This window comes from Methylobacterium terrae, from assembly GCF_003173755.1.
Classification (GTDB): Bacteria; Pseudomonadota; Alphaproteobacteria; order Rhizobiales; family Beijerinckiaceae; genus Methylobacterium; species Methylobacterium terrae.
The window spans coordinates 4648271-4703910 of the sequence record NZ_CP029553.1; the positions used below are offsets into that span (position 1 = coordinate 4648271).

Below are 55640 nucleotides of genomic sequence, written 5' to 3' on the forward strand. Positions count from 1 at the left end.
CCAACGAGAAGATCCAGCGCCGGGTCGAGCACGACCTGTACTACATCGAGAACTGGTCGGTCTTCTTCGACCTCCAGATCCTGGCGATGACCCCGCTGGCGCTGTTCAAGACCGAGAACGCGTACTGACGAAGGCGCCGCGGCGCATCCGGCCTCCGGGCCGGGAGCCCCGCGAGCGGCAACCCCCCGGCGTCGCGCGCCGTCGCCCGGCCCTCGCCCGAGGCAGGGCAGCCTTGTCCGGGGAGAGCGTCGGGAGGCTGCGAGGGGCGCGACCCTTTCCCTGACGGTCCCGCGCGAGAAGGGAACGGTTCCCCCGGCCGTCGCGGGATGGCGAGACGATCAGGTGGAAAACTACGTACGGCGCGGATGCGCAGCCGCTTCAAGTGTTTCCTCCTTGTTCCGGTCGAATGTAGCCGAGTAGCCAGACAGCCATGGCGGCGATTCTGCGGCAATTTCGTCGTCGTGTCGGCGACGTCGATAAATATAAATGTAGCATAAATAATAATTGATACGCATCAAGTATATTATAGTCGGGTAGCGTATTGTCAGCCTTGGTCGATTTCCGTGCCCGAGCGGGTGACTCGCTGCACTTGATTGCTCCAAGCCGGTCCGGTTGCCGGGCCCGAGAAAGACTCCCTTGTGCCAGTTGTCAGGATTCCGACATTGCCTAACGGTTAAAAGATAGTTAACGAGGCGTATGTCGTTTCTTGAAACGACACAAGGCGCGCGTCTAAAGCGGCCGTCCTCGGAGGATCAACAAGATGTTTCTGCGCACTCTCGCTGTCGTCGGCATCGCGTCCCTGGTCACGGCGACCGCCGCTCTCGCCGGGAACACCGCCATCATCAACCAGAACGGCGTGTATAACGGCGCCTATACCGCCCAGCGCGGCCTGAGCAACACGGCGATCACGTCACAGAACGGCACCTTCAACGGTGCCGGGATCCGCCAGCGCGGCCCCGACAACGCCGCCGGCATCAGCCAGTACGGCTATTCCAACGGCGCCCGCGTGATCCAGACCGGCCCCCGCCCGAGCTACATGCCGTAAAGGCGCGGCGACGTCCGGAGCGGGCCGCTCCGAGCGACGATCGCGGCGCCCGCGATCCAGCCGACGCCGCCGCGTTCCCGCGGGGCGGCGTTCGCACCCCTCGACGGCGCGCCGCGGCGCTGCCGGGGCGATCGGGACGAGCACGGAGGCCGGGAGTGAGTGCCATGAGAGGGCTGGGCGTCTTGGCCAATCTGGGCCTTCAGGGCGGATCGGGCTTTCCCGCCGGGCTGGGCATCCTGGCCGGGCTGGCGGCGGGCCTCGTCGCGGGCGCGGTTCACGCGCAGGCGCTGAGCGTCACGCAGATGCGCCAGGCCAACGTCTACGGCGTGATTCAGGTCGGCCCGCAGGTCAGGCCGACGACCGTCACGCAGACGGGCCAGTCGAACATGGCCGGGATCATGCAGGCCGGTGCGAACCCGCGTGCCGGCATCGCACAGACCGGCCGCACCAACTCCGCCTTCATCGGCCAATACGAGACCGTCCTGCCGCGGGGCAGCCTGCGCATGCCGTGATCGCGGGCCGGGAGCCCGCCGCGCCCGCACGGCTGAATCTTTACGTACCTGCGCGACCCTCCCGATCTTCCTCGGGAGCGAGCGATGACGCGCACGACCATGCTGGCGGGCCTGGCCCTGTCCCACCTCCTGTTCCAGGCGGGCGAGGCCGGGGCCCAGGGCCTCTCGGTGCAGCAGGCCAGCACCCGCAACTACCTCCACGTGATCCAGGCGCGGAGCCCGTTCCACACCCGCTCCTACACCCTGACGGCCACGACCGGTCACACCACCGTCACCGAGATCGTGGCGATCGGGCCGGATCCCGCTCCCCTGAGCGTCGCCCAAACCGGACTCGCCAACCGCGCCTCGGTCTACCAGCTCGGCGTCGCGCCGAACCTCGACGTCCGGCAGCAGGGCGTCGTCAACGCGGTCCGCGCCCAGCAGATCGCCATGCCGTAGGCGGCGTCATACGATTTCCGGCCGATCGCGTCGCGATGCGGAAATCAGCGTCGCTCAAGCGCCGCGCGGGCTGGTGATACGAGATCCGGAAGTAATCTTCCGGATCTCGTATCAGTTCACCGCCGGGCTCGCGACGTCGCTTCTCCTGAGTTCGGCCAGGCGGCCGGCCGGCGCCAGCGTCCCGGTCCGGATCGGGGCGGGCGCGGTCTCGCCGCGGCGCGGCGCGTCGTCCGGCTTGCGCGGTGCGCGCGCCGTCGGCGTCTTGTCGGGAGCAGGTGTGGGGGAGGCGGGCACCTTGCGCATCCAGATGCCGCGGGCGCTGCCCTGGCGGACGAGCTCGTAGACGCTGGCCTCGATCGCCTCGCGCACGGCGGTCTGCACCGCCTCCTGGAAGCTCGCCGCCACCTGGGCGTCGAGGATGCGGCGGCCGAGGACGCGGGTGACGCTGGCATTCGCCCCCGCGGTCACGATCGGGCGCGAGGCGTTGATCGAGGTGACCACGACGCCGTCGCGCACGCGCACGAGGCGCAGGTTGACGGTGACGAGGTCCTTGCTCTGGTTGAGGCCGCCGCCGTAGCCGCCGAACAGCACGCTGCCCGATGCCGCCTGGGTCGGCGAATCGTAGGAGACGACGCCGCCGGTGACGATGTACTCGGCGAACCTCAGGGGGTCGATCAGGTCCTTGGGATCGCGCTTGAGGAAGGCGTAGGTGTCCTGGATCAGCTTGCGCTCCCGCAGCAGGCTGTCGAGGTAGCCGCGCTCCACGACGTTGAACCAGCAGCCCTGGCCGGCGGTCTTGAGCGCGTCGACGAGGATCGCCGAGGCACCCTGCGTGATGGCGCGGGAGAATTCCGGGAAGCCGACCCGGACCGACGACTTGTTCTGGCCCGTCAGGTCCTGGAAGTCGTAGACCGCGACGTTCAGCGGCGCGGCCGGGGCCGGAGGCAAGGTGGCGAGCTCCTGGCCCGTATTGGTCAGGGTGCCGACCGCCGGACGGATCCCGAGCGATCCGGTGTAGTCGTAGCGCGCGCAGGCGCCGAGGCCTGCCGGCAGGCCCAGCAGCGAGAGTCCGAGAGCGAGCCCGCGCATCCGTCTCATCACGTTTCCGTCCCACCTCGCCCGCGTTCCAGCGCGAAGGCCAGTATGGTTAATTCAACAGTAAGATTAATTTAGTATGAAACCGGCTCAGGCAGCGGTTCGTTGAGTCTTCGGTTCGATTGCAGACCGAACCAAGGGGCGGCCCGCCGTCGTCCTAGTGCACCTCACAAAACTCCCGCTGCGCGGACCCCGCCACAGCGAGCGGCGACGGTGATCGGGAGTTTTGTGAGAGACACTTTATCTTCGCTATGTCGCAGAAAGGGAGAAGACCATGTCGTTGCACGGGCCACTCATGTTCCTCCTGGCGGCCCTGGCCGCGACGGGCGCCCTCGCGCAGTCCGTGCCGGCAACGAACGACGTTGCGGCCTGCACGCTCATCGCGGACCCGACGGCGCAGAGACTCTGCCTGGAGAGCGCGCGTCAGTCGCGGCCGGCGGCGACCTTCGACCCGACGGCCCAGAAGCAGCGCGCCGAGCGGCGTCCGCCGCCCGGTCGCGACGCCCTGAGCCCGGTCACGAAGCCGGGTGCGGCCACGAAGGCGGCCACGACCCCGGAGAGCTATCGCGAGACCAAGTGGCGGCTGCAGATCCCTTGAGGATCCGGTCTCTCACTCCGCGGTCGCGTCGACCGTCAGGCGGTCGAAGATCTTGCCCGGGCTCGGGGCGGAGCTGAAATCCATCAGGCCGAGCCCGCCCGGATCCTTGGCGGCCGCGTTGACCGAGAGGCGGCCGGGCTTGACCACGAAGCGCGACACCGCTGCGCCGAGCGCCCTGGCGGAGGGCGAGCCGCCGAGGACGGCGGGGATCCCCAGCATCGCGGCGGTGCCGTACTCGCGCTGCAGCTCCTCGGGCTTGAGGCTCTGGGCCTTGGCCTGCTGGTCGACGAAGCGCTGGAACAGGCCGCCATTCTCCAGGGTGAGGCCCAGGGACTTGGCGCTGGCGCCGAGCAAGGCCAGGGACGACACCATCGGCTCGGGGTCGAACACCTCCTTGCCGATCCCGCCGATCGTGCCGGTGATCCGCGCGGTGCCCATGTCCTTGGCCGAGATGGTCACGTCCCGCAGGCTCACCTCCCGGGCCGCCTCGTCCCAGCGGGCGTCGATCCGGCCGGAGAGGTCGAGGGCGGTGTAGCCGAGGCCGGCGAGGTCGGAGAGGACCGGCGCCGTGGTGCCGGGCGGGACCGCGGTGGTGAAGCCGTCGACGACGAGGCGCGAGGCGGTCGGCACGCCGTCGCGCGGCTCGCTCATGTCGAGGCTGCCGCCGCGCACGGAAAAGCGCAGCGGACCCGACGAGGCGGCGAGCGGATCCGCACCTTGGGCCGGCAGATCCACGTCGAGGGCGTCGAAGGCGATGCGGGCGAGGGAGGGGGCGTAGCGGCGCATCTCGGCCGGGTCGAGCGGGCCGGCGGCGGCGCGGCGCAGGCCTTCCAGCACCGGCTTCAGCGACAGGCCGGAGAGGGACAGCCCCTTCAACGCGACCTGGCCGGACGCGGCCTCGACCTTCAGGCCCTCGGCCTTCATCAGGCCGGTGCCGCCCTCGGGCGCGTAGCTCAGCCGGGCGAGGCTCGCCTGGACCGGGTTCGGCTTCGGCCCGCCGCCGGGCGCCGCGAGGGTGATGCCGCTGATCTCGAGCCCGCCGAGGCCGATCCCGTCGAGGAGGTCCGCGGCGAGGCCCGCCATGCGCGCCCGCTCCGGGTTCCCGGGCTTCTCGGCCGCGTCCTTGCCCGCGCCCTCCGCCAGCGCCCGGACCGTCTCGCCCCACGGGATCGTGGTCGGCCGGGCGGCGAGGTCGCGGGCGTCGATCCGGGCGATGCGGAAGGCCGCCCCGTCGGGGCCGGTGAGCGCGATGTCCTCGGCGGTGATCCCGCCATAGACCCGGATCGGCGCCGCGTCGGGCCCGCCGGCCTCGGTGAACAGGCGCGCGAGGCCCGGAAGGTCGATCTCGCGGGCGCTCAGGCGGCCGTAGGCGCCGGCGGCGTCGGGCCCCGGCCCCTCGACCGTCAGCGTCGCGCCGCCGGCCTCGAGCGTGCCGATCCGGCCCGCGGTCACGTCGCGCGCGACGACGTCGTGATAGACCGCGACCTGGACGCGCCCGCCCGCCGGCTGCTCGACGCGCAGGACCGGGATCACGATCTCGCGGGCGGAGAGCGTGTCGAGGCGGGTCCGCCACGGGGCGGGCCCGGCCGGATCGAGGATGGCCCGCGCCTCGTCCCGCGACAGGCCGGTGCCGCGCAGTTCGAGCTTCGGCGCCTTCAGGGTCACCGGTCCCAGCGGCACCACCACCTCGTCGAGGGCGACGGTCGCGCCTTGTCCCGGCGCCCCTTGTGCGAGCGCCGGGCCGGCGAGGAGCGGCACGGCCGCCGGCAGGCCGGCGGCGACCGTCGTGCAGGCGAAGACACCGAGCGCGGCCCGGGCCACGCCCGTTGTGAGAGAGCGGGTCATGGCGGAACGTCCCGGGATCGAGAGAGACAGAAAGTGGAGCCTAGAGGGAGAACGAGGTGCCGCAGCCGCAGGAGGCGGTGGCCTGCGGGTTCTCGATCTTGAACGACTGGCCGATCAGGTCGTTGACGAAGTCGATCGTCGCGCCCTCCATGTACGGGAGCGAGGTCGGATCGACCAGGACCGTGGCGCCGTCCTGCTCCACCGCCAGGTCGTCGTCGGTGCGGTCCTGCGCGATGTCGAAGGCGTACTGGAACCCGGAGCAGCCGCCGCCATTCACGCTGATGCGCAGCATAGAGCCGGGCGGCTCGGAGCCCATGATCTCGTTGATGCGGCGGGCGGCGCGGGACGTCAGGGTGATCGGGGTCATCGACGGCTTCTCGGGTGGGGGTCCGGCGTGCGATGGCAACATAAGAATTGAGAGCGTGCGCCGCAACAGCGGCGCGAGAATGGTCATGGACGCCTGCGCCGCGACGGCGGCGCGAGAGTGGTCACGGACGAGCTGCGCCGCGACGGCGGCGCAGGGATGCGATCGGGGGGCTGGAACGTGAGACGGACAGGCGAGCGCTGGCGGGCCCCTACGGCAGCGACCCGTTCGCGTCGCGCGGGCGGCTGATCCCCGAGGGCGCCTCGCCGACCCGCACGGACTTCCAGCGCGACCGCGACCGGATCGTGCATTCGGCGTCCTTCCGGCGGCTCAAGCACAAGACCCAGGTCTTCGTCCACCACGAGGGCGACCATTACCGCACCCGCCTGACCCACACCCTGGAGGTGAGCCAGATCGCCCGGGCGCTCGCCCGCGCGCTCGGCTTCGACGAGGACTTGGCCGAGGCGCTGGCGCTCGCCCACGACCTCGGCCACACCTGCTTCGGCCATACCGGCGAGGACGCGCTGCACGCCTGCATGCGCGATCACGGCGGCTTCGACCACAACGCCCAGGCCCTGCGCCTGGTGACCCGGCTGGAGCGGCGCTACGCCACCTTCGACGGGCTCAACCTGACCTGGGAGACCCTCGAGGGCCTCGTCAAGCACAACGGCCCGCTCCTGACCCCGGACGGCCGCCCGACGCCGCATTACGCCGAGGGCGGGATCCCGGTCGCGATCACCGAGTACAACGCGCTCAACGACCTCGAGCTCGCGACCTTCGCCGGCCCCGAGGCCCAGGTCGCGGCGCTCGCCGACGACATCGCCTACGACGCCCACGACCTCGACGACGGGTTGCGCGCCGACCTCTTCTCCCTCGACGACCTCGCGGAGGTGCCGTTCCTCGCCGGCCTCCTCGACGAGATCCGCCGCACCTATCCGGGCCTCGAGCGCTCGCGGGTGGTGCACGAGCTCGCCCGCCGGGTCATCACCCGCTTCGTCGAGGACGTGATCGCCGAGGCCGAGCGGCGCCTCGCCGATCTCCGGCCGGCCGACGCCGCCGCGATCCGCCACGCCCCGGCCCCGGTGGTCGCCTTCTCGGAGGCGATGGCCGCGGCCGACCGGGACATCAAGACCTTCCTGTTCGCCCGGATGTACCGCCATCCCGGCGTGATGGCGGTGCGCCGCCGCGCCGCCTCGATCGTCGACGATCTGTTCTCGGCCTTCCGGCGCGACCCGACCCGGATGCCCGAGGAGTGGAGCGCGGGCCTCGCCGGCCCCGACGACCCCCGCACCCCGCGCCGCGTCGCCGACTTCATCGCCGGCATGACCGACAACTACGCGGTGAGCCAGCACCGCCGGCTGTTTCCCGAGACGCCGGACCTGCACTGGGTGATCTGGCCGGGGCTGGAGGGGTAAGGGGCGCGGCCCGGCCGGCTGCGCCCTCGTCTCGGTCAGCTGCTCGCGGTCGGGGCGATCAGCGTCTCGGTCGCGCCGGCCGGGTCCATGCCGATGCGGCCCCAGCCCGGCAGCTTCAGGGCCGGGCGGCGCAGGTCGAGCCCCGCCACCGCGCCGAGCACGTTGACCTCGATCCCCTCGACCCAGCCGAGGGTGAGGCCGAGATAGCCCCGGGCCGAGAGCTGGAACCCCGTGCGGCTCGGGGTCCGGGCGATCGGGCGCTCCGGGTAATCCTTGCCCAGAGCCGTCGGCGGCAGCGCGACCTGGAGTTCCGGCACCGCCCGCAGCACGTGGGCCACGAAGGTGTTGGAGTTCGGCCCCGGCCAGGCGCTGTAGCTGCCCGCCTTCCGGTAGGGATAGGCCGCGACCGCCTCGCGGATGCGCGGCACGGCGCGCGCCGCCGCCTCGCCGTCGAGGGCGAGCACCACCTGCGGCGGGTTGCCGAACCAGCGCGCGTCGGCCGCGTAGGCGTCGGTGCGCACCGGCAGGCCCCAGCCGACCACGTCGTAGCGGGTGTAGCGCGGGGCGCCGGCCTCCTTGACGACGATCCAGGTGTGATGGGCGAAGATGCCCCGCCAGCGCCCGACCCGGGCGGCGTAGATCCGCACGGTCGCCTCCGGTGCAGCCGCCGCGGCGGGCAGGAGCCGCGCGCTCGACCAGTCGGCGGTGGCCCAGTCGGGCGCGAGGTCGTCGCGGCTCCACCACCACAGGGCGTGGGTGGCGAGCGGCAGCAGGAACAGGAGGAGAAGCGCGAGCACGACCGTGCGCGCGAGCCAGGCCAGGGCGAGGAGCATGACCGTGAAGATGGTCACCCGAGCGTGGCGGCGCAACCGGCAAGGCCCTGCGCCGTTCTCGTACGAACCGGAGCCGCACGAGACCGTTATCGACGGGCAAGTGTACTGCGGACAGGTATGGGAGAGCGCGATGGCCGAGGTGAAGCGGGTGCTGGACGCCCTGGTGCGCAGCCGCCGCGGTGGGCTCGCGGCTTCCGCCGCCCTCGGCGGCCTGGCGCTGCTCACCGGGCTCGCCCTGCGGGCGACGCAGCGCGAGGCGCCGGCCGGCACGGCCGGGAAGCCCGCCGGCACCCCTGTCGAGGCCGGCGCGCTCAGCGACGACGACGCGACGCTCTGCCTGCGCATCATGGTGGCGGCCTCGGCCGCCGACGGGGTGATCGATGCCCGCGAGCGCGAGCGCCTCGACGCGGCGGTGGCCGAGTCCGGCCTCGACCTCGCCGGCCGGCAATGGCTCGCCCGCGAGCTCGAGGATCCGGCGACGATCGACGAGATCGCCGACCGGGTGCGGGATCCCGAGACCGGCGCCCGCGTCTACGCCGCGGCCCGCCTCGCCATCGATCCCGATACGATGCAGGAGCGCACCTTCCTGCGGATGCTCGCCGAGGCCCTCGACCTCGACGAGAACGCGGTCGCCCGGGTCGAGACCGGCCTCGCGGCCTGACCGGAGCCGGGGATCCATGCACGCCGCCGGCCGGCACGCCCTCGAACTGCTCGCCCGCCTCGGCTACGGCGCCCGCGGCGTCACCTACTGCCTCGTCGGCGGCCTCGCGGTGCTGGCGGCGATCGGCGTCGGCGGCCAGACCGGGGGCAGCCGCAGCGCGCTCCTGATCCTGCTCGAGCGGCCCTTCGGCTGGATCCTGCTCGGGATCGTCGCGTTCGGGCTTGCCGCCTTCGCGCTGTGGCGGGTGGTCGAGGCGATCACCGACGCCGATGCTTACGGCCGCTCGGCCAAGGGGCTGGCGACCCGGGCCGGCCACCTCGTCAGCGGCGTGACCTATGGCGGCCTCGGCGCCTCGATGATGACGGCGGCACTCGGGCGCGGCACCGCCCGCCAGGCGGAGGACCAGGGCGCCCGCGACTGGACCGCCTGGCTCTTGCAGCAGCCTTTGGGCCAGTGGCTCGTCGGCGCGGTCGGGCTGATCGTGATCGGCGCCGGCCTCGCCTTCGCGTGGAAGGCCTGGAAGGGCGACGTGTGCAAGCGCCTGTCGGTGCCGCACGACGCCCGCGACTGGGTGCGCCATGTCGGCCGCTTCGGCTACGCCGCCCGGGCGCTGACCTTCGGGCTGATCGGCGGCTTCCTGATCGCGGCGGCGCTCGCCAGCCGGTCGAGCGAGGTCAAGGGCCTCGGCGGCGCCCTGCAGACCCTGCGCGGCGAACCCTACGGCTGGGTGCTGCTCGGCCTCACCGCGGCCGGCCTCGCCGCCTTCGGGGTGTTCGGCCTCGTCCAGGCCCGCTACCGCCGCATCGAGCCGCCGGACCTCGACGCGGCGCGCCGGGCCGTGAAGGATATCGCGGGATAGACCGATCCGTCAGGAGATTGCATGGACGCGCCGCTGCCGCTTCGCACCGAGTTCCTGTTCCGCATGAGCCTCACGGTCGGCGCGCCGCAGGCCGTCGGCCCCTCCCGCGGCACCGACCTGCGGGTGGTGCCGGTGACCGGAGGCACCGTCTCCGGCCCGCGCCTCACCGCCGAGGTGCTGCCCGGTCCCGCCGGCGACTGGTTGCGTGTCGAGCCCGACGGCACCACGCATCTCGACGTGCGCCTGACCCTGCGGGCCTCAGGCGGCGCCCTCGTCTACTGCCACTATACCGGCCTGCGCGCCGGCCCGCCGGAGGTGCTGGCCCGCCTCGGCCGCGGCGAGGCGGTGGCGCCGGAGGATTATTATTTCCGCACGGCTCTCCACTTCGAGACCGGGGCGCCGGATCTCGCCTGGCTCACCCGGATCCTTGCCGTGGGGGTGGGGCAGCGGCTGCCGCAGGGGCCGGTCTATGATGTGTATGGCGTGATGTAGTTTTAATATTTAAATTAATTTAATTCATTAATTTTTTTATAGAAATAATATCTAGATAGCTAACTTATTGCTTGTATTATTGTAGTTTTGTGCGTATTTGATGTCGATTTGCTACTATCTCTGATATGAATGAAGACAATTCAATGCTATAAAAATGCGGCATCATATCAACAAGGTATCAAGAGGTAGCCAGTGTCGGATAACGCCAATAAAAATCCAAATAACGATCTTAATGATTATAATGAATCCGATCTTAATTTGAGCAAAAAGAGATACGAGCTTAATGTTCTTGGCTTATTCCAGGCGGACGCCGGAGATATCGCTGCATCTCGTGTGCGTGCTCGATATCTTCATAAAGGCGGTAACATAAGGAGTGCTGGAGACGAGGTTGAGTCTGCCGTCAGAGAGTACTATCGGCGCAGGCTTCCCACGGATTATTCTGTACACCACGGCCACTTTCTTGATAAAAATCTTTCTCTTAGTTCTCAAATGGATTTGATTATTGCCGATGCTTCTCGATTTCCGATTTTCTTTAGAGGGCAGGAAGGAATGGAGTATGTGCCGTATGAAGGTGTTTATGCCTTTGGGGAAATAAAATCCTCTTTGACAAATGCAAATATAATAGATTTTGTAAATCAAACAAATATTATATTTAATAAATTACAGAGGGCAAATGTCTCTAATGGATATATAGATACATTTTGCATGAACGAACATGGCGGTATTACTGTTTACCCGCGACCAGAGAGGGGAGATATTTATAGATTTATATTTGGCGTTACGAGCAAGACTTTTAATGTGAATAAATGTTTAGAGGATCTTTGCAATACTGACCCTAGATTTGCTCCTAATGCGATCTGCATGCTCGATAAAGGGATAATAACTTCGGCTAGAGCATGGAAGGCTGATAGTCGCGTAGATGTAGTTTATGTGCATCCTCAGAAAAAGCGCGACCCAATAAGGGATGATCAGGTTGATGGTTGGGCTTTTATTGAACCAGAAAATGACTACAAAGAAGGATCAACATTGTTTTATGCGTATGCACTTTTACTTGAGCATCTAAAAAATGCCGTTTTGCTGCCTGCAAACTACCTTGATTATATGGAAGGATTTTTTGGGCGCACTACAAGATTTATGGCCGGAAACCGAAGAAATAATGATTAGGCCTAAGTTTTGATAGGTCTGCTCATTATGGCTTCTATCGAACTTTTCATACTAACAGCGCCGGTTCCCCTCCAGGAAGCTTCCGATTCGCTCTAGCGCCTTTGAGATGTTCTCCGCCGAATTGGCGTAGGACAGGCGCAGATACCCCTCGCCGTGCACGCCGAAATCCGGCCCGCCGATCGTCGCGACGCCGGCTTCCTCCAGGAGCGCCGAGGCGAGCGCCTTGGCCTTCCAGCCGGTCTCGGCGATGTTCGGGAAGGCGTAGAACGCGCCCTTCGGGGTGATGCAGGAGACGCCCGGCAGCCGGTTCAGCCCCTCGACCACCAGGAGGCGGCGACGGTCGAACTCGGCCATCATCGCGGCGACGCAATCCTGCGGCCCGTCGAGGGCCGCGATGCCCGCCCACTGCGTCGCGGCGTTGACGCAGGAGAACGAGTTCACCGCGAGCTTGCGGGCGGCGTCGTAGAACGGCGCCGGCCAGACCGACCAGCCGAGGCGCCAGCCGGTCATCGCGTAGGTCTTGGACGCGCCGTCGAGGTAGATCAGCCGGTCGCGGATCTCCGGATAGGCGAGCAGCGTGTGGTGGCGCTCGCCGTCATAGGTCATCGTGCCATAGATCTCGTCCGACATGATGGTCACGTCGGGATGCGCGGCGAGGCCGGCGACGAGCGTGTCGATCTCGGCCTTCGGGGTGACGCCGCCGGTCGGGTTGGCGGGGGAATTGAGGATCAGCAGGCGGGTGCGCGGGGTGATGAGCGAGAGCGTCTCCTCGGCCGAGAAGGCGAAGCCGTTCTCCTCGCGGATCGGCACCGGGACCGGCGTCGCGCCGGTGAACTCGATCATCGAGCGGTAGATCGGGAAGCCCGGATCCGGGTACAGGATCTCGGCCCCCGGCTCGCCGAACATCAGGATCGCCATGAACATGGTGACCTTGCCGCCCGGCACGATCATCACGCTGTCGGGCGAGACCTGGACGCCGAGGCGCCGGTCGAGGTCGCGGGCCACCGCCTCGCGAAGGGGCAGGATGCCGGTCGCCGGCGTGTAGCCGTGGTGACCGTCGTGGAGGGCCTTCACCGCCGCCTCGACCACGTGGGGCGGGGTCGGCATGTCGGGCTGGCCGATGCCGAGATTGATCACGTCGCGGCCCGCCTGGGCGAGCGCCGTGGCGCGGGCGAGCACCGCGAAGGCGTTCTCCTCCCCGATGCGCGAGAAGGCGGGGACGACGACGGGCATGGCGGTCTCTCGTTTCCTCGAGGAGTCGAGGCGGGGCGATCAGGGCTCCGCCGCGCAAGGTCCCGCGGCCTTCACGGTGCCGTCGGGACGGAGATCTGTCCGCTCAGCGCGGGGTGTTGCGCTCGGCCAGCCGGCTGACGCCGAACGAGATCGCGCCGCCGATGACGGTCAGGATGATGCCGGTCTTGATCGCCGCCCAGAGCAGCGAGCGCTCGATGCCCTGGTCGGTCAGCATGATGATCAGGCAGACGATGACCGGGATCGACACCACGATGGCGATCGGCACGAGCGGGTTGGACGTCTTCTCTTGGCTCATTGGGCGGCTCCCCCGAACGATCGAGCGGTATGGTTCAGCCGGCCTCATAGCACCGCTCGCCCGCGTTGCGACAGCGCCCGCGCGAGAAACTTATGCGCCCTCGGGGTCGCATCCGGCGGGGCTCCGGCCATGCGCCACGCGGTGTTGCGTTCCTGCACCGGCCGGGTCCATAGCTTCCTGCGAACGGTTCTCGACAAGAACGATCTCGGGAAGGACGACCCCGCCATGGCCCAGACGCCGCGCCCCCGCATCGACGCCAGCCGCCTGCGTTCGCGCCTCTGGTTCGACAACCCGGACAACCCGGGCATGACCGCGCTCTACCTCGAGCGCTACCTGAATTTCGGCCTGACCGTCGGCGAGCTGCGCGGCGGCAAGCCCCTGATCGGCATCGCCCAGACCGGCTCCGACCTGTCGCCGTGCAACCGCCACCACCTGGAACTCGCCAAGCGCGTGCGCGAGGGCATCACGGCGGCCGGCGGCGTGGCGTTCGAGTTCCCGTGCCACCCGATCCAGGAGACCGGCAAGCGGCCGACCGCCTCGCTCGACCGCAACCTCGCCTACCTGTCGCTCGTCGAGGTGCTGTACGGCTACCCCCTCGACGGCGTCGTGCTGCTCACCGGCTGCGACAAGACCATGCCGGCCTGCCTGATGGCGGCGGCCACGGTGAACATCCCGACGATCTCGCTCAATGTCGGCCCGATGCTGAACGGCTGGAGCCGCGGCGAGCGCACCGGCTCGGGCACCGTGGTGTGGAAGGCGCGCGAGCGCCACGCCGCCGGCGACATCGACTACCAGCAATTCCTCGACATCGTGGCCTCCTCGGCGCCCTCGGACGGGCACTGCAACACGATGGGTACCGCCTCGACCATGAACGCGCTGGCGGAAGCGCTCGGCATGTCGCTGCCGGGCTCGGCGGCGATTCCCGCGCCCTACCGCGAGCGCGGCCAGGCGGCCTACGCCACCGGCCAGCGCATCGTCGACATGGTGTGGGAGGACCTGAAGCCCTCCGACATCCTGACCCGCGAGGCGTTCGAGAACGCGATCGTCGCCAACACCGCCATCGGCGGCTCGACCAACGCGCCGATCCACATCAACGCCATCGCCAAGCTGATCGGCGTGCCGCTCTCCTGCGACGACTGGGAGCGCGTCGGCTACGACATCCCGCTGCTGGTCAACATGCAGCCCGCCGGTCAGTATCTCGGCGAGGAATACTACCGCGCCGGCGGCCTGCCGGCGGTGATGTCGGAGCTGATCGAGGCCGGCAAGCTCCACGGCGAGGCGCTGACCTGCAACGGCAAGACCGTGGCGGAGAATTACACCAACGCCCACACCTGGGACCGCGATGTCATCAAGCCCTACGGCGAGCCCCTGCGCGAGCGCGCTGGCTTCCTCAACCTCAAGGGCTCGCTGTTCGATTCCGCGATCATGAAGACCAGCGTGATCAGCCGCGAGTTCTACGACCGCTACCTCGCCAACCCGGACGACCCCTACGCCTTCGAGGGCCGGGTCGTGGTGTTCGACGGGCCGGAGGATTACCACCACCGCATCGACGACCCGGCGCTCGAGATCGACGAGCACACGGTGCTGATCATGCGCGGCGCCGGGCCGATCGGCTATCCGGGCGCGGCCGAGGTCGTGAACATGCAGCCCCCGGGCGAGCTGATCCGCCGCGGCGTGCTCTCGCTGCCCTGCATCGGCGACGGGCGCCAGTCCGGCACCTCGGGCACGCCCTCGATCCTCAACGCCTCGCCGGAGGCGGCGGCCGGCGGCGGCCTCGCCCTGCTCCAGAACGGCGACCGGGTCCGGATCGACCTCAACAAGCGCACCGCCGACATCCTGCTCCCCGAGGAGGAGATCCGGCGCCGCCGCGACGACCTCGCGGCCCGGGGCGGCTACCCCTACCCGGCGAGCCAGACCCCCTGGCAGGCGATCCAGCGCGCGATGGTCGACCAGCTCTCCGAGGGCATGATCCTCAAGGGCTCCGAGGCGTTCCAGCGCATCGCGCAAGTCCACGGCGTGCCGCGGGACAACCACTGACGGGGCCTCGCCCCTGGATCGCACTGGCTGGTGCACATTCCCCTCTCCCCGCGGGCGCAGGGCTGTCCGGGGAAAGGAGGGGCGCGGGATCCCCTCTCCCGAGTGGGAGAGGGGTAGGGGTGAGGGTGACACGGTTCTGAGTCAGGCTCTGACCGTGCCGCTACCAGCACCACGCTCAGCGCATCACACGGAATCGCGTCACCCTCACCCCCGTCCCCTCTCCCACACGGGAGAGGGGAGACGCGCTTGATCTTGAAAGGGATTTTTCCCGGACAGCCCTGCCGCGGGTGGGGAGAGGGCCGCGGACCCCTCGTCGGGTCCGCGGCAAGCGGAGACGAAGCCGGAGCGAGGGTGAGGGGGTACCTCCGGAAGAGGCTTCTCCGGACGCACCCCCTCACCCTCGCGGCGAACCTGCGGGTCGCAGCTCGCTCTGCCGACGACAAGGTCGGCAGAGCCCTATCCCCGCCCGGCGGGGAGAGGAGGTTTCCCGCGCCTCATCCGGGCAGGACAGCTCGCTGCCCGGCCCGCAGGCCGACAGGAATGATTTCGTCCGCCCGGCCGATTTACAGCCGCGCTCGCGGCGTGTGAGGAAGGATCAGGACGCCCGGGAGGGGAAGCCCCGATGACCGATCTCGCCGCACGCCGCGCCGCCTTCCGGCGGCTCCACGAATCCGGCTGCTTCGTGATGCCGAACCCCTGGGACATCGGCACCGCTCGCTACCTCGCGGCGATGGGGTTCCCGGCGCTCGCGACCACCAGCTCGGGCTTCGCCTTCACCCGCGCCCTGCCGGACACCGACTGGGCGGTGCCGCTCGATGCCATGCTCGCCCACATCGCCGAGATCGTCGCCGCCACCGACCTGCCGGTGAACGCCGATTTCGAGTCCGGCTACGCCCACGACCCCGAGGGTGTCGCCCGCAACGTCGGTTCTTGCGTGGCCACCGGCGTCGCCGGCCTGTCGATCGAGGACGCCACCGGCGATCCCGCCCGGCCGCTCTACGACATCCAGGAGGGCGCCGCGCGCATCCGCGCCGCGAAGGCGGCGATCGATGCGTCCGGCGCCGACGTGGTGCTGACCGGCCGGGCCGAGTGCTACCTCACCGGACACGCCGAGCCGCTGCCCGAGGCGATCCGCCGGCTCCAGGCCTATGCCGAGGCCGGCGCCGACGTGGTCTACGCGCCGGGCCCGAAACGGCGCGAGGAGATCCGCACCCTCGTCGAGGCGCTCGCGCCGGTGCCGGTCAACATCCTGATGAGCACCAATCCGGGCCTCAAGGTCGCCGATCTGGAAGCCCTGGGCGTGCGCCGGATCAGCGTCGGCTCGTCGCTCGCCCGGGCGGCCTGGACCGGCTTCATCCGAGCGGCGCGGCGCATCCACGACGAGGGCAGCTTCGGCGGCTTCGACGGCTCGGTCAGCTTCTCCGAGATCAACGGCTTCTTCCGTAACGACCTGAAGGAGCGGGACCCCGCATGAGCCCCGACCGCGATCCCGTCACCGGCCTGCCGATCGGCCGCCCCGTCGCGCAGACCGGCCCGGCGCCCGGTCCGGACCGGATCCGCCTGAACGGGCGCCACGTCCTGATCGTGCCCCTCGACGCGAAGGTGCACGGCGCCGATCTCGCCGAGGGCGCGGTCGGGCCCGGCAAGGAGGCGCTGTGGCAGTACATGGCGGCCGGCCCGTTCGACGATCGCGAGAGCTTCCAGGCCTATCTCGCGGCCTGCGAGGCCTCCGCCGATCCGCTGTTCTACGCCATCCTCGATGAAGAGAGCCGCAAGGCGATCGGCCACGCCTCCCTGATGCGGATCGACCGCGCCAACCGGGTGATCGAGGTCGGCAACATCCTCTACACCCCTGCCTTGCAGCGCACCCCGGGCGCCACCGAGGCGATGCGGCTCCTCGCGGGATACGTCTTCGACCTCGGCTATCGCCGGTACGAGTGGAAGTGCAACGCCCTGAACGCGCCCTCCCGGAGCGCGGCCGAGCGCCTGGGCTTCTCCTCCGAGGGCTTGTTTCGCCAGGCGATGATCGTGAAGGGCCGCAACCGGGACACGGCCTGGTTCTCGATGCTCGACGGCGAGTGGCCGCAGATCGCCCAGGCCTTCGACCGCTGGCTTGACCCGTCCAACCTCGACGGCGGCCAGCGCCTTCGCCTCGGCGCGCTCACCCGGGCGGCGATCCCGGGCGCCGCCCTGCGCCGCGCGACCCGCGCCGACGCCGAGGCTTTCGACGCCCTGCAGCGGGCGGCCTACGCGCCGAACCGCCCGATCCTCGGCGTCGAGCCGGTCCCGCTCCTCACGCCCGCCGACGAGGTGCTGTCGCGCTACGAGGTCTGGCTGGCGCAGACCGACGGGGCGCCCGCCGGCGCCCTGGTGCTCGATCCGACGCCCGAACACCTGACGATCTGGAGCGTGTCGGTCGATCCGGCGCATCAGGGCACCGGCCTCGGCAACGCGCTGCTCGCGGCGGCCGAGGGCCGGGCGCGGGACCTCGACCTGTCAGAGCTACGGCTCTACACCGGGGACAAGCTCGCGCGGAACATCGACTGGTACGCGCGGCGGGGCTACGCCACCGCGCGGGTCGAGGATCTGCCGGACCGGCGCCTGGTGCACATGCACAAGCGCCTCGCCTGAGGGCGACGACTCAACCTTCGAGAGCCCCGCCGGTCGAGCGGGGGCACGGCATCACGGGAGGATACACCATGGCGGGACGGCTGACGGGCAAGCGCGCGGTCGTGACGGCGGCGGGGCAGGGGATCGGGCGCGCCATCGCGGCGGCGTTCCTGGCGGAGGGCGCCGAGGTGCTGGCGACCGACCTCGACGCGGGCAAGCTCGAGGGGCTGGCCGGCGCCAAGGCCCACTCCCTCGACGTGCGCTCGGAGACGGCGATCGCAAGCTTCGCCAAGGGGGCCGGGCCGGTCGACGTGCTGGTGAACGCGGCGGGCTTCGTCCACCACGGCACTATCCTCGATTGCACCGACGCCGAGTGGGACCTGGCCTTCGACCTCAACGTGCGCTCGATGCACCGCACCATCCGGGCCTTCCTGCCCGGCATGCTGGAGCGCGGCAACGGCTCGATCGTCAACATCGCCTCGGCGGTGGGGGCGGATGCCACCGCGCCCAACCGCTACGTCTACGGCGCCTCGAAGGCGGCGGTGGTGGGTCTCACCAAGGCGGTGGCGCGCGACTTCATCCGCAGCGGCGTGCGGGCGAACGCGATCTGCCCCGGCACCATCCAGTCGCCCTCGCTCGACGAGCGCATCGCGGCGCTCGCCGCGATGAACGAGACCTCGGTCGAGGCCGCCCGCCAGGCCTTCATCGACCGCCAGCCGATGGGCCGGCTCGGCACCCCGGAGGAGATGGCCCTGCTCGCGGTCTACCTCGCCTCCGACGAGTCGCGCTTCACCACCGGCCAGACCCACGTCGCCGACGGCGGCTTCACGCTCTGACGACGGCGAAGGAGGCAGTTCCCATGCATATCCTCATCCTCGGCGCCGCCGGCATGGTCGGCCGCAAGCTCCTCGACCGGCTGGTCAAGGACGGCAGCTTGGGCGGCGAGACGATCTCGCGCCTGACCCTGCACGACGTCGTGCCGCCGGAGGCGCCGGCCGGCACCAAGATCCCGGTCTCGCTCTCGGCCTCCGACTTCTCCGAGCCCGGCGAGGCCGAGCGCCTGGTCGCCGCCCGTCCGGACGTGATCTTCCACCTCGCCGCCATCGTGTCGGGCGAGGCCGAGGCCGATTTCGACAAGGGCTACCGCATCAACCTCGACGGTACGCGCCGCCTCTACGACGCGGTGCGGGCGATCGGCGAGGGCTACAAGCCCCGCTTCGTCTTCACCTCGTCGGTGGCGGTGTTCGGCGCGCCGATGCCGGAGCCGATCCCCGACGAGTACCTGACGGCGCCGCTCACCAGCTACGGCACCCAGAAGGCGATCGGCGAACTCCTGCTCTCCGACTACTCGCGCCGCGGCATCTTCGACGGCGTCGGCATCCGCCTGCCGACCATCTGCGTGCGGCCGGGCAAGCCCAACAAGGCGGCCTCCGGCTTCTTCTCCGGCATCATCCGCGAGCCGCTGGCCGGCCAGGACGCCGTGCTGCCGGTCTCCGACCAGGTCCGCCATTGGCACGCCTCGCCGCGCTCCGCGGTGGGCTTCCTGATCCACGCCGCGACGATCGACACCGGGCGCCTCGGCGACCGCCGCAACCTGACCATGCCGGGCGTCGGCGCGACCGTGGCCGAGCAGATCGAGGCCCTGCGCCGCGCCGCCGGCGACGCCGCCGTCGCCCGCATCCGCCGCGAGCCCGATCCCACGATCGAGCGCATCGTCGCCGGCTGGCCCCGCACCTTCGACACCCGGCGGGCCCTGGAGCTCGGCTTCAAGGCCGAGCCGGACTTCGACGCCATCGTGCGGGCGCATATCGAGGACGAGCTGGGCGGGAAGGTGCCGGCGTAAGGTCCGTCCTTGTCATCAAAACGCGGGTTTCTCCTCGCCCCGCGGGCGGGGAGAGGACTGTGCTCCCGTTCAGGGAGCGCAGTGAGCCCGCAGGGCGAGGGTGAGGGGGTGTTTCCGGAGGAGCCTCATCCGGAGATACCCCCTCACCCTCGCTCCGGCTGCGCCTTCGCTTGCCGTGCACCCTGAACAGGCGCACGGCCCTCTCCCCGCCTGCGGGGAGAGGAGAAGACCCGGCCAGCAACGCCAAAGTTGGCGCACAAAAAGAAACGGGCGGCACTCGCGTGCCGCCCGTTCTCAATTCCAGCCGGGTGAAGCTCAGCCGCGCTGGGCCACGGTCACGTAATCCCGCTTCGGGGCGCCGGTATAGAGCTGGCGCGGACGGCCGATCTTCTGGGACGGGTCCTCGATCATCTCGGCCCACTGGCTGATCCAGCCGACGGTGCGGGCGAGCGCGAACAGCACCGTGAACATCGAGGTCGGGAAGCCCATCGCCTTGAGGGTGATGCCCGAGTAGAAGTCGATGTTCGGGTAGAGCTTCTTCTCGATGAAGTACTCGTCCTTGAGGGCGATCTGCTCCAGCTCCATCGCGACGTCGAGCAGCGGATCGTCCTTGATGCCGAGCTCGCTCAAGACCTCGTGGGTGGTCTTCTGCATGATGCGGGCGCGCGGGTCGTAGTTCTTGTAGACCCGGTGACCGAAGCCCATCAGGCGGAAGGGATCGTTCTTGTCCTTGGCCTTGGCGACGTACTCGCCGACGCGCTCAGGGGTGCCGATCTCGGCCAGCATCTTCAGCGCCGCCTCGTTGGCGCCGCCATGAGCGGGACCCCACAGGCAGGCGATGCCGGCGGCGATGCAGGCGAAGGGGTTGGCGCCCGAGGAGCCGGCCAGACGCACCGTCGAGGTCGAGGCGTTCTGCTCGTGGTCGGCGTGCAGGATGAAGATCCGGTCGAGAGCCCGCGACAGCACGGGGTTCGGCTGATACTCCTCGCACGGCACCGCGAAGCACATCCGCAGGAAGTTCGAGGTGTAGTCGAGGTCGTTCTTCGGATACACGAAGGGCTGGCCGATCGTGTACTTGTACGCCATGGCCGCCAGCGTCGGCATCTTGGCGATCATGCGCATGGAGGCGACCATGCGCTGCTTCTCGTCCGTGATGTCGGTCGAGTCGTGGTAGAAGGCCGAGAGCGCGCCGACCGAGGCGACCATGACGGCCATCGGGTGGGCGTCGCGGCGGAAGCCCTGGAAGAACCGGTTCATCTGGTCATGCACCATGGTGTGGCGCGTGACGCGGTAGTCGAAATCGGCCTTCTGCGCCGCGGTCGGCAGCTCGCCGTACAGCAGCAGGTAGCAGGTCTCGAGGAAGTCGCCGTGCTCGGCCAGCTGCTCGATCGGGTAGCCCCGATACAGCAGCACGCCCTCGTCACCGTCGATGTAGGTGATCTTCGATTCGCAGGACGCCGTCGAGGTGAAGCCCGGGTCGTAGGTGAACTGGCCGGTCTGCGCGTAGAGCTTGCTGATGTCGATGACGCTCGGACCGATGGTGCCGGTCTTGGTGGGCATCTCGATCGCGCGGTCGTTCACCGTGAGGGTGCTGGTGGGGAGGCTCATGGGGTTGCGGACCCTTTCCATCAACGAGACTGAGCGTCGTCGCCTCGACCGCGGCCCCCGGGGCAGGGCGGCGAACTTTGCTGCGGGTGCTCACTCGCCGACCGGGTTAGCGGATCGACGCACCGGCATCAACCACGCCCCCCGGCTCGGGTGACAGAATTCAGTTTCTGTTCAGGGGTCGTCGGATCACCCCCGCGACACGGATTCGCGGGGGCTGCGCGGTGGGGTTGTGCCTCGGGCGGCGGCATGCCCACGCCTTGGGCAGCCGCTTCTCCCTGCCTCAGGCGGCGGCTTCTCTCTGCCTCAGGCGGCGGCCTGCACCCGCAGGCGCGCGAGGCTCTCCTCGCGGCCGAGCACCGCCATCACGTCGAAGAGCGGCGGCGAGGTCGTGCGGCCGGTCAGCGCCGCGCGCAGGGGCTGGGCCACCTGCCCGAGCTTGACCCCGGCGGTCTCGGCGAAGTGCCGCACCGCACCCTCGGTCGCGGCGGCGCTCCACTCGGTCAGCGCCTCGAGGTGGGGCAGGGCGCCGGCCAGCCGCTCGCGCCCGCCATTGCCGAGGAGGCCGGTCGCCTTCTCGTCGAGGGTGAGCGGGCTCGCATAGAGGTAGTAGGCGCTGTCGACGAGCTCGATCAGGGTCTTGGCCCGCTCCTTCAGGCCCGGCATCGCGGCGATGAATTTTTCACGGAGCGCCGGGGCGAGGGGGGCCGAGAGGCCCCAGCGCCGGCCCTGCGTCGGCAGGATCGCCTCGATCGCCTCGACCAGGGCCTCGTCCGAGGACGAGCGGATGTAGTGGCCGTTGAGGTTCTCGAGCTTGGCGAAGTCGAACCGGGCCGGCGAGCGGCCGACCTGGGCGAGGTCGAAGGCGGCGATCATCTCCTCGGTGGAGAAGATCTCCTGGTCGCCGTGGCTCCAGCCGAGGCGCACGAGGTAGTTGCGGAGCGCCGCCGGCAGGTAGCCGAGGTCGCGATAGGCGTCGACCCCGAGCGCGCCGTGGCGCTTCGAGAGCTTGGCCCCGTCCGGCCCGTGGATCAGCGGGATGTGCGACATGTTCGGCACGTCCCAGCCGAGCGCCTGATAGATCTGGGTCTGGCGCGCGCCGTTGGTCAGGTGGTCGTCGCCGCGGATGATGTGGGTCACGCCCATGTCGTGGTCGTCCACCACCACCGCCAGCATGTAGGTCGGGGTGCCGTCCGAGCGCAGCAGGACGAGGTCGTCGAGATCCTTGTTCTGCCAGACGACGCGGCCCTGCACCGCGTCCTCGACCACGGTCTCGCCGTCGGTGGGCGCGCGGAGCCGAATGACCGGCTTGACGCCGGCCGGCGCCTCGGACGGGTCGCGGTCGCGCCAGCGGCCGTCGTAGCGGATCGGCCGGCCCTCGCGCCGGGCGGCCTCGCGCATCTCGGTCAGCTCCTCGGGCGTGGCGTAGCAGTGATAGGCCCGACCCGTTGCGAGCAGCCCCTCGGCCACCTCGCGGTGCCGGGCGGCGCGGGCGAACTGGTAGACCACGTCGCCGTCCCAATCGAGGCCGAGCCAGGCGAGCCCGTCGAGGATCGCGTCGATGGCGCCTTGCGTCGAGCGCTCGCGGTCGGTGTCCTCGATGCGCAGCAGCATCCGCCCGCCGTGCCGGCGCGCGTAGAGCCAGTTGAACAACGCCGTGCGACCCCCGCCGATGTGGAGGAAGCCCGTGGGCGACGGGGCAAAGCGGGTGACGACGGAGGACATGCGCGACGAGAACCGGGTGAGAGCGAAAAAACGGTGTGGCCGGGGCCGTTAGGGCAGGGTCGCTCGAGTCGACCCGCCGGCGCCGGGTCCTGTAGCATGCGCGAGACGAGCCGTTAAGAAACCGTCTCCGGGGCCGGTCCTTCGCCGCATGCCCGGGATGCGCGCGGGATCGTCGCATCGGGACGCGGGATGGCGGGAGCGGGTGCAGGGGCCGGGGGTGTAGGGACCGGGATCGTGACGCGCGGCTGGCGCGCGCTGCCGGCGCCCGCTCTGCTGCTGCCGGCGCTCGGGGCCCGCCTTTCCGCCGGGCTCGCCGCGGAGGCCGCGCAGCGCCGGCTCTTTCCGTGGCTCGCCGTCGCCTTCGGGGCCGGGGCGCTCCTGTTCCTCACCGTGGCGGACGGCCCGCCGGTGCTGGCCGCGCCGCTCGGCACCGGCCTCGCGCTGGCGGGCGCCGCCGTCGCGCTCCGGGCCCGCGCGGTGGCGCCGGCCCTCCTGCTCGCGGCCTCCTTCGTGTTCTTCGGTTTCGCCGCTGCCGCCATCCGCACCGCGAGCGTCGCGGCCCCGGTCGTCGCCCGTACGGTGATCGCGCCGCTCCACGGCTTCGTCGAGGCGCTGGAGGAGCGCGAGGAGGGCGCGCGACTGGTGGTGCGGGTCGTGCGGCTCGGCGAGATGCCGGCCGCCGAGCGCCCGGCCCGGGTGCGGGTGTCGTACCGCCGCGCCGACGGATTGAGGCCCGGCGACTACATCGAGGCCAAGGCCCGCCTTCTCCCGCCGCCGGAACCGGCGCGGCCGGGCGGCTACGACTTCTCCCGCGACGCGTATTTCCGCGGCATCGGCGCGGTCGGTTCGCTCCTCGGCTCGGCGACGGTCAAGGCCCCGCCCGAGCCGGCGCCGCTCGCCTTGCGCCTCGCCGCCGGCCTCGACGAGGCCCGCAACGCGCTCACCCGCCGCATCGCCGAATCGAACGGCGGCCAAGGTGGTTCCGCCCAGGGCGGCATCACCCAGGCCGGCGCGGTGGCGGCGGCCCTCGTCACCGGCAAGCGCGGCCTGATCGACCAGGACACCAACGACACCCTGCGGGCGGCGGGGATCTACCACGTCGTGTCCATCTCCGGTTTGCACATGGTGCTGGCCGCCGGCGTGGTGTTCTGGCTCGCCCGGGCGCTCCTCGCCCTCGTGCCGGGCCTGGCGCTCGCCTGGCCGATCAAGAAGATGGCCGCGGTCCTGGCGATGGTCGCGGTCACGGGCTACTGCGCCTTCTCCGGCTGGGACCTCGCGGCCGAGCGCTCGCTGGTGATGACCCTGGTGATGCTCGGGGCGATCCTGGTCGACCGGCCGGCGCTCAGCCTGCGCAACCTCGCGCTCGCCGCCCTGATCTCGCTCGCCCGCGAGCCGGAGGGGCTGCTCGGCCCGAGCTTCCAGATGTCGTTCGGCGCCGTGGCGGGCCTCGTCGCCTGCGCGCGGCTGATCGACGGGCGCCTGTGGAACCCGGAGGGGGCCGGGCCGGTCACGCGGGGTCTCGCCTGGCTGCTGGCCACCGTGATCGGCACGCTCGCCACCACGCTGGTGGCGCAGATCGCCACCGCGCCCTTCGCCACCTACCACTTCCAGACCGTCCAGCCCTTCGGCCTCGTCGGCAACGCCCTGACCCTGCCGCTCGTCTCGCTCGTGGTGATGCCGGCGGCGGTGCTCGGCATCCTGGCCCACCCCTTCGCCCTCGACCGGCCGGTCTGGTGGGCGATGGGCCTGGCCGTGCGCGGCATGCTCGACATCTCGGCCTGGATCGAGAGCTTCGACCGCGCGACCGTGGTGCTGCCGGCCTTCGGCCCCGGCGCCCTGGGCCTGATGACGGTAGCCCTCCTGCTCCTGGTGCTGCCGGTGTCGGGCCTGCGCTGGCTCGGCCTCGCCCCCGGCCTCGTCGGCCTCGCTCTGGCCGCGAGCCCGGTGCGGCCCGACCTCTACGTCGACCGCGAGGGCGGGGCCGCGGCCCTGCGCGGGAGCGACGGGCGCCTCGTCGTGCTGGGCAAGCCCCCCGCCTTCGTGCTCGAGCAGTGGCTGAAGGCCGACGGCGACGGCCGCTCGCGCGACGATCCCGGGCTGACGGCCGGCGCCCGCTGCGACAGGCTCGGCTGCGTCGCCCACGGCCCCGGAGGCGTCAGCGTCGCCCTGGTGCGCGACAAGCGCGCCTTCGCGGAGGATTGCGCCCGGGCGACCGTGGTGGTCACCCGGCTCGAGGCGCCGCCGGGTTGCGCCGCGGCGCACGTCCTCGACCGGAGGTTCCTGGCGGCGCACGGGTCCACGACCCTGCGCTTCACGCCGGAGGGCGCGGTGGTCGAGACCGCCAAGCGGCCGGGAGAGGCGCGGCCGTGGCGGCCGGCGCCGGTGAAGGCGCCCGCCCCGCCGGCACCAGCCGCGCCATCGCAGATCACCCCCGGACCTGCCGCCCCTGCCGAGGCGCCCGGACCGACGGCGCCGGCCGCGCCGCCGGACGGCGAGGATGCCGAGGTCCAGGCCGACCCGTGACGCACCGGCCGCCGGTGCGGAAAGCCGGCCTCTGGCGACCGCGAAGGCAGCGTTCGTCCCTTACGGCTTGTTGCCCCCTTCGCCGCCGCCCAAGCTGCGGGCATCTCGGAACGGAAGGACCCCCACCATGCCGCCGCGCATCCCGCTCAGCCCCGGCGGACCGGGGCCGCTCGGGCTCGTCGCCCTCGCCCTCGCGATCCTGGCCGCCGGCCTCCTCCTCGAGGGACGTCCCGTCGACGCCTCGGTCGCGCCGCGGCTCACGGAGCCCGAACTCCCCGCCCGCCCGCTGCCGAGCCCGGAGACGATGCTCCGGGACATGATCGGCCGCGACTGACGGAATCCTGCCCGTGACCGACCTTCTCTCCGGCGTCGCCGGCCCGCTCGGCTGGGCGGTGATCCTCGCCACCTTCCTCGCCGCCGGCTTCGTCAAGGGCGTGATCGGCCTCGGCCTGCCGACGGTGGCGGTCGGGCTGCTCGCCACGGTGATGACGCCCGCCCAGGCGGCGGCGCTGCTGATCGTGCCCTCCTTCGTCACCAACATCTGGCAGCTCTTCGCCGGCCCGCGCTTCGGCGGCCTGCTGCGGCGGCTGTGGCCGATGATGGCGGCGGTCGCCGTGGGCACCGTGGCGAGCGCCGGGCTGATCGCCGGGGCGAAGGGACCCGGACCCGCGAGCGCCCTCGGCGTCGCGCTGGTGGCCTACGCGGCGTTCGGGCTCGCGGGCCTCGCCTTGCGGGTGCCGGCGCGGGCCGAGCCCTGGCTGTCGCCGGTCATCGGCCTCCTCACCGGCCTCGTCACCGGGGCGACCGGGGTCTTCGTCCTGCCGGCGGTACCCTACCTCCAGGCGCTCGGCCTCGACCGGGACGGGCTGATCCAGGCCCTCGGGCTGTCCTTCACGGTCTCGACCGTGGCGCTCGCCGCCGGCCTCGCCCGGGAGGGCGCGCTGCCGCTCGCCGCCGGCGCCGCCTCCCTCGCCACCCTGGTCCCGGCGCTCCTCGGCATGGCCGCCGGGCAGTGGCTGCGCGGCCGGGTCTCCGCGCCGACCTTCCGGCGCGCCTTCCTGGTCGGCCTGCTGCTGCTGGGCGCCCACCTCGCCCTGCGGCCGTGGATCTGACGGCAGGCCTTTCCTCGGTCGGGCCTACTCGTCCTCGTCGTCGAGGGGCCGCAGGATCTGAATCCGACGGCCGGTCGGGTCCTCGATCGTGGTGCGGCGCATCACCAGGAAGCCGCCGTCCTGGGCGCGCCGGATCCGGTCGGCCCGGGCGTCGACCCACAGGTCGATGTCGCGGTGCCCGCCCACGAAACGCTCGCCGACGAAACGCACGCTCGTGTCGGGCGGAACCGGGCGGGTGACCCGCACCCGCCGCGTCTCCGGCGACCGGAAGGCCGGGGCCCGGGGCGCCTCGGCGACGGTTCGGCGGCGCGGATGCCGGGTCTCCCGCGGCGTCTCCGTCACCGCGGCGGCCCTGCGGCGCGGCGCCGGGCGCTCCGCGCGCCGCTGCCGCGGGGCGGTCCGCGCGGCGACCGGGTTCGGCCGGGCGGTGGGCGCGGTCTCGGGTCCGCCTGTCGCGGCCTTGCCGGCCTCCGGTGCCTCGGCGGCCTTCGCCGGCGGATCGCTCCAGGGTCGGGCGCCAGCGGGATCCTGGGCGCGCGCCGGCGGGGCGCACAGGAGGCCGAGGAGCAGGGCGAGGCCGAGAGAGCGGCGCAGTCCGTCACGCATGATCGCACCTCCGGATCGGCAGGCGGGGCCTGCCCGGCGCCCCGGATCCGCCGCGTGGAGCGGGCCGCGCGGTCGCCGAGGCGATCGGCCACAACCTGACCGTGTCGGGGAAGGTAGCGAGGCGCGGCGGCGGCGTCCACGCGCGGAGGTTACGAATCCACGACGGCGTCCCGCGCCGGTGCGTCCCGCCTCGGCACACTGGGCCGCGTCATCGGGTCTTGCGGCTGGCCGGGAACCCGATCGCCCGTTCGTCGTTCATGCGCCTGCACGCTGCGCGCCGGTCTGTCATCACCTGCTTTCCCGGGTCGGGCCCGCTGCTTGCCACGTCGGCGCCAAGACCTCCCGGAGACCGGCAGCGATGATTCAATTCGGCACGAAAGCGTCCGCCCTGGAGCAGGCTGCAACCACGTCCGCATCATTCGAGGCCAAGTTGAGCGAGGCCAAGTTGAGCCAGGCCAAGTTGAGCCAGGCCAGGCTACGCGAGGCCAGATTGCGCCAGGCCGCCGTGATGCTGACCCTGGCTTTCGGCGTCCCGCTGGTGCTGGCGTGGTTCGGCCTCCTCGGCTGGGGCGTGGTCTGGCTCGCCCGGAGCGCGCTGTCGCTCTGAGGGCACCGGAAGACCCCCGGACCGGAGAGGCGCGGAAAGCAACCCGGGCCGGCGCGGCCCGCGGGTTGCAGGGGCGCCGGGGCGGTGCCAGGAAAAGGCGTCCGCCCATCGCCTGCCCGGAGTGCCCGCCATGCTGTCCATCGATCTCAATTCGGACCTCGGCGAGGGCTTCGGCGACTACCGCTGCGGCGACGACGCGGCGATGCTCGAGGTGGTGACCTCGGCCAACGTCGCCTGCGGCCTGCATGCGGGCGATCCCGAGATCATGGCCCGCGCCTTCGCCATCGCCCGCGAGCGCGGCGTCGCGGTCGGGGCCCATCCGGGATACCCGGACCTGTGGGGCTTCGGCCGCCGCGTGCTGCCCTTCACCCCCGGCGAGGTCGAGCGGCTCGTCGCCTACCAGATCGGCGCGGCCGCGGGGCTCGCGGCCTATGCGGGCCACCGCCTCACCTACGTCAAGGCGCACGGCGCGCTCGCCAACCTCGCGGCGGTGGAGCGCGAGGTGGCGGACGCCATCGCCCGGGCCGTCAAGGCCGTCGACCCCTCGCTGTCGCTGCTCGCCATCGCGCTCACCGCCCAGGTCGCGGCCGGCGAGGCGCAGGGGCTCGACGTGCACCAGGAGATCTTCGCCGATCGCGGCTACACCGAGGCCGGGTTCCTGATCCCCCGCGGCCAGCCCGGCGCCCTCATCACCGACGAGGCGCAAGCCGCCGACCGCGTGCTCGCCATGGTGCAGGAAGGGGCGATCATCGCGGCGAGCGGCCGGCGCCTGCCGACGCCGATCCGCTCGGTCTGCGTCCACGGCGATTCGGCCCATGCGGTGGCCACGGCGCGCGCGGTGCGCGCCCGGCTCGAAGGCGCCGGCGTGCGCCTCGCCCCGTTCCGGGCCTGACCCGCGATGGAAAGCCCCCGCCTCCTCGATGCCGGCGAGGCCGCCCTGGTGGCGGAGTTCGGCACCACCGTCGATCCGGCGATCCACGACCGGGTGCTGGCCCTCGACGACGCCCTGCGCGCCGCGCCGCCGGAGGGCCTCACCGAGACGGTGCCGACCTACCGCTCGCTGATGATCCACTACGATCCCCTGGTGCTCGACCGGGACGACCTCGCCGAACGGGTGCTGGCACTCGCCGCCCGGCCCGGCGCAGCGCGGGCCGGCGCCGCGCTCTGGACGCTGCCCTGCTGCTACGACCCGGCTTGCGCCGAGGATATCGGGGCGGTGGCGCAGGCGACGGGATTGACGGTCGAGCGCGTCGCCGCCCTCCATGCGGGGGCCGAGTACCGGGTCTACATGTACGGCTTCGCCCCGGGCTTCGCCTATCTGGGCGGGCTGCCCCGGGAACTGGCGGTCTCGCGCCGCGCCACCCCGCGCCCGCCCCACCCGGAGAACGCCCTCCTGATCGGCGGCGGGCTGGCGGCGGTCGGCACCTTCCCGATGCCGACCGGCTGGTACGTGGTCGGGCGCACGCCCGAGCGGCTCTACGCGCCGCACCGGCCCGATCCGTTCCCGGTCGCCGTCGGCGACACCCTGCGCTTCGAGGCGGTCGACGCCGCCACCTTCGCGGACCTCGAGACCCGCGCCGCCGCCGGCGAGTTCGTCGCCCATCGCCGCGAGGCCGCATGACCCCGAAGCTCAGCATGACGCCCAAAGTCAGCATCCTCTCGGCCGGTCCCGGCGTGACGCTCCAGGATGCCGGCCGCCACGGCTACCTGCGCTACGGCATCACCGCCGCCGGGCCGATGGACCCGCTCGCCCACGCCACTGCCAACCGGGCGCTCGGCAACCCGCTCGGCGCCACGGCGCTCGAAGTGTCGCTCGGCGGGGTCGAGGTGACGGCCGAGGGCGGCCCCGTCGGGATCGCCCTCGCCGGCGGCGAGTTCCGGATCAGCCTCGACGGTACGCCGATGCCGCCGGCCTGCGCGCTGACGCTCCAACCCGGCAGCCACCTCGTCGTCCGGGCGGGGCGGGCCGGGGCCTGGACGTACCTCGCGGTGGCGGGCCGCCTCGACCTCGCCCCCACCCTCGGCTCGACCGCGACCCACACCCGCTCAGGCTTCGGCGGCCTCGACGGGCGGGCCCTGCGGGCCGGCGACCGGCTGGGGATCGCGGAAGGCCGCCCCGGCCCGGCCGATCCCCACGCCCTCGTGGCGCCCTGGCTCGCGCGTCCGGCCGAGGAGATCCGGGTCGTGATGGGCCCGCAGGACGACGTCTTCGCCGAGGACCAGGTCGCCGCCTTCCTCGCCGGTCCCTGGACGGTGACCACCAAGGGCGACCGCATGGCCTGCTTCCTCGACGGCACGCCGCTCACCCACGCCAAGGGCTACAACATCGTCTCGGACGGCATCGCCATGGGGGCGATCCAGGTGCCGGGGGAGGGCTGGCCGATCGTCCTGATGGCCGACCGGCAATCCACCGGCGGCTACCCGAAGATCGCGACGGTGATAGGCCCCGATCTCGGGCGGCTCGCCCAGGCGCAGGGCGGCACCCGCCTGCGCTTCCGGGCGGTCGACCGCGCCGAGGCGGTGGCGGCCCGGCGGAGCGAGGCGCAGGCGCTCGCCGGCCCGGTGGCGATGGAGCCCCTGATCCGCACCGATTTCAGCGCCGAGTTCCTGCTCGGGCGCAACCTGATCGGCGGCGTGGTGGACGGGGCGGGGGCTCACGCGCCGTAGATCGGACGCCGCCGGCAGAGCGCCGGCACCTCCTCGCGCACCGCCAGCCCGGCCCGATCGTGGGGGCGGCGGGAGCGCCGCTGCGGCGGATCGTGCCGGAGGGCGGGGAGGGGGCGCGGCTGGCGCCGGTGGTTGAGCGGGCGGGAGGAGCCGTCATCCAACTCGTCCCGAGCGGCCGGACGGTCGCCGGGGCGAGGGTCAATCGCGGCCGACCCCGCCTTCGGCGTCCTACATGACCTTCTCGAACCGGAACCCCTCGTTCCCCCCGGGCAGGTCGTCCGGACCGGGCCCGTGCGGGTCCGGATGCTGCGGGCCGAAGAACTCGACGATCTTGAAGCCGCACTTGTTCACGTAGAAATGGATGTTGCGCTTCTCGAAGTACGGCGTGTGCGTCTCCCAGATGCGCGTCTCCGGGTACATCCGCTCGATCGCGCGCCAGGCCGCGTGCCCCAGTCCACGACCGTGCTCCGCGGGCGAGACGAAGAAGAGATCGAGCGCGCTGCGCTGCGTGGCGGCGTCGATCCGCACGACGGCGCCGCCGACCGGCCGGCCGCCGCGGAGGACGCGCAGCGCGACGGCGCCCGGTGCGGCGATCGAGGCGTCGAGGCCGTCGTCGGACGGGATCGGGCCGCCGCCCGGCAGGGATCCGAACTGCGCGATGACGGCCACCGCGAAGGCCTCCTGCAGCTCTCGCTTGAACGCCGCGAGATCGTCGGTGCGAGCCGGCGCGAGGGTGATCGGGTCGTTCGTCATCCCCCGCGTCTAGACCAGGGCGGCATCGGCTGCCAGGACGCGGGCCCCCCGACGGGATTCGCCGGCGCGGCTCACGCCGCCGGGGTGCCTTCCGCGCGCCCCGCCACCTCCGGCAGGGGCGCCTCCACGGTCGCCACCACGCCACGCGGCCGGTACTCGACCTCCGCGGTGCCGCCGAGCTCGGCCGCCAGCACCCGCTCGATCATCCGCGAGCCGAAGCCGCGGCGGGTCGGCTCCGCCACCGGCGGGCCGCCGATCTCCTCCCAGCGCAGCCACAGGCGGCCGGGGCTCGCGCCGTCGACCACGTCCCAGTTGAGGATCACCCGCCCTTGCGCGTTCGAGAGCGCGCCGTACTTGACGGCGTTCGTCGCCAGCTCGTGCAGAGCCATCACGAAGGCCAGCGCCAGCCGCGGCGGCAGGCGGACCGGAGGCCCCCCGGTCTTGAACCGCGCACCCGTGGCGGTGCGGAACGGGCGCAGGGATTCCTCGACGATCTCCGCGAGCGTCGCACCCTCCCAGCTCTCGCGGGTGAGGACGTCGTGGGCGGAGGCGAGCGATTGCAGGCGCGCGTTGAAGGCGGTGCGCGCCTCCGCCAGCGAGGTCGCGTGGGCCAGGGTCTGGTTGGCGATCGACTGGACGGTCGCCAGCGAATTCTTCACACGGTGGTTCAGCTCCTCGGCGAGCAGCGCCCGGTGCTCGTCGCCGCGCTTGCGCTCGGTCACGTCGAGGGTCACGCCGGCCATGCTCAGCGGCGCCCCGTCGGCGTCGTAGAACGGCTGGCCGCGGAACTGCACCCACCGCACCTCGCCCGCGGGCGTGCGGATGCGGTACTCGATGTCGTAGTCGCTCCGGCTCGCGACCGAGGCCGCGATCGCGGCCTGCACCCGGTCGCGGTCCTCCGGCAGAATCGCGGCGACGAGGTCGTCGTAGGAGAACGGCTCGCCGGGATCCCGTCCGAGGGTGCGCTTGCAGCTGTCGGAGGCGACCAGCCGCTTGTCGTCGAGGTCGAGGGTCCAGGAGCCGAGGCGCGACGCCTTGAGGATGAAGTGCAGGCGCTCCTCGCTGCGGCGCAGGGCGTGCGAGCGCCGCTCGATCTCGCGCTCCAGCGCGTCGCGGTCGCGCTGGATCCGCACCAGCCGCTCGCGCTCCAGCGTCACGTCGAACTGCGAGGCGAAGAAGTAGGTCAGCTGCCCGTCGTCGTCGAAGACCGGCGAGACGAGCAGGCGGTTCCAGAACGGCTCGCCGTCCTTCTTGTAGTTGCGCAGGTCGATCTCGACCGAGACCCGGCGCTCGATCGCGTCGCGGATCTTCGCGACGTCGTCGCGGCTCGTCTCGGGCCCCTGCAGGAAGCGGCAGTTCCGGCCCAGGATCTCGTCCCGGGCGTAGCCGGTGAGCCGCGAGAAGGCGTCGTTGACGAAGACGATCGGGTTGTCGTCCCGGTGCGGGTCGGTGACGAGCATCGGCATCCGCGTCGCCCGCACGGCCGCCGCGAACGGGTCCGAGCTGGTCCCGGTCCGGGTCAGCTCGGCGGCGATGCGGTTCTCCTCGCGGCGGTCGCTCACCCTCTCATCGCCTCCTGGCCGGATCCGGATCCGGATCAACAAATGTTGCGTGCCGTGTCGCGACGCAAGGTCAACGCCGCGGCGTCGCTCGGCGCACCCGGAAGAAGGCGTTTGATGCGGGATCGTTCCGACGGCCTGCGATAAAATCGACCACAATGTACCGTGCCGTCGACCGCCGTCCGCGGGTCACGGGGACCGCGATCGATCCTAGAACACCGCCCGGTCGGGTTGCAACCGGCCGTGCTCCCGGTCTCCGGTTTCGCCGCATTTTCGTCGACGAGCCGATATCCCCTTGATCGGGTCGCGCTCTAGGGGTGCGCCTCCGGAAATCCGTGGCGGAGGTGCAGGACCCGCAGGATCGCGTCCTTGCCGTCGATGAAGCGCACCGCGCCGTGGCGGCCGGTGGCGAGGGAATCCGGCGCGTCCGGGGCGAGCACCAGGAGCGGCAGCGACTGGTGGGCCTCGCCGACGCGCTCGACGAGGGCCTGCCGCGGGCGCGGCCAGGGCAGGCGGCTCACCTCGAGGCGCGCGGCGAGGCTCGGGAAGCCTGCGAGCACGCCTTCCAGCAGGGCGCAGTGCCAGCAGTAGAAGCGCCGGCCCGGAAAGGCCGGATCGGCGAAATCCGGCGCCAGCAGGTAGAGGTGGTCGCGCACGGTGTCCTCGCGGCTTGCTCAGACGTCTCGGCCCAGACGTCTTGGCTCAGACGTCCTGGCGCGGCAGCATCCGGTCGAGGAGGGCGTCGCGGCGCGCGATCAGGTGCCAGGCGGTGGCGGCGACGTGGAGCGCCACCAGGGCGTAGACCGCGTATTGCCCGGCGAGGTGGATCTGGTCGGCGAGGTCCTGCACCGCCTTGTTCTTCTCCATGAAAGGCGGGATCGGGAACAGGAAGAAGTACTGCGTGGTATTGCCGGCGGCGGCCGACATCACGAAGCCGCTGATCGGCATCAGCAGGAAGACGAGGTAGAGCAGCCAGTGGTTGATGCGGCCGAGCACGGCGAGGCCGCGGGGCACGTAGACCTCCGGCGGGGCCGGGTGCCAGGCCCGCCACAGGATGCGGAGGGCGACGATGGCGAGGATCGTGATGCCGACCGACTTGTGCAGCTGGAAGTAGAAGCCCTTGGCCGGGCTCGCCGGCAGGCTGACGGCGATCCAGGCCAGCGGCAGAACCGCCAGCACGAGGATCGCGGTGATCCAGTGCAGGGCCTGCGCGACCGGATTGTAGCGGGGCTGCTCGACGCGGGCGATCGTCGCCGGGGCGCGGGTGGACAGGTCGAGCATCCGGGATGGTCCTCTTGCGGCAGGCGGCCGTCACGGGCGGGCGGCGATCGCTCCCGCAGGCTAGACCGCGCGCGACGCGCGGTCACCCTGGAACCTCTCGAAACACCGTGGAGGGACGCGGCGTCAGATCGCCGCCGCCGGGTCGCCCCCGAGCGGATTGCCGTCGTCCTCGTTGCGCGTGTCCTCGCGGGCGTCGTCGCGCCGGCGACGGCGGCGGCCGCGCTCGGTCAGCGACTGGGCGAGCGCCCGGAACGGTGCGGTCAGGCGGCGCACGTCCTCGGCGCGCTCCATGAAGCGCTCGCCATTGCGGATCTCGCGGTCGAGCGCGGCCATCGTGCGGGCGAGCGCCGGGTCGTCGTCCTCGAGCCACACCTCCATCACCCGCGCGAAGGCGATCACCACGCCTTGGAGCTTGACGCGGCCGAGCGGCCCCTCGGTGCTGATGCCGGCCGAGGCCAGCATGAAGCGCTGCGAGTTGAGCGCGACCTGGTTGAGGGCGGCGAGCGACAGGGGATCGCCGCGCAGCGCGAAGGCGATGCGGCGCAGGGCCGGCTTGTAGGGGTCCATCGCGTCGAGGCGGCGCATCAGCACGTCGAACAGCCGCTCGCGGGTCGGCTCCTCGTCGAGGTCGTCGCTGGCGCCCTCGAGCACCTGCTTGTCGATCATGCGGGCGAAGCCGCCGAGCACCGCGCCCTTCGACGGGTAGGCGTCGCGGAACTCGGCCAGGCTCACGCCGGCCTCCTGGGCGATGTCGGCGATCTCGATGTCGTTCCAGGGCTGCTCGGCGGACAGACGCATCAGCGCCTCGACGATCGCCTCCCGCGGCGGCAGGCGGGCGGCCCCGGGCGCATCGCCGGCGCCAGCGTGCTCGCCGGACGTCTTCTCGTCGGACGTCTTGGGATTGCGGACCATGGGGGCGCTCCGATACCTCAGGCTTCAGTCGCGGGCCGGGATCGAGGCCGATCCCGCCGTTGCTGCCTCATCTAGGTATCGCCCCGCCCGCCGGGCAGGGGTCGGCAGTGACGCGACCGCCCGCGCGCGCTCAGCCCGCCAGTTCCCCGGCCCGGCGCTTGGCCGCCGCCACGGCGTCCCGCATCAGGGGCCCCAAGCCGTCCTCGGCCATCAGCACCCCGAGGGCCGCGGCGGTGGTGCCGCCCGGCGAGGTGACGTTCTGGCGCAGGCTTCCCGGCTCCTCGGGGCTCTGCCCGAGCAGCTCGCCCGCCCCCGCCACCGTCTGGCGCGCGAGGCGCGCGGCGACGTCGGGGGGGAGCCCGGCGGCGACGCCCGCCGCGGCCAGGGTCTCGGCGAGCAGGAAGACGTAGGCCGGGCCGGATCCCGAGACCGCCGTCACGGCGTCGATCAGGTCCTCGCTCTCGAGCCACTCGACGTGGCCGTTGCTGGCGAGCAGGGCGTGCGCCGTGCGGCGCTGCTCCTCGCTCGTCTCCGGCGAGGCGGCGGCGCCGGTGGCGCCGCGGCGGATGCTCGCGGGCAGGTTCGGCATCGCCCGCACCACCGCGCGGGCCCGCGGCAGGCGGTCCTTCAGGTTGGCGACGGTCTTGCCGGCCAGCACCGAGACCACGACGGTGCCGGGCCCGGCGAGCGGCGCCAGGCCTTCGGCCGCCGCCTCCAGCCCCTGCGGCTTGATCGCCAGCACCAGGGCCTCGGGCTCGGCGGGCGCCGCCGGATTGAGGCTGACGCCGTGCGCCCGGCACAGCTCCACCATGGCGGCGGAGGGGTTGGGATCGATCACGGCGACGCGAGCGCCCGGCAGCCCGTCGGCGAGCCAGCCCTCGAGCATCGCCCCGCCCATCTTGCCGGCACCGACCAGGATCAGCGAGGCCGGGAGGGTCGCGCTTCCGCTCACGCCTCGCCCTCGGTCTCGAACAGCACGGCGTCGAGCGCCTCGCGGGCGGTCTTGCCGGCCCAGATCACGAACTGGAACGCCTGGAAGTAGCGCTCGCAGGCCTCGACCGCGGTCTTCAGCATCGTCTCGCACTGGCCGTGCGTCGGCTCGGCGCCGCCGGTGAGCAGCAGCGCGTGGCGGAACATCACGACGTGCTCGCTGTTCCAGAGGTCGAAATGGCCGACCCAGAGCTGCTCGTTGACGAGGGACACGAGCCGCAGCACCTCGTTGCGCCGACGGTCCGGCACCTTCAGGTCGAAGGCGGAGGCGACGTGCAGCGCCTCCACGTCCTCGATCCACGTGAAGGCGACGTGGTACTCGGCCCAGCGGCCGGCGACCGCCACCGACATCTCGTCGGTCTCGGCGCGATCGAAGATCCAGTCCCGGAGGGAGGCGAGGCGCTCGACGACATCGAGCGGGTGCTCGGCGCGGGTCAGGTCGTCGATGTTGAGCTGGGTCATGGCGATCCAAGTTTGGCTCGTCAGAGCGGGAAACAGCTGCGTCAGCGGACGCGGCGGCGTGTCGTCTTCAAGGCAGATCGCGACCCGAGCACGGTGAGGGCGTGCAGGCGATAAGCTTAAGCGTCGACTTGTTGTCCCCCGGAGCGGCGGCGAATCAGTGCGTGACCCACTATAGCCCGGGCGAGTCCAGGGACTCAAAGCGGAAAGCCGGGGCGCCGGCGGCACGCCGCCGGCTATCCACCGAAGCTTCCTGTGCACAAGCGTCGCGTCGCGCGGGGCCGCCCGTCAGGCCGTCGCGGTGCCGCCCGTCGCAGCGCCGCCCGTCGTGGAGCCCTTGGCCTTGGCGGGCTTCGCCTCGGGAGCGGGTGCCGCCTCCAGCGCCGCGACGCGGGCGGTCAGCGCGTCGTTCTGGGCGCGCAGGGAGGCGACGAGGTCGCGCAGCACCTCCACCTCCTCGCGGGTGGCCACGTCCATGTCCCGCAGCATGCGCTCGATCTGGGCCTTGACCATGGTCTCGGCCTCGCGGCGCACGCCCTGGGCCGCGCCGGCGGCGTCGGTCATCAGGCGGGCGAAGTCGTCGAACAGGCGGTTCTGCTGCATGGGTGTCCTCCGGGCTGGTTCCTGCGCACGGTCTCTAGTGCATTTCTCGGCCCGGTGGGCCCCGGTGTCACGGTTTTCCCGGACCGCCGGCCTCGTGCCGGCTTCGCATCCCCGAAAAATGCGGCACCATCGTGGGGATGGACCCTCCCGGGCGTCCCGCCCGCGGCGGTCCATCCCTGCGGGGTTGCGCGACGATGTCGCGCCGCCCGTCAGCAACACACGGATGCACTTTGGTGGCTTCAAGCAAAACCCCGTCTGCGGCATAAGGCGAACCGTGAGCACGACACCGCACATCCTGATCGTCGAGGACGATCGCGAGATCAGCACGCTGGTCGCCCGCTACCTCCGCGGCAACGATTGCCGGGTCTCGATCGCCGGCGACGGCCGCGAGATGGACCGGCTCCTGGCCGATTCCCGGGTCGACCTGATCGTCCTCGACCTGATGCTTCCGGGCGAGGACGGGCTGTCGATCTGCCGGCGCCTGCGCGCCGCCTCCGGCATGCCGATCCTGATGCTCACGGCCAAGAGCGAGGAGATCGACCGGATCGTCGGGCTCGAGATCGGGGCCGACGACTACCTGGCGAAGCCCTTCAACCCGCGCGAGCTCCTCGCCCGCATCCGGGCGATCCTGCGCCGCGGCTCCGCCGCGCAGGGGCGCGACGACGAGGGCGTGCGCCGCCACGCCTTCGCGGGCTTCGTGCTGGATGCGGGCCTGCGCCAGCTCGTCAACCCGGAGGGCGCGCAGGTGGCGCTCACCGGCGCCGAGTTCGACCTCCTGCACGCGATGTGCCTGCGCCCGGGCCGGGTGCTCTCCCGCGACCAGCTCCTCGACCTGACGCAGGGCCGCGCCCCCGGGCCGTTCGAGCGCAGCATCGACGTGCTGGTGAGCCGCATCCGCCAGAAGATCGAGCGCGACCCGCGCAACCCCGAGATGATCAAGACCATCCGCTCCGGCGGCTACCTGTTCACCCCGGAGGTGGTCTCGACATGACCGGGCGGGGGCTCCTGCCGGGACGCATCGCCGGGCAGCTCGCCCTCCTGGTCGTCGCCGCGATCGTGGTCACCCACGTGGTCGTCACGGTCGCCTTCGTGCTGCTGCGCCCGGAGCTGCGCCGCTCCGACGAGCGCCCGAGCGCGCTCGCCAACCGCCTCGTCACCGTCGTCCACATGGTGGCGGCGGCTCCCGCCGGGGACCGGGCCGACGTGGTCGAGGCGGCGCGCCACAGCGCCTCGGCCCTCCATCTCACCCTGCTGCCCTCCGACGCCCCGAACGCTCCCGCTCCCTCGAGCGCCGAGGTGCCGGAGATCACCGGCCTGCGGGCGGCGCTGGGCGCCGGCTACGGCGTCTCGGCCGAGCACACGCCGACGGGCGCCCTGCACCTGCGCATCGCCGGGCCGGCCGGCCTGCAGCTCGCCGCCGACCTGCCGCCCCTGCCGCTGCCGCACCCGCCGCTCACCTCCGCGGTCCTGATCACCCTGGTCTTCCTCGCGCTCTCGCTCACCCTCCTGTCGATCTGGGCGACCCGCGCCCTCACCGCGCCGCTCGCGCGGCTCGCCGAGGCGGCGGAGGCCTTCGGCACCGCCACCGAGGCCCGGCCGCTGCCGGAGCGCGGCCCCGAGGAGGTGCTGGCGGTGTCGCGCGCCCTCGGCCGGATGCGCGACCGGGTCCTGCGCCTCCTCGACGACCGCACCCACATGCTGGCGGCGATCAGCCACGACCTGCGCACCCCGATCACCCGCCTGCGCCTGCGGGCGGAGTTCCTCGACGACGAGGCCCTGCGCCGGCAGTTCCTGCGCGACCTCGACCAGATGAACGCCCTCGTCGAGGCGGCCCTGTCCTTCGTGCGCGACGGCCAGTCCCGCGAGGGGCAGCCCCGGGGAGATCTCGGCCTCGTCGACCTCGCCTCGGTGGTGCAGACGGTCTGCGACGGCTTCGCCGATATCGGCGAGCCGGTGCGGGCCGAGGAAGTGAGGGACGAGGACCTGCGGCCGGCCCTGGTGCGCGGTTCCTCGGGCGAGCTGCAGCGGGCCTTCACCAACCTGATCGACAACGCCGTGAAGTATGCCGGGGGCGCCACCGTGCGCCTCGTCGAGGCGGGGCCGGGCCGCGTCGCGGTCGAGATCCTGGACGACGGCCCGGGCATCCCGGAGGCGGAGCGCGCCCGGATGCTCCAGCCCTTCGTGCGCGGCGACAGCGCCCGCACCCTCAACGAGGCCGGCGGCTTCGGCCTCGGCCTGTCGATCGCGAGCGCCATCGCCCAGTCCCACGGCGGTGCGTTCACCCTCGAGAACCGGGAGCCCAAGGGCCTGCGCGTCCGCCTGGAACTGCCGCGCGCCGCCGGCGCGATGCCGCGCCAGCCGGCGGTGCAGGCCGCGTGAGGCTCGGGCCCCGAAACATCCGGCGAAGATGTAAGCGGCTTTTGCCGCATGGTGCGGCGCAACGGCCGGAAACCCGATCGCCGGCGCGCGGCAAGAACTCTTAAGCAACGGCGGCCGCAGGCTGGGTCTCGCCGGGGATGACGGAACGTCCCCGCCCGACGCGAGGTCCCCCGATGACGACCATCTCCGCATCCAGCGCCGCCGCCCAGCCGGTGAGCATGCCCAGGCAGGGCTCGCCCGGGCAGCGGATCCTCGACCAGATCGCCGCGCAGCAGCAGGCGGGCAGCCTCAGCGACGCCGATGCGGGCGCGCTCACGAGCGCGGTCCAGGACATCGGACAGGCGCTCTCGAGTTCCTCCGGCGCCGCCGGCGGCACCCGCCTCGATCCGGCCCAGGCCAAGAGCCGCATGGACGACCTCATCGCCGCCGAGGTCGACAAGGGCACCCTGACGAGCGACCAGGCGACGACGCTCAAGAGCCTGATGTCGTCGCACAAGGGCGGGAACCACGGCGGCCCGGGAGGTGAGCCCGGAGGAGCCGGCGGCCCGCCCCCCGGCCCGCCTCCGGCGGACGCGGCGGGATCGGCCGGTGCCGCCTCGGGCGCGGCGAGCGCGAGCGATGTGCTCTCGGGCTTCCTCAAGCGCTTGCAGGACGCGCAGGGACAGGCCCAGGGGAGCGGCTACGGTGCGGGCGGCGGCACGGCCGCGCAGACCAGCCAGGCGGCGGTGTTCGACTTTCAGGTTTGAACCTGCAGGTCTGATCCTGCAGGTCTGATCCGAAAAGTCCGGTCCTGCAGCTCGGATCCGGGAGCCCCACCATCCGGTCCGGCTCGCCGGATCGCGCGGCCGGGCGACGGCGATGTCCGGATGTCGGGCGTCTTCACGCCGGGATTGCGTCGACGACGACGGTCCACGACTGGATGAATCCGCCGCACGACAGAGAGTAAGCTCTGGACCGGCTCCCCTATCGCCGTCGCACCGGGGGCTTTCACGAGCCGGAGATGTCGGCTGTAAGACTCTGCATCGAAAAGACGACGGCGTCATGGCTTCGGCGCCTGCCGCGGAGCGGAGCGATCCGAGACGTGCTCGAGATCGCGCGGAGGCAGAGACGTTCCAGAGCAGTGCCCGACCGCCCGGCGATCGGGCACTGCTCTCGGCGCACGACCGTGCTCGGGCCTCCTCGACGGACCGACATCCCGTTCGACAAACCCGCTCCGGTCCGTTGACATTCCGGGCCGTTGGCCCGACGAACCCTGGACTTGCCCCGCGAGTCCGGTCGCGGGCTCGACGCGTCCCGGTGCGCCGGTGCGCCGGCGCGCCTGCGGCGATCGACGGCACCGGTCGCCCCGCGTCCGATCGGAGTGAGACCCATGCCCTACGATCACGGCGCGATCTACCGGCGCTTCCTGGACGAGATCGCGTCGACCGCCGTCGGCCCGGAGACCGCGACCGCGTTCTGGCGCGAGCAGGGGCGGTTGATCGCCGCCGATGCCCGGGTCGGCAGCCCCCACGACTTCCTGCGCTGGCCGAGCCTCGAACCCTTCAGCGCGCCCGAATCCTGGATCCCCCAGGCCTGCTACGACGCCCTGCGGGACCGGCCCGACTGGGCCTCGCGCTGGTTCCCGCTCACCCGGGACACGAAGGTCGGCGGCCCGAAGGATTACGGACGCGACCTCGGCACCAGCCCGATCCTGGTCCAGCACGCCTACCACCTGATGCGCTACGAGCAGGATACCGGCCGCGCGCTGACGGAGTGCGACGTGATCGTCGAGATCGGCGGCGGCTACGGGTCGTTCTGCCGGCTCCTGCGGAACGCGGGCTTCGAAGGCCTGCACGTCATCTACGACCTGCCGCACGTCTCGGCGATCCAGCGGCTGTATCTCGGCCTGTCCGGCTTCACGGAGGTGTCGCCGGCGCAGGTCGCCCGGCGCACGCGGCACGGCGTCTGCCTCGTCACCGACGACGGGCTCGACGCGGTCCACGCCGCCCTCGCCGACCAGGGGCTGACAGTGGGGTTCGTGGCGACGTGGTCCCTGAGCGAGGCGCCGATGAGCGTGCGCGACAGGATCTTCCCGCGCTTCCATCCGCTCTGCACCCGCTACCTGATCGCCTATCAGCCGTACTGGGACCGGATCGACAACGGCGCCTATTTCGGGGCCTTGTGCCGGGACCGTCCGGACCTGACCTGGCGGACGGAGCAGATGCCCCGCGTGGCCGACCCGCCGAGCCTCTACCTGTTCGCCTGAGGGCCCTCGCCGCCGCGCCTCGACGGGCAGGCCACCGCGAGCGGATCTCCGTTCCCCATCCCCGCGCCGGGCCCCGAGCGCCTCCTCCCGGACAGCCATGACCCCTTCCGGACAGACCCTCTGCCTGTGCATGATCGTGCGGAACGAGGCGCCGGTGATCCGGCGCAGCCTCGCTTCCGTGCGGCCGTGGATCGACCGCTGGCTCGTGGTCGATACCGGCTCGACCGACGGCACGCAGGCCCTCGTGCGCGAGACGCTGGCCGACCTGCCCGGCGAGCTCGTCGAGCGGCCCTGGCGGGATTTCGGCCACAACCGCAGCGAGGCGCTCGACCTCGCCCGCCCGCACGGCGACTATACCCTGATCATCGACGCCGACGACGAGATCCTGCCCGCGCCCGGCTTCGTCCTGCCGGCGCTCGACGCCGATTCCTACGTCCTCGACATCCAGGATGCCGGGATCGCCTACCAGCGCACGCAGCTCGTGCGCGCGGCCCTGCCCTGGCGCTATGCCGGGGTGCTGCACGAATTCCTGACCTGCCCGGAGGCGGGAGCGGCCGGCCACCTGCCGCTCGTCATGCGCCGCAACCACGACGGCGCGCGCCGCCGCGACCCGGAGACCTACCGGCGCGACGCGGCGATCCTGGAGGCGGCCCTCGCCGCCGAGGCCGATCCGTTCCTGATCGCCCGCTACACCTTCTACCTCGCCCAGAGCTACCGCGATTGCGGTGCGCGCGAGGAGGCGGCGGCGGCCTATCTGCGGCGGGCCGCGCTCGGCCACTGGGACCAGGAGGTGTTCTGGAGCCTCTACCAGGCCGGTCACCTGCTGGCGGCGCTCGGCCGGCCGCCCGACACGGTGCTCGCCACCTTCGCGCGGGCCTCCGCCGCCTGCCCGTCGCGGGCGGAGGCCGCGCATGCGGCGAGCCGCTTCTGCCGGTCCCTCGAGCGCTTCGCGCAGGGCGCGGCCCTCGCCGAGCCGGCCCTCGCCCTCGCGGCCCCGCCGGGGGGCCTGTTCGTCGAGAGCTGGATCTACGCCTACGGCCTGCGCGACGAGTTCGCGGTGAACGCCTACTGGGCGGGGCGCCACCGGGAGAGCCTGGAGGCCTGCCTGACCCTCCTCGCCGGCGAGGCCCTGCCCGCCGGCGACCGGGCCCGGGTGGGCGCCAATGCCCGCTTCGCCCTCGACCGGCTGAGCGAGGCGGCGCAGGCGCGCCCGGTCGCCGCCCCACCTGCGCCCGCCTCCGCCCGGCCCGCGAACGGGGAGCCTGCGACCCGTTCCCGCGCGTCCTGGGCGCCCGACCGGCCCCTGGCCGGCACCGAGCTGATGGTCGAGGGGCTCCGGGCCCGGCTGGGCGGCGCGCTCGCGGCGGTCCAGCTCTGCGTCAACGGCTACGACGAGGCCCGCCTCGACGGCCGCCCCCTGGTGGTGTGGATCCACCACGCCGCCGACCAGCAGGCGGTGCAGTGGCTGCACGACGGGGCCCGGGCGGCCCGCGTCGACCGCTTCGTCTTCGTGTCCGACTGGCAGCGGGCGAGCTTCGTCGCAGCCTTCGGGCTGGCGCCGGAAAACTGCCTCGTCCTGCGCAACGCCACCGACGTGCCGGCGGCGTACCGCGCGCCGACCGGCCGGCGCCCGCTGAGGATCGCCTATACCAGTACCCCGTTCCGCGGCCTGTCGGTGCTCCTCGACGCCTGGGACCGGCTGCGGCCGCAAGGGGCGGAGCTCCACATCTGGTCGTCGCACCGGCTCTACGGCCCGGCCTTCGACGACGCGCCCCACGCGACCCTGTTCGCCCGGGCGCGGTCGCTGCCGAACGTCCACCACCACGGCATCGTGCCGAACCCGGAGCTGCGCGAGGCCCTGCGGGAGATCGACGTGCTCGCCTATCCGAGCACCTTCGCGGAGACCTCGTGCCTCGCGGTCATCGAGGCGCTGGCGGCGGGCTGCCGGGTGATCTGCCCGGATCTCGGGGCGCTGCCGGAGGCGGCCGGCGCGTTCGGCCGGACCTACCCGTTCGAGCCCGACCCGGCCGCCCACGCGGAGGTCTTCGCCGGCCTGCTCGCGCAGGAGATCGCCGATCCCTGGGGCGGGCGCCCGGAGATCGCCGCCGAGCAGCAGGCGGCGATGCGGCGCCTCTACGACTGGCCGGTGCGGGTCGCCGAGTGGCACCGCTTCCTGGAGGAGACGTCCGGCGGGCGGGCGGATGCCGCTCCGGCCCCGTCCCGCCCGTTCCTCGCCGGCCGCATCCACGCCTCCCTCGCCGCCCTGCGGGCGCGGGGCTTCGCGCCGGCGGGCCTCCTCGACATCGGCGCCCATGACGGCCATTTCGCCCGCGACGCGCGCCGGATCTTCCCCGAGGCCCGCATCCTGATGGTCGACGCGCTGGCCGAGAAGGCGCCGGTGCTCGAGGAGACCGCCCGCGAGATCGGCAACGCCGCCTATGCGATCGCGCTCCTGGGCGACGCGGACGCGGAAGCGACGCCGTTCTACGTCGTCGACACGGCGGCCCGCCCCGACCTCGTCACCACCGGCTCCTCGAAGTTCCGCGAGAACGCCGACTTCCCGATGGAGGAGCGGCAGGTGCCCCAGCGCCGGCTCGACGGCCTGCTCGCCGGGAGCGGCGTCGGGTACGGGTTCGTCAAGCTCGACGTGCAGGGCGCGGAGGTCGAGGTGCTGCGCGGCCTCGGCGCGCGGCTCGCGGAGGTCGAGGTGATCCTGCTGGAGCTCTCGGTGCTCGACTACAACCGGGGCGCCCCGCTGATCGGGGCGGCGCTCGGCGAGCTCGCCGCGATGGGGTTCGTGCTCTACGACGTCGTCGACGAGCACCGCTACCGCGACGGCTCCCTGCTGCAGGTGGACGGCCTGCTCGTGCGGGCGGAGTCCGCCCTGCGGCCCAAGCCGCCGTTCTGGGGGCCGGCTTGAGCCGGCCCGGCCGCCTCAGCGCGCCAGCTCGCGCAGGCCGAGGCGGATCAGGGTCTTGGCCTCCAGCGCCGCCGCGCCCTCGCCCGCGCCTTTCAGCGCCGCGGCGACCGCCGCCGAGGCCTGGACCTGGGCGTAGCCGAGATTGACCAGCGCCGAGATCGCGTCGGCCACCGGCTGGGGCGCGGTGTTGGCCTCGACCGCCCCGGTGAGCTGGATCAGGGCCGGATCGACGGGGGCGAAGGCCGGGGCCTTGTCCTTCAATTCGGCCACCAGCCGGGCGGCGAGGCGCGGGCCGACGCCGGGCGCGCGGGCGACCGCGCCCTTGTCGCCGGTGGCGATGGCGGTGGCGAGGTCGCCCGGCTCCATCACCGAGAGCACCCCGAGGGCGACCCGGGTGCCGACGCCCTGCACGGTCTGGAGCAGGCGGAACCACTCGCGCTCCGCATCGGCCCGGAAGCCGTAGAGGCGGATCATGTCCTCGCGCACGTGGGTCTCGATCGCCAGCTCCGCCGCCTCGCCGGTGGGGGGCAGGCGCTGGAGCGTGCGGGCCGAGCAATGCACCACGTAGCCGACGCCGTGCACGTCGAGGATCACGAAGTCCTCGCCGTACGAGTCCACCACGCCCTTCAGCTTGCCGATCATCGCCTTCACGTCTCTGGCGGGACTGGAACCCGGTCCCGGCCCTTACCCAGCCCGGAAGCGGGCCACAAGGCGGCCCGATGCGGCGCGTCGCCCCGGCCCGACCTGCGCCTGCACCTGCGCCTGCGCCTGCGCCTGCGCTTGCGCCGCAATCGGATTTTCACTACGAACCGGGGGCCGGTGCATGTGCATCTGCACGCGTCGGGGCGTAGCGCAGTCTGGTAGCGCATCTGGTTTGGGACCAGAGGGTCGCTGGTTCGAATCCGGCCGCCCCGACCATCCACCCCACGGATCAGAGCCCGCGATGTCGACCGCCCGCATCTTCCGCCCTGCCAAGGACCCGACCCAGTCCGGCCTCGCCCGGACCAAGCAGTGGACGCTGGAGTTCGAGCAGACGAGCCCGCGGGAGACCGAGCCGCTGATGGGCTGGACCTCGTCCTCGGACATGCTGCAGCAGGTGCGGCTCGAGTTCGACACCAAGGAGGAGGCGATCGCCTACGCCGCCCGCGAGGGGATCGCCTACCGGGTCGAGGAGCCGCAGGAGGCCCTGCGCCGCGGCCTCTCCTACTCCGACAACTTCAAGTACAACCGCACCGCGCCCTGGACGCACTGACGCCCCGCGGGCGCGCGCCTCAGAACGCGTAGCGCACCCCGCAAGCCGGCAGCTCCTCGGCGAGCAGCGCCTTGAACCGGGCGAGCCAGCGGCCCTTCCACCCGGTGCGGTAGCGCAGGTTCTCCATCCCGCCCTCGGAGCGCTTGGTCTCCTGGATGTCGGGGCGCCACAGCAGCGCCTCGGCCTTCGGGTGCCAGCGCAGGTTCACGTCGTGGAGCGCGGCGTTGTGGGTGAGGAAGATGATCTCGGCCTTGAGCTGCGCCCGCGCGGCCGGGCCGATGCCGGCGTCGAGCGCCCGGAACAGGGCCCGCCAATCCTCCTCCCAGCCCTCGTACAGGATCACCGGCGAGAAGTTGGCGTGGACCTCGTAGCCCGCGGCCACGAAGGCGTCGATCGCGGCGATCCGCTCCGCCATCGGCGAGGTGCGCACGTCGACCACCCGGGCGATGCGCTCGGGCATCAGCGAGAAGCGGATCCGGGTCTTCCCCTCCGGCGCGTAGGCCAGGAGATCGGGATTGACGAACTTGGTGGCGAACGAGGCCTTGGCGTTCGGGATGTTTCGAAACAGCGCGACGAGGTCGCGCACGCTGTCGCAGGCGAGCGCGTCGACCGAGAGATCGCCGTTCTCGCCGATGTCGTAGACGAAGAACCGGTCGTCGATCTGGTCGGGGGCGGGGAGGGGGCCTTGCGCGGCGGCGTGGCGCCGGATCGCCCGGCCGATGCCGTCCGTGTTGACGAACAGGGTGATCGGGTTGGCGTAGCCCTTGCGGCGCGGCACGTAGCAGTAGGCGCAGGCCATGGCGCAGCCGTTCGAGCTCGACGGCGCGATGAAGTGGGCGCTGCGCCCGTTCGGCCGCGAGGTCAGCCCCTTCTTGACCCCGAGCACCAGGGTCGAGCGCTTGATCCGCACCCAGTCCTCGACCGAGCCGGCATTGCCGTGCAGCTCCGGGATGTTCCAGTGCGACGGAACCTCGATCCGCCGCGCCTGCGGAAAGCGCGCCAGGATCTCCCGCCCGCGCGGATGCGCCTCGACCGCGGGCTCGAGGTAGATCGTGTCGATGTCGAGGAGGCGGGCGGGAGCAGGGGACAGGGCGCGGGCTCGGGGATGCGGCAATCCCCTACGACCTAGGGCGGTCGCGGGGCTCCAGCAGGGGCACGAGCAGGCTCGCGAGCGCGAAGGCGCCGCCGACCGCGCAGAGCGCCGGCCAGCCGCCCGCCGCGAAGGCCCGCGTGCCGGCCGAGGCGCCGAGCGCACCCCCGGCGAAGACGGCGGTGAAGAACACCGTGTTGATCCGCCCGCGCGCCCCGGGGGCCAGCGCGTAGACCCGGGTCTGGTTGGCGATCAGCGCGGTGTTGATGCCGATGTCGATGAGCAGCACGCCCACCGCCAGCGCGACGAGCGAGTGGCCGCCGAAGAGCCCGAACACCGCGAAGGCGGCGAGCGTCAGCACCGCCCCGCCGACCAGCACCGGCCGCGGGCTGCGGGTGTCGGCGAAGCGCCCGGCGACCGGAGCGCAGAGCGCGCCGGCCGCGCCGATCAGCCCGAACAGGCCGGCCCCGGCCGGATCGAGCCCGAAGGGCGGCGCCTCGACGAGGAGCGCGAGCGTGGTCCAGAACGCGTTGAAGGCGGCGAACAGCAGCGCCTGCGACAGGGCGGCCCGGCGCAAGCTCGGCTGGGTGCGCACGAGGTCGAGGATCGAGCCCATCAGCGCGCCGTAGCCGAGGCGCGCGGCGGGCGCCACCTTCGGCAGGCCGAACCAGGCGAGCGCGGCGAACCCCACCGAGAGGCCGGCCGCGCCGACGAACACCGCCCGCCAGCCCGCCCAAGCCCCGACGAGGCCGCTGAGCGTCCGGGCGAGCAGGATGCCCAGCAGCAGGCCGGTCATCACCTGGCCGACCATCCGGCCCCGCGTCGCGTCGGGCGCCAGCTCGGCGGCGAAGGGCACCGCCTGCTGGGCCGCCGTCGACAGGACCCCGATCAGGAAGCTCGCCAGCACCAGGAGGCTCAGGGTGCCGCTCAGGCCGGCCAGCACCAGCACGGCGGCGAGCAGCAGGAGCTGGCCGACGATCAGGCTGCGCCGCGCCAGCGCGTCGCCGAGCGGCACGAGGCCGAGGATGCCGAGTCCGTAGCCGGCCAGCGTCGCCGTCGGCACCAGCACCGAGGCGCCGTGGCCGAAATCCTGGACCAGGAGCCCGAGCAGGGGCTGGTTGTAGTAGATGTTGGCGACCGCCCCGCCGGCGATCAGGCTGAGGCTCAGGCGGGTCGCGGCCGAGAGGGAGGGCATGAGCGGATCCTGACGGTGTTCGCGGCTCGACATAGCGGGTTTCTGCTGCACCGCACCGGGACCGGCCCGCACGGCGGCCCCGCCTCGGGGGCATGTCACCGAGGGCGATCACACGCCCGTGAGGCACCTTCCGTTGGCGGAGATCATCGCCACATGGGGAAGCGGACGGCCGGAAAGACGGCTTGTCCCGGCGCGAGCGGCGCCGATACCTTTCCCCGATCGTGGTCGATCGGTTCCCTCGTGGGCTCGGGCGCGCCGACGCGCTCCCAGGTCCGCGGCCCCGGCCGTAGGCCGCGGCGAGGTCGCCTCGGGAGCCTTCCAGCGGTAACCCATCCCGTGTCGACGCGATCCATCGCCTGGAGGAGACGGACGATGTCGCAGTACCGCGTGCTGTTCGCCAAGCAGATTCTCGGAGTCCCGTTCACCGTCGGGACCGTGGAGATCGCCCGCGCCCGCGATCCGGACCGGGCGGTCCGGGCGGCCGCCCTGCGCTTCGCCCGCCACCACGGCGTCGAGGACTGGCGCGAGCGGGCCGACGTGGCCGAGCTCGACGCCGGGGCCGCGCGGGCGTCGTGAGCCCGAGGCCGGCCAGGGTCGCCCCGAACCCTGCCGGTCTCCCCGATCCCTGACGGTCCCGCAAGCGCCCGATTGCCCCGCGATCGGGCGCTATCCTATGAGGCGTCGGCGACGACCTTTCCGCGCGTCGCTCAACCCCGAGGACGCCCCGCCCGATGGCACGCCTGCGCTCCGATTTCTGGGTCTCGGCCTACTTGCGCCGCTGCGCCGTCGAGGGGGTGAGCGCGGTGCAGCGCCGGCGCGGCGCGCCGGAGGCCGGGGCGATCTTCGTCAAGGTCGACCGTCTCGACGGGCGCGCCGACCTCTACGGCCCGGCCCCCCAGGCCCTGTTCGAGGGCGACGAGACCGCCGGCCGCCGCTTCGAGCCGCTGATGCGCGAGGCCTTCCCGCCCGACGTCGAGGCCCGGCTTGCCAAGGAGATCCGGTTCGATTCCGACCTCTGGATCGTCGAGATCGACGACCGGGAGGGGCGGCATTTTCTGGAGCTTGCGGGGTAGGTCCGGCGCTGGGGACGAGGTTCGGTTGATTCAACCGGACGAAAAGGTTGCGTGTGACCCGTAGCGGGAGACAGCGTGGCCGGATAACGTGGCTGCATGAGTTCGCTCCCCTTCACGATCATCGCCCGACGCGACGCCGACGCCGTGTCGATGCAGTCACCGTGACGGGAGCCCATAGCCTCCTGCTGCCCTGAGCGGGCCTTCCGCTTGCGCGTCTCCGAGCCGTCCAGGCCGCGGGAGTCGAGGGCTACCTGCGTCCTGAGCATGGAGCCCGGCGAGCCGGGGCGAGGGGCCGTCACCAAGGTGCCGACGATACTTGATCACGACACGCTCACCTTGCGTCCGGCCACACGGGAGGACGTGCCCGTCATCCGTGCACTGACACGAGCAGCGTACGCCCAGTGGGTGCCGGTCATTGGCCGCGAACCTGTGCCGATGACGGTCGATTACGCGCTAGCCGTCCGCGCCCACCGGTTCGACCTCCTGGAGCAGGCCGGCGCGCTCGTCGCCGTGATCGAGATGATCCTGCAACCCGATCATCTCTGGATCGAGAACCTGGCGGTATCTCCTGCGCATCACGGTCAGGGTCTCGGCCGCCGGATGCTGCGCGAGGCCGAGCGCGTTGCGCGCTCGCTCGGTCACTCGGACATCAAGCTGCTGACGAACCGGGAATTCACAGGCAACGTGGAGTTTTATGAGCGTGCGGGCTTCGTGGTCGAGCGCGAGGAGCCCTTCAAGGGCTGCCTCACGGCCTACCTTCGCAAAGCTCTCTGAAGGGCGTTCAACCAGGTGCACGCCGGGCCGAACTTCCGCTGACCGTCCGCAGCGTCCCGCCGAACGTGTCGAGCCGATCGGGCCTCAATTCTCGCCCGGTCCACGGTCCCGCTGTCCGCCGGAGCCGGAACGCGGCATAAGGGAGATCCGGGATCCTCGCGGCGGCCTCGCCCCGGCAGGTCCGTGACGCCGGAGCCAGGCCGCATCCGGTGGACGTCCCGCCCCTTTTCTTCGCCAGGCCCGTACGCAGCCCATGACCTCCCCCGACCCCAAGGTTGCCGATATCCGGGACCTCCTCGCCACCCTGGTGGCCTTCGAGACGGTCAGCTCCGCCACGAACCTGCCGCTCGCCGACTTCGTCGAGGAGTATGCCCGCGGCCACGGCGCGACGGTCGAGCGGGTCGTCGACGCGACGGGGCAGAAGGCGGCCCTGTGGATCACGGTCGGGCCGGGCGACCGGCCGGGCTACGTCCTGTCGGGCCACAGCGACGTGGTGCCGGTCGAGGGCCAGGACTGGACGCATCCGCCGTTTCGGCTGACCGAGGTCGAGGGGCGGCTCTACGGCCGCGGCACCTCGGACATGAAGGGCTTCCTGGCGGTCTGCCTGGCGCTGCTGCCCGAGATGGCGCAGGCCTCGCTGACGCGCCCGCTGCATCTCGCCGTCTCCTACGACGAGGAGGTCGGCTGCCTCGGCGTCCGGCCGCTCATCGCCCACATGCGCGAGCGCGGCGTCGCACCGCTCGGCTGCTTCGTCGGCGAGCCGACCGGCATGGACGTGGTGATCGGCCACAAGGGCAAGTACGGCGCCAAGGTCACCTTCCGGGGCCGGGCCTGCCACTCGGCGCTGGCGCCGACGGGGGTCAACGCGGTCGAGTACGCGGCCCGCTTCATCGAGCGGGTGCGCCAGACCGCCGAGGGACTCTCCCGGGACGGCGCCCGCGACGACCTCTACGACGTGCCCCACACGACCGGGCTCAGCGCCCTCGTCCAGGGCGGCACGGCGCTCAACATCGTGCCCGACCGCTGCACCGTCGGGTTCGAGTTCCGGGCGATCGCCGGCGACGACCCGCGCGGCCTCGCCGAATCGGTGCTGGCCTACGCCCGCGACGTGCTGGTGCCGGAGATGCAGGTCCGCGACCCCGCCTGCGGCATCACGGTCGAGCCGGTGATCGACTATCCGGGCCTCGACGTTTCCCCCGACGCCCCCCTCGTCACCCTGGCCAAGCGGCTCGCCGGCCGCAACGGCCACGCCAAGGTCTCGTACGGGACGGAGGCCGGGCTGTTCCAGAGCCTCGGCGACGTGCCCTCGGTGGTGATCGGCCCCGGCGACATCGCCCGTGCCCACAAGGCCGACGAGTACGTCGAGGCGCGCGAGCTCGCGGATTGCGCGGCGTTCGTGCGCCGGCTGATCGCCGAGAGCGCCGCCGGCTGAGCATCGCCCGCCGGGGCGGGCGCGGGTCAGGCGGTGGCGGTCGACCGCTTGGCCTGCTCGGCCTGCAATGCCTTGATCAGGTAGGGGTGCCACAGGTCGAAGGCGGTGTGCACCGCCTTGTCGACGTCGACGAAGTTGAACGGCTTGTTCAAGAGGCCCGAGACCCCGAACGTGTCGAAGCGGCTGGTCTCGGGGCTGAGGCCGACGCCCATCATGATGAGCTTGACGTCGTTCTGCTTGTCCTGGATCTGGCAGGCCACTTCGAGGGCGGAGAAGTCGGGCAGCGACATCTCGATGATCGCGAGGTCGAGCGGACGGCTGCGCGCGATGTTGATCGCCCGCCGGCCGCCCTCGGATTCCAGGATGTCGAACGAGAAGTGGCTCTGGTCGAGGAGCCGGCGGATGACGGCCCGGCTCGCCCGGCTCGGATCGACGATCAGCATCGTCAGGGTGCGGCGGGTGACGTCCGCCGCCGCCAGGGCGTTGCGGATCTGCCGGCTGCCGATCGGCTTGAGCAGCACGTCGTAGGCGCCGAGATGGGTCGCGATGGTGGGCCAGCGCGGCGAGAGCAGGTCGGAGAGCAGGATCACCATGCTGCGCGGGCCCGTGCCGGCGCGCCAGCGGGCGACCGCGGCGCCGTTGGTCTGCGGCAGCACCACGTCCAGGAACACGAGGTCGTAGTGCTGGGCCGAGACGGCCTGCTCCAGGGCGATCCCGTCGGTCACTTCCGTGATCGCGACCGTCGGCGCTTCCTCCCGAATCGTCGCGACCAGGATGCGCCGCATCGTCTCGTCGGCATCGGCGATCAGGATGGACAGGGGCGAGGTCATGGGGGAAGGGCCCGTCGCGGGGGCGGCCCGTCACAGGACGCCGTCGGGACCGACGTTGCCACCGGATATCTGTAGGAATCGCTACCGGCGCGTCGGTTCGGGCCCCGCCCGGGTTCGGACCCGGCGGCGGGCGCCGTCAGCGTCGCGAGGCCAGCTCCCCCATCCGGGCGGCGCGGCCCTGCTCGACGTGCCAGCGCGCATCGGCCACCTGGCGGCGCAGGCTGTTGCGGCGCCAGAGATGGTACAGGCGCAGGAGGTGCGGGGCGGTGCCGGCCCGGGCCTCGTGGTGGCCCAGGCGGCGCAGCAGGCCCGGCAGGCAGGCGCCCGCCGCCTCGCCGGTGGCGATGTCGCCGAGGCGGACCTGACGCCGCAGCTCGGCCCGGTAATCCTCCACGCCCGATCCTCCCTCGCGAGTCCGCCGTCGGAGAGGCCGGCCGCGGAGGGCGCCCCCTTCGCGCGGGGCCGCCCTTCCGGCCGGCGGGTCGGCAGGATGGGAAGCTTCCGGGCCGGTGGCAACGCGGCATCGTCGCCTGCCCGCGGGGCGGGACGCGAGGGGGCGTACCCAAAAAGAAGCCCTGCCGGCGGGAGCGAGCAGGGCGGTGAAGTCGACTTGGGGGCCTCAGCAACATCCCTGATGGTCGTCCACCCGGTCGAGACCGGGCCAGCAGGGACGGTCGGGCAAGAATTGCCGCAACACTTGTGAGGTTGCTTCGGATTCCCGCGGCGTTCCATCACCTATGTAAACAAACGCCGGGCCCCTCGATTGTCGCCGACGGGCAGGCGCCCGATCAGGCGCCATGGGCGCCGGCGTAGTCCGCGATCGAGACGAGGGCCGGCACGTCGCGCAGGGTGATGGCGGTGGCGCGCTGCTCGATCAGGCCGTCCCGGCGCAGCTGCTGCATCGTGCGGTTCATGTGCACGACGCTCAGGCCGAGCGCGTCGGCCAGGACCTCCTGGGTGATCGGGAACGAGAAGCGGTCGTCCTGCACCCGGTCCACCGTCGAGAGCCGCTCGCGCAGCTCGAGCAGGAAATGGGCGACGCGCTCGTAGGCGGTCTGGCGCCCGAGGCGCACCACCTGGTTGACGAGCCAGATCTCCTCCATCTCCCGGGCCTGCCGGAGCGCCGCCGCCAAGCCGGTCCCCTCGCCCGTGCCCGCGCCCGTCCCGTCCCCGGCCGCGCCGCCCCGGGCGGCGCGCTCGCGCAACGGGCCCGCCTCGCAGACCTGCGCCGCGGTCAGGGTGGTCACGGAGCCGAAGGGGAGCGGGCGCCGGCGCCGGTCGAGGCCGATCAGGTCGCCGGGCAGCAGCACGACGACGATCTGGCGCCGCCCGTCGGCGAGGAGCCGCTGGCGGCAGGCCCAGCCCTCCACCAGCACCTGGGGCCGGGGCGCGGCGTCCCCGTCGCGCACCAGCTCGGTCCGGGGCGCCACCGGCGCCGGGCGGGCGGTGATCTGGCGCAGCAGCGCCTCCTCGTCGGGCGCGAGCGGCGCGTAGGCCGACAGGCGGCGCAGCACCGCGTCCGGCGGCCCGAGGCTGCGGGCGAGGGGCTCAGCCGGCATCGTCGTCCTCCGTGGGCAGGTCGTCGCGTGCGGGCCTCACGCGAACCGGGGACTGGAACACCCGGACCGGCAGCTCGATGACGCAGCGCACGCCGCCCGGGCGGTATTCCAGGGCGGTCGTGGCGCCGAACTCGTAGACGAGGCCCTGCTCGATCAGCTCGCGCCCGAAGCCGCGGCGGGTCGGCGCTGTCGCCAGCAGGGTGACGCCGCTCTCCTGCCACGCGAGCCGCAGGCGCCGCTCGGCCCCCTCGCCGTAGAGGTGCCAGGCGATGGCGATCCGGCCCTCCGGGCGGGCGAGCGCCCCGTACTTGATCGCGTTGGTGGCGAGCTCGTGCAGGACGAGGCCGAGGGTCTCGGCGGTCTTCTGCGGCAGGCGCACCTCGGGGCCGTCGAGGGTGACCTGGCCGCCGTCGCGCACCGCGTGCGACAGCACCTCCTCGCCGATCAGCTCGGCGAGGTCGGTGGCGGCGTCGGCGCTGCGGGTCAGGATGTTCTGGGTGCGCGCGAGCGCGCCGAGCCGACCGTCGAAATGCATCACGAAGTCGGCGAGCGAGGTCTGGCCCTCGGCGGTACGGTTGGCGACCGAGCGCACCACCGCCAGGATGTTCTTCACCCGGTGCTGCAATTCGGCGAGCAGCAGCCGCTGGCGGTCCTCGGCCATGCGGCGCTCGTGGCTGTCGGTGCAGGAGCCGAACCAGGTGGCGGCGCCGCCGTCGGGATCGGCCATCGGCTCGGCCCGGGCGGTGAACCAGCGGTAGGTGCCGGCCACCGAGCGGACCCGGAACTCGTGCTCGAAGGTCTCGCGGCCGGTCACCGCCCGACGCCAGCGGCGCTGGTTCTCCTCGACGTCGTCGGGGTGCAGGGCCGCCATCCAGCCGAGGCCGAGCGCCTTGCCGTCCTCGAGGCCGGTATGCTCGTAGAAGCGTGGATTGACGTAGAGCCAGTTCAGCTCGGCATCGGCGGTGAACAGGAAGGCCGGGACGACGCGCTCCATCCGGCGGAAGCGCTCCTGGCTCTCGCGCAGGGCCCGCTCGGCCCGGGCCGTCGCGGTGATGTCCAGGAAGGTGATGACGACGCCGGCGATGAAGTTGTCGATCGAGCGGTAGGGCAGCACCCGGGCGAGGTAGCGCGCGCCGCTCTCCGGGTTGCCGACCTCGCGCTCGATGGTGCCCAGCGTGCGCAGCACCTTGCGCACGTCCTCGGGCAGTTCCGGGTAGCTGATCCGCGCCGCGATGTGGGTGATCGGCCGGCCGAGGTCGGAGTCGATCAGGTGGAAGATATCGGTCACCGCCGGGGTGAAGTTCTTCACCCGGAACTCGTTGTCGAGGAACACCGTGGCGATCTGGGTGCTCTCGAGCAGGTTCTTGAGGTCGCTGTTGGCCCGGCCGAGGTCGTTGACCCGGTGGCCGAGCTCGCCGTTGACGGTCTGCAACTCCTCGTTGACCGATTGCAGCTCCTCCTTCGAGGTCTCGAGCTCCTCGTTGGCGGATTGCAGCTCCTCGTTGATCGACTGGTACTCCTCGTTGGAGGATTTCAGCTCCTCGTTGGTGCTCTCCAATTCCTCGATCGTCGCCTGGAGGCGCTCGCGGGTCAGGCGCAGCTCGCTCTCGAGGCGCTGCACGTGCTCGTCGCGCAGGAAGGACGGCGTCGGCTCCTCCGTGCCGTCGCCGTCGAGCGTCTCGCCCTCCTGGAACACGATGACGAAGCTCGGCGGGCCCTCGATGCCGGGCACCGGCTCCACCACCAGGGTGACGAGGCGCCGCTCGCCGTCCGAGCCCATGGCGGTGCGCTCGGCCTTGACGGTGCGGTGCTCGGCCCCCGCCTTCAAGAGCGCGGCGCGCAGGTCGAGGCGCAGGTCGCGGTGGACGAGGTTGAGCAGGTTGAGGCTCGCCGCCCCCGTGGCCGGGTCGATGTAGCGCCCGGTGCGGCCGGAGAAGTGCAGGACGTCGTAGGCCTCGTCGACCACCACGTAGGCCGGGGCGTAGCGCTCCGCCACCCGCTCGGCCCGGCGCGCGAGGCCGCCCTCGATCGCCCGCGGCCGGAAAGCCCCGCCGCTCTCCGGCTGGCGCCGGTCGGCCACCACGGTCAGGGGGAATTCCGGCAGGACCCGGGTGGCGCTCTCGAGCCGC

General features: G+C 71.9%; 55 protein-coding genes, 1 tRNA gene and 1 pseudogene (2 of these 57 running past the window's edge). 33 read left to right on the forward strand and 24 right to left on the reverse strand.

Going from position 1 to position 55640, the window contains the following annotated elements; genetic code table 11:
• The 4 genes from DK419_RS21565 to DK419_RS21580 form a co-directional block, all read left to right on the forward strand.
• Nucleotides 1–128: the end of an undecaprenyl-phosphate glucose phosphotransferase gene (locus DK419_RS21565; protein ID WP_109960911.1), read on the forward strand. It extends 1384 nt beyond the left edge of the window; only the last 128 of its 1512 coding nucleotides appear in the window; its start codon lies off the left edge, out of view; it ends in the stop codon at nt 126–128.
• Nucleotides 129–760: 632 nt separating this feature from the next.
• Nucleotides 761–1045 carry a hypothetical protein gene (locus DK419_RS21570; RefSeq protein ID WP_109960912.1) on the forward strand — a complete coding sequence of 95 codons (285 nt, stop codon included), beginning with the start codon at nt 761–763 and terminating at the stop codon, nt 1043–1045.
• 164 nt (nt 1046–1209) lie between these two features.
• Complete coding sequence (locus DK419_RS21575; protein WP_162561346.1) at nt 1210–1557, forward strand: curlin repeat-containing protein; 348 nt, start codon at nt 1210–1212, stop codon at nt 1555–1557.
• Between the two features lie 84 nt (nt 1558–1641).
• A complete protein-coding gene (locus DK419_RS21580; protein ID WP_109960914.1) occupies nt 1642–1995 on the forward strand; it encodes a hypothetical protein in 354 nt (117 codons plus the stop codon).
• Between the two features lie 111 nt (nt 1996–2106).
• Here DK419_RS21580 and DK419_RS21585 read toward each other — a convergent pair whose 3' ends face one another.
• Nucleotides 2107–3093, reverse strand: coding sequence for a CsgG/HfaB family protein (locus DK419_RS21585; RefSeq protein WP_109960915.1), 987 nt, complete (start codon nt 3091–3093; stop codon nt 2107–2109).
• 271 nt (nt 3094–3364) lie between these two features.
• Between DK419_RS21585 and DK419_RS21590 the strand changes: the two genes are divergently transcribed.
• Nucleotides 3365–3688 (forward strand): hypothetical protein, encoded by a 324-nt coding sequence (locus tag DK419_RS21590; protein ID WP_162561348.1) that lies wholly within the window; start codon nt 3365–3367, stop codon nt 3686–3688.
• A 12-nt stretch (nt 3689–3700) separates the two neighbouring features.
• Here DK419_RS21590 and DK419_RS21595 read toward each other — a convergent pair whose 3' ends face one another.
• Together DK419_RS21595 and erpA are read right to left on the reverse strand one after the other, a co-directional pair.
• Complete coding sequence (locus DK419_RS21595; protein ID WP_109960917.1) at nt 3701–5533, reverse strand: hypothetical protein; 1833 nt, start codon at nt 5531–5533, stop codon at nt 3701–3703.
• Between the two features lie 40 nt (nt 5534–5573).
• Nucleotides 5574–5900, reverse strand: coding sequence for an iron-sulfur cluster insertion protein ErpA (gene erpA, locus DK419_RS21600; RefSeq protein ID WP_109960918.1), 327 nt, complete (start codon nt 5898–5900; stop codon nt 5574–5576).
• A 156-nt stretch (nt 5901–6056) separates the two neighbouring features.
• Between erpA and DK419_RS21605 the strand changes: the two are divergent.
• Nucleotides 6057–7312: pseudogene (locus tag DK419_RS21605) on the forward strand (deoxyguanosinetriphosphate triphosphohydrolase).
• A 35-nt stretch (nt 7313–7347) separates the two neighbouring features.
• On the opposite strand, the gene DK419_RS21610 reads toward DK419_RS21605, so the two are convergent.
• On the reverse strand, nt 7348–8145 hold the full coding sequence (locus DK419_RS21610; RefSeq protein WP_109962428.1) for a DUF3750 domain-containing protein: 798 nt from the start codon (nt 8143–8145) through the stop codon (nt 7348–7350).
• A gap of 130 nt (nt 8146–8275) precedes the next feature.
• On the opposite strand from DK419_RS21610, the gene DK419_RS21615 reads away from it, so the two are divergent.
• The 4 genes from DK419_RS21615 (at nt 8276) to DK419_RS28795 (ending at nt 11321) form a co-directional block, all read left to right on the forward strand.
• Nucleotides 8276–8806: a tellurite resistance TerB family protein gene (locus DK419_RS21615; protein ID WP_109960919.1), complete on the forward strand. Its 531-nt coding sequence runs from the start codon at nt 8276–8278 to the stop codon at nt 8804–8806.
• Nucleotides 8807–8822: 16 nt separating this feature from the next.
• Complete coding sequence (locus DK419_RS21620; protein ID WP_109960920.1) at nt 8823–9665, forward strand: DUF1206 domain-containing protein; 843 nt, start codon at nt 8823–8825, stop codon at nt 9663–9665.
• A gap of 21 nt (nt 9666–9686) precedes the next feature.
• The gene (locus tag DK419_RS21625; protein WP_109960921.1) at nt 9687–10157 is read left to right on the forward strand and encodes a DUF3237 domain-containing protein; all 471 of its coding nucleotides are present in this window, start codon (nt 9687–9689) and stop codon (nt 10155–10157) included.
• Nucleotides 10158–10349: 192 nt separating this feature from the next.
• Nucleotides 10350–11321 (forward strand): DUF6602 domain-containing protein, encoded by a 972-nt coding sequence (locus tag DK419_RS28795; protein WP_162561350.1) that lies wholly within the window; start codon nt 10350–10352, stop codon nt 11319–11321.
• A gap of 51 nt (nt 11322–11372) precedes the next feature.
• Here the strand turns inward: DK419_RS28795 and DK419_RS21630 are convergent, their stop codons facing one another.
• Both DK419_RS21630 and DK419_RS21635 read right to left on the reverse strand, forming a co-directional pair.
• On the reverse strand, nt 11373–12554 hold the full coding sequence (locus DK419_RS21630) for a pyridoxal phosphate-dependent aminotransferase (protein ID WP_109960922.1): 1182 nt from the start codon (nt 12552–12554) through the stop codon (nt 11373–11375).
• A 103-nt stretch (nt 12555–12657) separates the two neighbouring features.
• Entirely contained in the window at nt 12658–12870 is a 213-nt protein-coding gene (locus DK419_RS21635; protein WP_109960923.1) for a hypothetical protein, read from the reverse strand.
• 225 nt (nt 12871–13095) lie between these two features.
• On the opposite strand from DK419_RS21635, the gene DK419_RS21640 reads away from it, so the two are divergent.
• The 5 genes from DK419_RS21640 to denD all read left to right on the forward strand — a co-directional run bounded on the left by DK419_RS21640 (nt 13096) and on the right by denD (nt 19360).
• On the forward strand, nt 13096–14907 hold the full coding sequence (locus DK419_RS21640) for an IlvD/Edd family dehydratase (RefSeq protein ID WP_109960924.1): 1812 nt from the start codon (nt 13096–13098) through the stop codon (nt 14905–14907).
• A 622-nt stretch (nt 14908–15529) separates the two neighbouring features.
• The gene (locus tag DK419_RS21645) at nt 15530–16381 is read left to right on the forward strand and encodes an isocitrate lyase/PEP mutase family protein (protein WP_109960925.1); all 852 of its coding nucleotides are present in this window, start codon (nt 15530–15532) and stop codon (nt 16379–16381) included.
• Nucleotides 16378–17538: a GNAT family N-acetyltransferase gene (locus DK419_RS21650; protein ID WP_109960926.1), complete on the forward strand. Its 1161-nt coding sequence runs from the start codon at nt 16378–16380 to the stop codon at nt 17536–17538. The genes DK419_RS21645 and DK419_RS21650 overlap by 4 nt, the downstream gene beginning before the upstream one ends.
• A gap of 68 nt (nt 17539–17606) precedes the next feature.
• Nucleotides 17607–18353 (forward strand): SDR family oxidoreductase, encoded by a 747-nt coding sequence (locus DK419_RS21655; RefSeq protein WP_109960927.1) that lies wholly within the window; start codon nt 17607–17609, stop codon nt 18351–18353.
• Nucleotides 18354–18376: 23 nt separating this feature from the next.
• The gene (gene denD / locus DK419_RS21660; RefSeq protein WP_109960928.1) at nt 18377–19360 is read left to right on the forward strand and encodes a D-erythronate dehydrogenase; all 984 of its coding nucleotides are present in this window, start codon (nt 18377–18379) and stop codon (nt 19358–19360) included.
• Nucleotides 19361–19675: 315 nt separating this feature from the next.
• On the opposite strand, the gene gltA is transcribed toward denD, so the two are convergent.
• Both gltA and gltX read right to left on the reverse strand, forming a co-directional pair.
• Nucleotides 19676–20968, reverse strand: coding sequence for a citrate synthase (gene gltA, locus DK419_RS21665; protein ID WP_109960929.1), 1293 nt, complete (start codon nt 20966–20968; stop codon nt 19676–19678).
• 303 nt (nt 20969–21271) lie between these two features.
• Nucleotides 21272–22690: a glutamate--tRNA ligase gene (gene gltX / locus DK419_RS21670; RefSeq protein WP_109960930.1), complete on the reverse strand. Its 1419-nt coding sequence runs from the start codon at nt 22688–22690 to the stop codon at nt 21272–21274.
• A gap of 189 nt (nt 22691–22879) precedes the next feature.
• On the opposite strand from gltX, the gene DK419_RS21675 reads away from it, so the two are divergent.
• The 3 genes from DK419_RS21675 (at nt 22880) to DK419_RS21685 (ending at nt 26325) form a co-directional block, all read left to right on the forward strand.
• Nucleotides 22880–25213 (forward strand): ComEC/Rec2 family competence protein, encoded by a 2334-nt coding sequence (locus DK419_RS21675; protein WP_109960931.1) that lies wholly within the window; start codon nt 22880–22882, stop codon nt 25211–25213.
• Nucleotides 25214–25340: 127 nt separating this feature from the next.
• Nucleotides 25341–25547 (forward strand): hypothetical protein, encoded by a 207-nt coding sequence (locus DK419_RS21680; protein WP_109960932.1) that lies wholly within the window; start codon nt 25341–25343, stop codon nt 25545–25547.
• A gap of 13 nt (nt 25548–25560) precedes the next feature.
• Entirely contained in the window at nt 25561–26325 is a 765-nt protein-coding gene (locus DK419_RS21685; protein ID WP_109960933.1) for a sulfite exporter TauE/SafE family protein, read from the forward strand.
• Between the two features lie 24 nt (nt 26326–26349).
• Here the strand turns inward: DK419_RS21685 and DK419_RS21690 are convergent, their stop codons facing one another.
• Nucleotides 26350–26931, reverse strand: a complete 582-nt coding sequence (locus DK419_RS21690) for a hypothetical protein (protein WP_109960934.1) — start codon at nt 26929–26931, stop codon at nt 26350–26352.
• Between the two features lie 430 nt (nt 26932–27361).
• Between DK419_RS21690 and DK419_RS21695 the strand changes: the two genes are divergently transcribed.
• The 4 genes from DK419_RS21695 (at nt 27362) to DK419_RS21710 (ending at nt 30205) form a co-directional block, all read left to right on the forward strand.
• Complete coding sequence (locus tag DK419_RS21695; protein WP_208642230.1) at nt 27362–27538, forward strand: pentapeptide repeat-containing protein; 177 nt, start codon at nt 27362–27364, stop codon at nt 27536–27538.
• Nucleotides 27539–27668: 130 nt separating this feature from the next.
• Nucleotides 27669–28430, forward strand: a complete 762-nt coding sequence (locus tag DK419_RS21700; protein WP_109960936.1) for a 5-oxoprolinase subunit PxpA — start codon at nt 27669–27671, stop codon at nt 28428–28430.
• Nucleotides 28431–28436: 6 nt separating this feature from the next.
• Nucleotides 28437–29159, forward strand: a complete 723-nt coding sequence (locus tag DK419_RS21705) for a 5-oxoprolinase subunit B family protein (RefSeq protein WP_109960937.1) — start codon at nt 28437–28439, stop codon at nt 29157–29159.
• A complete protein-coding gene (locus DK419_RS21710; protein ID WP_425352603.1) occupies nt 29156–30205 on the forward strand; it encodes a 5-oxoprolinase subunit C family protein in 1050 nt (349 codons plus the stop codon). Before DK419_RS21705 ends, DK419_RS21710 begins: the two co-directional genes overlap by 4 nt.
• A gap of 228 nt (nt 30206–30433) precedes the next feature.
• Here the strand turns inward: DK419_RS21710 and DK419_RS21715 are convergent, their stop codons facing one another.
• The 8 genes from DK419_RS21715 to DK419_RS21750 all read right to left on the reverse strand — a co-directional run bounded on the left by DK419_RS21715 (nt 30434) and on the right by DK419_RS21750 (nt 36762).
• Entirely contained in the window at nt 30434–30874 is a 441-nt protein-coding gene (locus tag DK419_RS21715) for a GNAT family N-acetyltransferase (RefSeq protein WP_342587199.1), read from the reverse strand.
• Nucleotides 30875–31029: 155 nt separating this feature from the next.
• Nucleotides 31030–32520, reverse strand: coding sequence for a PAS domain-containing protein (locus DK419_RS21720; RefSeq protein ID WP_109960939.1), 1491 nt, complete (start codon nt 32518–32520; stop codon nt 31030–31032).
• 308 nt (nt 32521–32828) lie between these two features.
• Nucleotides 32829–33173, reverse strand: coding sequence for a DUF3088 domain-containing protein (locus DK419_RS21725; RefSeq protein ID WP_109960940.1), 345 nt, complete (start codon nt 33171–33173; stop codon nt 32829–32831).
• Between the two features lie 46 nt (nt 33174–33219).
• Nucleotides 33220–33798 carry a cytochrome b gene (locus DK419_RS21730; RefSeq protein WP_109960941.1) on the reverse strand — a complete coding sequence of 193 codons (579 nt, stop codon included), beginning with the start codon at nt 33796–33798 and terminating at the stop codon, nt 33220–33222.
• 123 nt (nt 33799–33921) lie between these two features.
• Nucleotides 33922–34710, reverse strand: a complete 789-nt coding sequence (locus DK419_RS21735) for a TetR/AcrR family transcriptional regulator (RefSeq protein WP_208642231.1) — start codon at nt 34708–34710, stop codon at nt 33922–33924.
• A 130-nt stretch (nt 34711–34840) separates the two neighbouring features.
• The gene (gene proC / locus DK419_RS21740) at nt 34841–35608 is read right to left on the reverse strand and encodes a pyrroline-5-carboxylate reductase (RefSeq protein WP_245443045.1); all 768 of its coding nucleotides are present in this window, start codon (nt 35606–35608) and stop codon (nt 34841–34843) included.
• A gap of 50 nt (nt 35609–35658) precedes the next feature.
• Nucleotides 35659–36162: a type III secretion system chaperone family protein gene (locus DK419_RS21745; RefSeq protein WP_109960943.1), complete on the reverse strand. Its 504-nt coding sequence runs from the start codon at nt 36160–36162 to the stop codon at nt 35659–35661.
• A gap of 285 nt (nt 36163–36447) precedes the next feature.
• Nucleotides 36448–36762 (reverse strand): accessory factor UbiK family protein, encoded by a 315-nt coding sequence (locus DK419_RS21750; RefSeq protein WP_109960944.1) that lies wholly within the window; start codon nt 36760–36762, stop codon nt 36448–36450.
• 223 nt (nt 36763–36985) lie between these two features.
• On the opposite strand from DK419_RS21750, the gene DK419_RS21755 reads away from it, so the two are divergent.
• The 5 genes from DK419_RS21755 to DK419_RS21775 all read left to right on the forward strand — a co-directional run bounded on the left by DK419_RS21755 (nt 36986) and on the right by DK419_RS21775 (nt 44306).
• Entirely contained in the window at nt 36986–37753 is a 768-nt protein-coding gene (locus DK419_RS21755) for a response regulator (protein WP_109960945.1), read from the forward strand.
• Entirely contained in the window at nt 37750–39141 is a 1392-nt protein-coding gene (locus DK419_RS21760; protein WP_109960946.1) for a sensor histidine kinase, read from the forward strand. Before DK419_RS21755 ends, DK419_RS21760 begins: the two co-directional genes overlap by 4 nt.
• Before the next feature lie 173 nt (nt 39142–39314).
• Nucleotides 39315–39887, forward strand: coding sequence for a hypothetical protein (locus DK419_RS21765; protein ID WP_109960947.1), 573 nt, complete (start codon nt 39315–39317; stop codon nt 39885–39887).
• 623 nt (nt 39888–40510) lie between these two features.
• Nucleotides 40511–41386 carry a class I SAM-dependent methyltransferase gene (locus DK419_RS21770; protein ID WP_109960948.1) on the forward strand — a complete coding sequence of 292 codons (876 nt, stop codon included), beginning with the start codon at nt 40511–40513 and terminating at the stop codon, nt 41384–41386.
• A gap of 97 nt (nt 41387–41483) precedes the next feature.
• Nucleotides 41484–44306, forward strand: a complete 2823-nt coding sequence (locus tag DK419_RS21775; protein WP_109960949.1) for an FkbM family methyltransferase — start codon at nt 41484–41486, stop codon at nt 44304–44306.
• Between the two features lie 15 nt (nt 44307–44321).
• Here DK419_RS21775 and ruvA read toward each other — a convergent pair whose 3' ends face one another.
• Nucleotides 44322–44948, reverse strand: coding sequence for a Holliday junction branch migration protein RuvA (gene ruvA / locus DK419_RS21780; protein ID WP_109962431.1), 627 nt, complete (start codon nt 44946–44948; stop codon nt 44322–44324).
• 199 nt (nt 44949–45147) lie between these two features.
• On the opposite strand from ruvA, the gene DK419_RS21785 reads away from it, so the two are divergent.
• Nucleotides 45148–45224, forward strand: a tRNA-Pro gene (locus DK419_RS21785).
• Between the two features lie 25 nt (nt 45225–45249).
• Nucleotides 45250–45558 carry an ETC complex I subunit gene (locus tag DK419_RS21790; protein ID WP_109960950.1) on the forward strand — a complete coding sequence of 103 codons (309 nt, stop codon included), beginning with the start codon at nt 45250–45252 and terminating at the stop codon, nt 45556–45558.
• 19 nt (nt 45559–45577) lie between these two features.
• On the opposite strand, the gene DK419_RS21795 is transcribed toward DK419_RS21790, so the two are convergent.
• Both DK419_RS21795 and DK419_RS21800 read right to left on the reverse strand, forming a co-directional pair.
• Nucleotides 45578–46672, reverse strand: a complete 1095-nt coding sequence (locus DK419_RS21795) for a spore photoproduct lyase family protein (RefSeq protein WP_245442616.1) — start codon at nt 46670–46672, stop codon at nt 45578–45580.
• A gap of 4 nt (nt 46673–46676) precedes the next feature.
• Nucleotides 46677–47843 carry an MFS transporter gene (locus DK419_RS21800; RefSeq protein ID WP_245442617.1) on the reverse strand — a complete coding sequence of 389 codons (1167 nt, stop codon included), beginning with the start codon at nt 47841–47843 and terminating at the stop codon, nt 46677–46679.
• A gap of 372 nt (nt 47844–48215) precedes the next feature.
• Here DK419_RS21800 and DK419_RS21805 point away from each other — a divergent pair, with 372 nt between their 5' ends.
• The 4 genes from DK419_RS21805 to argE all read left to right on the forward strand — a co-directional run bounded on the left by DK419_RS21805 (nt 48216) and on the right by argE (nt 51122).
• Nucleotides 48216–48419 (forward strand): hypothetical protein, encoded by a 204-nt coding sequence (locus DK419_RS21805; RefSeq protein WP_109960952.1) that lies wholly within the window; start codon nt 48216–48218, stop codon nt 48417–48419.
• A gap of 155 nt (nt 48420–48574) precedes the next feature.
• Nucleotides 48575–48916 (forward strand): DUF1491 family protein, encoded by a 342-nt coding sequence (locus DK419_RS21810; protein WP_109960953.1) that lies wholly within the window; start codon nt 48575–48577, stop codon nt 48914–48916.
• A gap of 264 nt (nt 48917–49180) precedes the next feature.
• Nucleotides 49181–49690 (forward strand): GNAT family N-acetyltransferase, encoded by a 510-nt coding sequence (locus DK419_RS21815; protein WP_109962433.1) that lies wholly within the window; start codon nt 49181–49183, stop codon nt 49688–49690.
• 253 nt (nt 49691–49943) lie between these two features.
• A complete protein-coding gene (gene argE / locus DK419_RS21820; RefSeq protein ID WP_109960954.1) occupies nt 49944–51122 on the forward strand; it encodes an acetylornithine deacetylase in 1179 nt (392 codons plus the stop codon).
• A 26-nt stretch (nt 51123–51148) separates the two neighbouring features.
• Here argE and DK419_RS21825 read toward each other — a convergent pair whose 3' ends face one another.
• From DK419_RS21825 to DK419_RS21840, 4 genes are all read right to left on the reverse strand, one after another.
• A complete protein-coding gene (locus DK419_RS21825; protein WP_109960955.1) occupies nt 51149–51952 on the reverse strand; it encodes a response regulator in 804 nt (267 codons plus the stop codon).
• 136 nt (nt 51953–52088) lie between these two features.
• Nucleotides 52089–52346: a hypothetical protein gene (locus DK419_RS21830; RefSeq protein ID WP_109960956.1), complete on the reverse strand. Its 258-nt coding sequence runs from the start codon at nt 52344–52346 to the stop codon at nt 52089–52091.
• A 394-nt stretch (nt 52347–52740) separates the two neighbouring features.
• Nucleotides 52741–53511 (reverse strand): Crp/Fnr family transcriptional regulator, encoded by a 771-nt coding sequence (locus DK419_RS21835; RefSeq protein WP_109960957.1) that lies wholly within the window; start codon nt 53509–53511, stop codon nt 52741–52743.
• Nucleotides 53501–55640, reverse strand: the 3' portion of a protein-coding gene (locus tag DK419_RS21840; RefSeq protein ID WP_109960958.1) for a CheR family methyltransferase. The gene runs 1400 nt beyond the window's last position; the window shows 2140 of its 3540 coding nt (coding positions 1401–3540); the start codon falls outside the window, past its right edge; its stop codon occupies nt 53501–53503. The genes DK419_RS21835 and DK419_RS21840 overlap by 11 nt, the downstream gene beginning before the upstream one ends.

Coding starts and splice junctions, on each gene's coding strand:
- DK419_RS21575 (WP_162561346.1), top strand. CDS start 1,210: ATGAGAGGGCTGGGCGTCTTGGCCAATCTGGGCCTTCAGGGCGGATCG.
- DK419_RS21615 (WP_109960919.1), top strand. CDS start 8,276: ATGGCCGAGGTGAAGCGGGTGCTGGACGCCCTGGTGCGCAGCCGCCGC.
- DK419_RS21625 (WP_109960921.1), top strand. CDS start 9,687: ATGGACGCGCCGCTGCCGCTTCGCACCGAGTTCCTGTTCCGCATGAGC.
- DK419_RS21750 (WP_109960944.1), bottom strand. CDS start 36,762: ATGCAGCAGAACCGCCTGTTCGACGACTTCGCCCGCCTGATGACCGAC.
- DK419_RS21800 (WP_245442617.1), bottom strand. CDS start 47,843: ATGCCCTCCCTCTCGGCCGCGACCCGCCTGAGCCTCAGCCTGATCGCC.
- DK419_RS21810 (WP_109960953.1), top strand. CDS start 48,575: ATGGCACGCCTGCGCTCCGATTTCTGGGTCTCGGCCTACTTGCGCCGC.
- DK419_RS21710 (WP_425352603.1), top strand. CDS start 29,156: ATGACCCCGAAGCTCAGCATGACGCCCAAAGTCAGCATCCTCTCGGCC.
- DK419_RS21730 (WP_109960941.1), bottom strand. CDS start 33,798: ATGCTCGACCTGTCCACCCGCGCCCCGGCGACGATCGCCCGCGTCGAG.
- DK419_RS21655 (WP_109960927.1), top strand. CDS start 17,607: ATGGCGGGACGGCTGACGGGCAAGCGCGCGGTCGTGACGGCGGCGGGG.
- DK419_RS21585 (WP_109960915.1), bottom strand. CDS start 3,093: ATGAGACGGATGCGCGGGCTCGCTCTCGGACTCTCGCTGCTGGGCCTG.
- gltA (WP_109960929.1), bottom strand. CDS start 20,968: ATGAGCCTCCCCACCAGCACCCTCACGGTGAACGACCGCGCGATCGAG.
- DK419_RS21630 (WP_109960922.1), bottom strand. CDS start 12,554: ATGCCCGTCGTCGTCCCCGCCTTCTCGCGCATCGGGGAGGAGAACGCC.
- DK419_RS21765 (WP_109960947.1), top strand. CDS start 39,315: ATGACGACCATCTCCGCATCCAGCGCCGCCGCCCAGCCGGTGAGCATG.
- DK419_RS21620 (WP_109960920.1), top strand. CDS start 8,823: ATGCACGCCGCCGGCCGGCACGCCCTCGAACTGCTCGCCCGCCTCGGC.
- DK419_RS21775 (WP_109960949.1), top strand. CDS start 41,484: ATGACCCCTTCCGGACAGACCCTCTGCCTGTGCATGATCGTGCGGAAC.
- DK419_RS21745 (WP_109960943.1), bottom strand. CDS start 36,162: ATGACCCAGCTCAACATCGACGACCTGACCCGCGCCGAGCACCCGCTC.
- DK419_RS21815 (WP_109962433.1), top strand. CDS start 49,181: ATGGAGCCCGGCGAGCCGGGGCGAGGGGCCGTCACCAAGGTGCCGACG.
- DK419_RS21790 (WP_109960950.1), top strand. CDS start 45,250: ATGTCGACCGCCCGCATCTTCCGCCCTGCCAAGGACCCGACCCAGTCC.
- DK419_RS21580 (WP_109960914.1), top strand. CDS start 1,642: ATGACGCGCACGACCATGCTGGCGGGCCTGGCCCTGTCCCACCTCCTG.
- argE (WP_109960954.1), top strand. CDS start 49,944: ATGACCTCCCCCGACCCCAAGGTTGCCGATATCCGGGACCTCCTCGCC.
- DK419_RS21805 (WP_109960952.1), top strand. CDS start 48,216: ATGTCGCAGTACCGCGTGCTGTTCGCCAAGCAGATTCTCGGAGTCCCG.
- DK419_RS21700 (WP_109960936.1), top strand. CDS start 27,669: ATGCTGTCCATCGATCTCAATTCGGACCTCGGCGAGGGCTTCGGCGAC.
- DK419_RS21645 (WP_109960925.1), top strand. CDS start 15,530: ATGACCGATCTCGCCGCACGCCGCGCCGCCTTCCGGCGGCTCCACGAA.
- DK419_RS21635 (WP_109960923.1), bottom strand. CDS start 12,870: ATGAGCCAAGAGAAGACGTCCAACCCGCTCGTGCCGATCGCCATCGTG.
- DK419_RS21735 (WP_208642231.1), bottom strand. CDS start 34,710: ATGGTCCGCAATCCCAAGACGTCCGACGAGAAGACGTCCGGCGAGCAC.
- DK419_RS21690 (WP_109960934.1), bottom strand. CDS start 26,931: ATGCGTGACGGACTGCGCCGCTCTCTCGGCCTCGCCCTGCTCCTCGGC.
- DK419_RS21705 (WP_109960937.1), top strand. CDS start 28,437: ATGGAAAGCCCCCGCCTCCTCGATGCCGGCGAGGCCGCCCTGGTGGCG.
- DK419_RS21675 (WP_109960931.1), top strand. CDS start 22,880: ATGGCGGGAGCGGGTGCAGGGGCCGGGGGTGTAGGGACCGGGATCGTG.
- DK419_RS21680 (WP_109960932.1), top strand. CDS start 25,341: ATGCCGCCGCGCATCCCGCTCAGCCCCGGCGGACCGGGGCCGCTCGGG.
- DK419_RS21570 (WP_109960912.1), top strand. CDS start 761: ATGTTTCTGCGCACTCTCGCTGTCGTCGGCATCGCGTCCCTGGTCACG.
- DK419_RS21590 (WP_162561348.1), top strand. CDS start 3,365: ATGTCGTTGCACGGGCCACTCATGTTCCTCCTGGCGGCCCTGGCCGCG.
- DK419_RS21755 (WP_109960945.1), top strand. CDS start 36,986: ATGCACTTTGGTGGCTTCAAGCAAAACCCCGTCTGCGGCATAAGGCGA.
- DK419_RS21640 (WP_109960924.1), top strand. CDS start 13,096: ATGGCCCAGACGCCGCGCCCCCGCATCGACGCCAGCCGCCTGCGTTCG.
- DK419_RS21595 (WP_109960917.1), bottom strand. CDS start 5,533: ATGACCCGCTCTCTCACAACGGGCGTGGCCCGGGCCGCGCTCGGTGTC.
- ruvA (WP_109962431.1), bottom strand. CDS start 44,948: ATGATCGGCAAGCTGAAGGGCGTGGTGGACTCGTACGGCGAGGACTTC.
- gltX (WP_109960930.1), bottom strand. CDS start 22,690: ATGTCCTCCGTCGTCACCCGCTTTGCCCCGTCGCCCACGGGCTTCCTC.
- denD (WP_109960928.1), top strand. CDS start 18,377: ATGCATATCCTCATCCTCGGCGCCGCCGGCATGGTCGGCCGCAAGCTC.
- proC (WP_245443045.1), bottom strand. CDS start 35,608: ATGGGCGGGGCGATGCTCGAGGGCTGGCTCGCCGACGGGCTGCCGGGC.
- DK419_RS21610 (WP_109962428.1), bottom strand. CDS start 8,145: ATGCTCCTCGCCCTGGCCTGGCTCGCGCGCACGGTCGTGCTCGCGCTT.
- erpA (WP_109960918.1), bottom strand. CDS start 5,900: ATGACCCCGATCACCCTGACGTCCCGCGCCGCCCGCCGCATCAACGAG.
- DK419_RS21770 (WP_109960948.1), top strand. CDS start 40,511: ATGCCCTACGATCACGGCGCGATCTACCGGCGCTTCCTGGACGAGATC.
- DK419_RS21650 (WP_109960926.1), top strand. CDS start 16,378: ATGAGCCCCGACCGCGATCCCGTCACCGGCCTGCCGATCGGCCGCCCC.
- DK419_RS21825 (WP_109960955.1), bottom strand. CDS start 51,952: ATGACCTCGCCCCTGTCCATCCTGATCGCCGATGCCGACGAGACGATG.
- DK419_RS21835 (WP_109960957.1), bottom strand. CDS start 53,511: ATGCCGGCTGAGCCCCTCGCCCGCAGCCTCGGGCCGCCGGACGCGGTG.
- DK419_RS21760 (WP_109960946.1), top strand. CDS start 37,750: ATGACCGGGCGGGGGCTCCTGCCGGGACGCATCGCCGGGCAGCTCGCC.